50 protein-coding genes, 2 tRNA genes and 4 pseudogenes (1 of these 56 cut by a window edge) are annotated in these 56,138 nt (G+C 69.7%); 29 read left to right on the top strand and 27 right to left on the bottom strand.

The window, feature by feature from the left end; translation table 11 throughout:
• From MOTC310_RS31890 to MOTC310_RS31870, 5 genes are all read right to left on the bottom strand, one after another.
• Positions 1–317, bottom strand: the start of a protein-coding gene (locus MOTC310_RS31890) for a YihY/virulence factor BrkB family protein (protein ID WP_331304669.1). The gene continues 571 nt to the left of window position 1, outside the view; only the first 317 of its 888 coding nucleotides appear in the window; it begins with the start codon at positions 315–317; the stop codon falls past the left edge of the window.
• 148 nt (positions 318–465) lie between these two features.
• Positions 466–1,827, bottom strand: coding sequence for a DUF2254 domain-containing protein (locus MOTC310_RS31885; protein ID WP_331304668.1), 1,362 nt, complete (start codon positions 1,825–1,827; stop codon positions 466–468).
• Positions 1,824–2,783 carry a mechanosensitive ion channel family protein gene (locus tag MOTC310_RS31880; protein ID WP_331304667.1) on the bottom strand — a complete coding sequence of 320 codons (960 nt, stop codon included), beginning with the start codon at positions 2,781–2,783 and terminating at the stop codon, positions 1,824–1,826. Before MOTC310_RS31880 ends, MOTC310_RS31885 begins: the two co-directional genes overlap by 4 nt.
• A gap of 108 nt (positions 2,784–2,891) precedes the next feature.
• On the bottom strand, positions 2,892–3,173 hold the full coding sequence (locus MOTC310_RS31875; protein WP_331304666.1) for a hypothetical protein: 282 nt from the start codon (positions 3,171–3,173) through the stop codon (positions 2,892–2,894).
• A gap of 26 nt (positions 3,174–3,199) precedes the next feature.
• Positions 3,200–3,529: a PRC-barrel domain-containing protein gene (locus MOTC310_RS31870; protein ID WP_331304665.1), complete on the bottom strand. Its 330-nt coding sequence runs from the start codon at positions 3,527–3,529 to the stop codon at positions 3,200–3,202.
• Positions 3,530–4,126: 597 nt separating this feature from the next.
• On the opposite strand from MOTC310_RS31870, the gene MOTC310_RS31865 reads away from it, so the two are divergent.
• From MOTC310_RS31865 to MOTC310_RS31845, 5 genes are all read left to right on the top strand, one after another.
• Positions 4,127–4,333: a fasciclin domain-containing protein gene (locus tag MOTC310_RS31865; RefSeq protein ID WP_331304664.1), complete on the top strand. Its 207-nt coding sequence runs from the start codon at positions 4,127–4,129 to the stop codon at positions 4,331–4,333.
• A 338-nt stretch (positions 4,334–4,671) separates the two neighbouring features.
• Complete coding sequence (locus MOTC310_RS31860) at positions 4,672–5,007, top strand: hypothetical protein (RefSeq protein WP_331304663.1); 336 nt, start codon at positions 4,672–4,674, stop codon at positions 5,005–5,007.
• A gap of 94 nt (positions 5,008–5,101) precedes the next feature.
• The gene (locus MOTC310_RS31855) at positions 5,102–5,638 is read left to right on the top strand and encodes a DUF421 domain-containing protein (RefSeq protein ID WP_331304662.1); all 537 of its coding nucleotides are present in this window, start codon (positions 5,102–5,104) and stop codon (positions 5,636–5,638) included.
• Positions 5,635–6,702, top strand: coding sequence for an endonuclease/exonuclease/phosphatase family protein (locus MOTC310_RS31850; protein WP_331304661.1), 1,068 nt, complete (start codon positions 5,635–5,637; stop codon positions 6,700–6,702). Before MOTC310_RS31855 ends, MOTC310_RS31850 begins: the two co-directional genes overlap by 4 nt.
• A gap of 55 nt (positions 6,703–6,757) precedes the next feature.
• On the top strand, positions 6,758–8,011 hold the full coding sequence (locus MOTC310_RS31845; RefSeq protein WP_331304660.1) for a cation:proton antiporter: 1,254 nt from the start codon (positions 6,758–6,760) through the stop codon (positions 8,009–8,011).
• 181 nt (positions 8,012–8,192) lie between these two features.
• On the opposite strand, the gene MOTC310_RS31840 is transcribed toward MOTC310_RS31845, so the two are convergent.
• Both MOTC310_RS31840 and MOTC310_RS31835 read right to left on the bottom strand, forming a co-directional pair.
• Positions 8,193–9,467 carry a flavin monoamine oxidase family protein gene (locus MOTC310_RS31840; protein WP_331304659.1) on the bottom strand — a complete coding sequence of 425 codons (1,275 nt, stop codon included), beginning with the start codon at positions 9,465–9,467 and terminating at the stop codon, positions 8,193–8,195.
• Positions 9,468–9,912: 445 nt separating this feature from the next.
• Positions 9,913–10,248: a hypothetical protein gene (locus MOTC310_RS31835; RefSeq protein WP_331304750.1), complete on the bottom strand. Its 336-nt coding sequence runs from the start codon at positions 10,246–10,248 to the stop codon at positions 9,913–9,915.
• Positions 10,249–10,349: 101 nt separating this feature from the next.
• Here MOTC310_RS31835 and MOTC310_RS31830 point away from each other — a divergent pair, with 101 nt between their 5' ends.
• The 12 genes from MOTC310_RS31830 (at position 10,350) to MOTC310_RS31775 (ending at position 24,054) form a co-directional block, all read left to right on the top strand.
• On the top strand, positions 10,350–11,108 hold the full coding sequence (locus MOTC310_RS31830) for a hypothetical protein (protein ID WP_331304658.1): 759 nt from the start codon (positions 10,350–10,352) through the stop codon (positions 11,106–11,108).
• A 137-nt stretch (positions 11,109–11,245) separates the two neighbouring features.
• Positions 11,246–11,878, top strand: coding sequence for a hypothetical protein (locus MOTC310_RS31825; RefSeq protein WP_331304657.1), 633 nt, complete (start codon positions 11,246–11,248; stop codon positions 11,876–11,878).
• The gene (locus tag MOTC310_RS31820; RefSeq protein WP_331304656.1) at positions 11,878–13,824 is read left to right on the top strand and encodes a hypothetical protein; all 1,947 of its coding nucleotides are present in this window, start codon (positions 11,878–11,880) and stop codon (positions 13,822–13,824) included. Before MOTC310_RS31825 ends, MOTC310_RS31820 begins: the two co-directional genes overlap by 1 nt.
• A 4-nt stretch (positions 13,825–13,828) precedes the next feature.
• Positions 13,829–15,910: a hypothetical protein gene (locus tag MOTC310_RS31815; protein WP_331304655.1), complete on the top strand. Its 2,082-nt coding sequence runs from the start codon at positions 13,829–13,831 to the stop codon at positions 15,908–15,910.
• Between the two features lie 386 nt (positions 15,911–16,296).
• Complete coding sequence (locus MOTC310_RS31810) at positions 16,297–16,566, top strand: hypothetical protein (protein WP_331304654.1); 270 nt, start codon at positions 16,297–16,299, stop codon at positions 16,564–16,566.
• A gap of 154 nt (positions 16,567–16,720) precedes the next feature.
• Positions 16,721–18,757 (top strand): AAA family ATPase, encoded by a 2,037-nt coding sequence (locus MOTC310_RS31805; RefSeq protein ID WP_331304653.1) that lies wholly within the window; start codon positions 16,721–16,723, stop codon positions 18,755–18,757.
• Complete coding sequence (locus MOTC310_RS31800) at positions 18,750–19,001, top strand: hypothetical protein (RefSeq protein WP_331304652.1); 252 nt, start codon at positions 18,750–18,752, stop codon at positions 18,999–19,001. The genes MOTC310_RS31805 and MOTC310_RS31800 overlap by 8 nt, the downstream gene beginning before the upstream one ends.
• A 1,236-nt stretch (positions 19,002–20,237) precedes the next feature.
• Positions 20,238–20,570 carry a hypothetical protein gene (locus tag MOTC310_RS31795; protein ID WP_331304651.1) on the top strand — a complete coding sequence of 111 codons (333 nt, stop codon included), beginning with the start codon at positions 20,238–20,240 and terminating at the stop codon, positions 20,568–20,570.
• 45 nt (positions 20,571–20,615) lie between these two features.
• The gene (locus MOTC310_RS31790; RefSeq protein ID WP_331304650.1) at positions 20,616–21,737 is read left to right on the top strand and encodes a tyrosine-type recombinase/integrase; all 1,122 of its coding nucleotides are present in this window, start codon (positions 20,616–20,618) and stop codon (positions 21,735–21,737) included.
• A 175-nt stretch (positions 21,738–21,912) separates the two neighbouring features.
• Positions 21,913–22,395, top strand: a complete 483-nt coding sequence (locus MOTC310_RS31785; protein ID WP_331304649.1) for a GNAT family N-acetyltransferase — start codon at positions 21,913–21,915, stop codon at positions 22,393–22,395.
• Positions 22,396–22,593: 198 nt separating this feature from the next.
• Positions 22,594–23,274 carry a hypothetical protein gene (locus MOTC310_RS31780; RefSeq protein ID WP_331304648.1) on the top strand — a complete coding sequence of 227 codons (681 nt, stop codon included), beginning with the start codon at positions 22,594–22,596 and terminating at the stop codon, positions 23,272–23,274.
• A 204-nt stretch (positions 23,275–23,478) separates the two neighbouring features.
• Positions 23,479–24,054, top strand: coding sequence for an outer membrane protein (locus MOTC310_RS31775; RefSeq protein ID WP_331304647.1), 576 nt, complete (start codon positions 23,479–23,481; stop codon positions 24,052–24,054).
• A 581-nt stretch (positions 24,055–24,635) separates the two neighbouring features.
• Here MOTC310_RS31775 and MOTC310_RS31770 read toward each other — a convergent pair.
• Both MOTC310_RS31770 and MOTC310_RS31765 read right to left on the bottom strand, forming a co-directional pair.
• Positions 24,636–26,264 (bottom strand): hypothetical protein, encoded by a 1,629-nt coding sequence (locus tag MOTC310_RS31770; RefSeq protein WP_331304646.1) that lies wholly within the window; start codon positions 26,262–26,264, stop codon positions 24,636–24,638.
• A 77-nt stretch (positions 26,265–26,341) separates the two neighbouring features.
• A complete protein-coding gene (locus MOTC310_RS31765; protein WP_331304645.1) occupies positions 26,342–27,115 on the bottom strand; it encodes a hypothetical protein in 774 nt (257 codons plus the stop codon).
• 157 nt (positions 27,116–27,272) lie between these two features.
• Between MOTC310_RS31765 and MOTC310_RS31760 the strand changes: the two genes are divergently transcribed.
• On the top strand, positions 27,273–28,022 hold the full coding sequence (locus MOTC310_RS31760; protein ID WP_331304644.1) for a hypothetical protein: 750 nt from the start codon (positions 27,273–27,275) through the stop codon (positions 28,020–28,022).
• A 486-nt stretch (positions 28,023–28,508) separates the two neighbouring features.
• Complete coding sequence (locus MOTC310_RS31755) at positions 28,509–29,774, top strand: tyrosine-type recombinase/integrase (RefSeq protein ID WP_331304643.1); 1,266 nt, start codon at positions 28,509–28,511, stop codon at positions 29,772–29,774.
• A 7-nt stretch (positions 29,775–29,781) separates the two neighbouring features.
• Here the strand turns inward: MOTC310_RS31755 and MOTC310_RS31750 are convergent, their stop codons facing one another.
• Positions 29,782–30,078 carry a hypothetical protein gene (locus MOTC310_RS31750; protein ID WP_331304642.1) on the bottom strand — a complete coding sequence of 99 codons (297 nt, stop codon included), beginning with the start codon at positions 30,076–30,078 and terminating at the stop codon, positions 29,782–29,784.
• 31 nt (positions 30,079–30,109) lie between these two features.
• Positions 30,110–31,366: a DUF4062 domain-containing protein gene (locus MOTC310_RS31745; RefSeq protein ID WP_331304641.1), complete on the bottom strand. Its 1,257-nt coding sequence runs from the start codon at positions 31,364–31,366 to the stop codon at positions 30,110–30,112.
• Positions 31,367–31,483: 117 nt separating this feature from the next.
• On the opposite strand from MOTC310_RS31745, the gene MOTC310_RS31740 reads away from it, so the two are divergent.
• Both MOTC310_RS31740 and MOTC310_RS31735 read left to right on the top strand, forming a co-directional pair.
• Positions 31,484–31,559 (top strand) — tRNA-Ile (locus tag MOTC310_RS31740).
• Positions 31,560–31,807: 248 nt separating this feature from the next.
• Positions 31,808–32,911 (top strand): adenylate/guanylate cyclase domain-containing protein, encoded by a 1,104-nt coding sequence (locus tag MOTC310_RS31735; RefSeq protein WP_331304640.1) that lies wholly within the window; start codon positions 31,808–31,810, stop codon positions 32,909–32,911.
• On the opposite strand, the gene MOTC310_RS31730 is transcribed toward MOTC310_RS31735, so the two are convergent.
• Both MOTC310_RS31730 and MOTC310_RS31725 read right to left on the bottom strand, forming a co-directional pair.
• The gene (locus tag MOTC310_RS31730; RefSeq protein ID WP_331304639.1) at positions 32,908–33,318 is read right to left on the bottom strand and encodes a hypothetical protein; all 411 of its coding nucleotides are present in this window, start codon (positions 33,316–33,318) and stop codon (positions 32,908–32,910) included. The genes MOTC310_RS31735 and MOTC310_RS31730 overlap by 4 nt on opposite strands.
• Positions 33,315–33,899 carry a hypothetical protein gene (locus tag MOTC310_RS31725; RefSeq protein WP_331304638.1) on the bottom strand — a complete coding sequence of 195 codons (585 nt, stop codon included), beginning with the start codon at positions 33,897–33,899 and terminating at the stop codon, positions 33,315–33,317. Before MOTC310_RS31725 ends, MOTC310_RS31730 begins: the two co-directional genes overlap by 4 nt.
• Positions 33,900–33,982: 83 nt before the next feature.
• Between MOTC310_RS31725 and MOTC310_RS31720 the strand changes: the two are divergent.
• Positions 33,983–34,162 (top strand): annotated as a pseudogene (locus MOTC310_RS31720) (ABC transporter substrate-binding protein); the annotation flags it as partial.
• On the opposite strand, the pseudogene MOTC310_RS31715 reads toward MOTC310_RS31720, so the two are convergent.
• From MOTC310_RS31715 to MOTC310_RS31690, 6 genes and pseudogenes are all read right to left on the bottom strand, one after another.
• Positions 34,163–37,237, bottom strand: a pseudogene (locus MOTC310_RS31715) (efflux RND transporter permease subunit); the annotation flags it as partial. It lies immediately after the preceding pseudogene.
• The gene (locus MOTC310_RS31710) at positions 37,234–38,706 is read right to left on the bottom strand and encodes an efflux RND transporter periplasmic adaptor subunit (protein ID WP_331304637.1); all 1,473 of its coding nucleotides are present in this window, start codon (positions 38,704–38,706) and stop codon (positions 37,234–37,236) included. The gene MOTC310_RS31710 and the pseudogene MOTC310_RS31715, both read right to left, overlap by 4 nt.
• Complete coding sequence (locus MOTC310_RS31705) at positions 38,703–39,107, bottom strand: FixH family protein (protein ID WP_331294000.1); 405 nt, start codon at positions 39,105–39,107, stop codon at positions 38,703–38,705. The genes MOTC310_RS31710 and MOTC310_RS31705 overlap by 4 nt, the downstream gene beginning before the upstream one ends.
• An 80-nt stretch (positions 39,108–39,187) precedes the next feature.
• The gene (locus MOTC310_RS31700) at positions 39,188–39,607 is read right to left on the bottom strand and encodes a hypothetical protein (RefSeq protein ID WP_331304636.1); all 420 of its coding nucleotides are present in this window, start codon (positions 39,605–39,607) and stop codon (positions 39,188–39,190) included.
• Positions 39,608–39,770: 163 nt separating this feature from the next.
• Positions 39,771–41,244 (bottom strand): annotated as a pseudogene (locus MOTC310_RS31695) (DEAD/DEAH box helicase).
• A 588-nt stretch (positions 41,245–41,832) separates the two neighbouring features.
• Positions 41,833–42,117 (bottom strand): annotated as a pseudogene (locus tag MOTC310_RS31690) (hypothetical protein); the annotation flags it as partial.
• 175 nt (positions 42,118–42,292) lie between these two features.
• Between MOTC310_RS31690 and MOTC310_RS31685 the strand changes: the two are divergent.
• Positions 42,293–43,258, top strand: a complete 966-nt coding sequence (locus MOTC310_RS31685; RefSeq protein WP_331304635.1) for a helix-turn-helix domain-containing protein — start codon at positions 42,293–42,295, stop codon at positions 43,256–43,258.
• Between the two features lie 153 nt (positions 43,259–43,411).
• On the opposite strand, the gene MOTC310_RS31680 is transcribed toward MOTC310_RS31685, so the two are convergent.
• Both MOTC310_RS31680 and MOTC310_RS31675 read right to left on the bottom strand, forming a co-directional pair.
• Positions 43,412–43,496: transfer RNA gene (locus tag MOTC310_RS31680), tRNA-Leu, on the bottom strand.
• Positions 43,497–43,617: 121 nt separating this feature from the next.
• The gene (locus MOTC310_RS31675) at positions 43,618–43,923 is read right to left on the bottom strand and encodes a FliM/FliN family flagellar motor switch protein (RefSeq protein ID WP_331293988.1); all 306 of its coding nucleotides are present in this window, start codon (positions 43,921–43,923) and stop codon (positions 43,618–43,620) included.
• A 129-nt stretch (positions 43,924–44,052) separates the two neighbouring features.
• On the opposite strand from MOTC310_RS31675, the gene lipB reads away from it, so the two are divergent.
• Positions 44,053–44,784 carry a lipoyl(octanoyl) transferase LipB gene (gene lipB, locus MOTC310_RS31670; protein ID WP_331304634.1) on the top strand — a complete coding sequence of 244 codons (732 nt, stop codon included), beginning with the start codon at positions 44,053–44,055 and terminating at the stop codon, positions 44,782–44,784.
• Between the two features lie 37 nt (positions 44,785–44,821).
• Here lipB and MOTC310_RS31665 read toward each other — a convergent pair whose 3' ends face one another.
• Entirely contained in the window at positions 44,822–46,948 is a 2,127-nt protein-coding gene (locus MOTC310_RS31665; RefSeq protein ID WP_331304633.1) for a carbohydrate porin, read from the bottom strand.
• Between the two features lie 353 nt (positions 46,949–47,301).
• Between MOTC310_RS31665 and MOTC310_RS31660 the strand changes: the two genes are divergently transcribed.
• From MOTC310_RS31660 to MOTC310_RS31645, 4 genes are read left to right on the top strand one after another with little or no spacing between them, the layout of a single operon-like run.
• A complete protein-coding gene (locus MOTC310_RS31660; RefSeq protein WP_331304632.1) occupies positions 47,302–47,865 on the top strand; it encodes an iron transporter in 564 nt (187 codons plus the stop codon).
• Positions 47,866–47,882: 17 nt separating this feature from the next.
• Positions 47,883–48,242 carry a cupredoxin domain-containing protein gene (locus MOTC310_RS31655; protein ID WP_331304631.1) on the top strand — a complete coding sequence of 120 codons (360 nt, stop codon included), beginning with the start codon at positions 47,883–47,885 and terminating at the stop codon, positions 48,240–48,242.
• Positions 48,239–49,672, top strand: a complete 1,434-nt coding sequence (locus tag MOTC310_RS31650) for a 4Fe-4S binding protein (protein WP_331304630.1) — start codon at positions 48,239–48,241, stop codon at positions 49,670–49,672. The genes MOTC310_RS31655 and MOTC310_RS31650 overlap by 4 nt, the downstream gene beginning before the upstream one ends.
• Positions 49,673–49,723: 51 nt before the next feature.
• Positions 49,724–50,548 carry an FTR1 family iron permease gene (locus MOTC310_RS31645; protein ID WP_331304629.1) on the top strand — a complete coding sequence of 275 codons (825 nt, stop codon included), beginning with the start codon at positions 49,724–49,726 and terminating at the stop codon, positions 50,546–50,548.
• A 65-nt stretch (positions 50,549–50,613) separates the two neighbouring features.
• Here the strand turns inward: MOTC310_RS31645 and MOTC310_RS31640 are convergent, their stop codons facing one another.
• Positions 50,614–51,102, bottom strand: coding sequence for a hypothetical protein (locus MOTC310_RS31640; RefSeq protein ID WP_331304628.1), 489 nt, complete (start codon positions 51,100–51,102; stop codon positions 50,614–50,616).
• A 126-nt stretch (positions 51,103–51,228) separates the two neighbouring features.
• Positions 51,229–52,074: a 3-mercaptopyruvate sulfurtransferase gene (sseA, locus tag MOTC310_RS31635; protein ID WP_331304627.1), complete on the bottom strand. Its 846-nt coding sequence runs from the start codon at positions 52,072–52,074 to the stop codon at positions 51,229–51,231.
• Between the two features lie 402 nt (positions 52,075–52,476).
• On the opposite strand from sseA, the gene MOTC310_RS31630 reads away from it, so the two are divergent.
• The gene (locus MOTC310_RS31630; RefSeq protein ID WP_331293974.1) at positions 52,477–52,710 is read left to right on the top strand and encodes a GcrA family cell cycle regulator; all 234 of its coding nucleotides are present in this window, start codon (positions 52,477–52,479) and stop codon (positions 52,708–52,710) included.
• Between the two features lie 25 nt (positions 52,711–52,735).
• On the opposite strand, the gene MOTC310_RS31625 is transcribed toward MOTC310_RS31630, so the two are convergent.
• The 3 genes from MOTC310_RS31625 to MOTC310_RS31615 are packed head-to-tail and all read right to left on the bottom strand — an operon-like array spanning position 52,736 to position 56,118.
• Positions 52,736–53,713: a type II secretion system F family protein gene (locus MOTC310_RS31625; RefSeq protein WP_331293972.1), complete on the bottom strand. Its 978-nt coding sequence runs from the start codon at positions 53,711–53,713 to the stop codon at positions 52,736–52,738.
• A 31-nt stretch (positions 53,714–53,744) separates the two neighbouring features.
• Positions 53,745–54,722: a type II secretion system F family protein gene (locus MOTC310_RS31620; protein ID WP_331304626.1), complete on the bottom strand. Its 978-nt coding sequence runs from the start codon at positions 54,720–54,722 to the stop codon at positions 53,745–53,747.
• A gap of 4 nt (positions 54,723–54,726) precedes the next feature.
• Positions 54,727–56,118: a TadA family conjugal transfer-associated ATPase gene (locus MOTC310_RS31615; protein WP_331304742.1), complete on the bottom strand. Its 1,392-nt coding sequence runs from the start codon at positions 56,116–56,118 to the stop codon at positions 54,727–54,729.
• Between the last annotated feature and the right edge of the window lie 20 nt (positions 56,119–56,138).

Genomic DNA, 56,138 nt, shown 5'->3' with positions numbered 1-56,138 from the left:
AAGCCAAGGCCGAGCAGCGGAGCGGCCGGGCCGAGCAGGTCGCCGCCGCGATCCGACGGGTTTTTCGCCATCGAGGCGCTCACGGCCTGTCGCACGATCTCTCGTGTGCTATCCGGCACCGCCTGCATGGCCCCCTGAAGGAAGCCGCGGACCTCGTCGACACCGAGCAGGTGGCTGCCTAGCCAGACCACGAGCGCGACCGCGGGGAATACCGCCAGGGCAACACGGAAGGCGACGCCGGAGGCGACGAAGCTCACCTGGTCCGTCAATGCTTCGCGCGCCGCATGTCGGGCGATCCGGTCGATTGCGCCCCTCACGACTCGCTCGGCGGTAGGGCAGGCTCCGGGCAGAACATCGTCGGCATCTGAAAAGAAATCCCGTCGTAGGTTTGTTCGCGTGAGTCGTTCTCCCCATCAGAGGAGGGCCCGTCGCCGGGGATCTCGTCGAGCGAAACCGGATCGAATTTCACGGCGGCGCCTGGTCGGGGTGGGAGAACGCCGACGTCGCACGCATTTCTCCATCTGAGCCGGTAGCGGTGACGCCACCGTGCGCCGCGCGCAGGAATCGGCGGTATCGCTCTTCGAGGTCGGCAAGATCATCGGGATCGGGCACGTCGCGTCGAGCGGCGGCGATCACGAGACCGGCATGGCGGGTGACCTCGGCCACCCGATCCGTGAGACGTTCGACCTCGCTCACCCGCGCGAGCACGTCCAGCATCCGCGCGAGGACGTGCACCGAGCCGGCGGCATTCTGGCGGATCATATGAAACATGGCATCGCACAGGCCGGCGTAGTCGGTCACCGGATGGACGAGGACGATGCGCCCCTCTCTTTCGACCGCCCCGGTGGGCAGGTGACGGCGCGAGATCCGGCAGAGCGCGTCGCCCAAGTGGTCGATCACGCTGGCAGCCGTCATCGGGTCGTTGATCCCCGGCGAAAGTGCCCGTACCGAGATCTCGACGAGTTGCCGGATCGAGTATTCCAGGTCCTGCAGGGCTGCCGGCCGTGGCCCGAAGGTGAGCGCCCGGCGAACGGCGTCGCCGGTCCCCTCGGCGGCGGCGGAAAGGTAGGCGACCGGGAACCCGTTCGGGACGTAATGGCCGGGGCGAACCCGCAGGGCCATGACGACCCCATGCGCGTGCGCCCAATCCGCGAGCCCGTCCACGTCGAGCGCCTGCAGGTAGCCTCCCTCCGTCGCCGCAACCGGAGCTCCCCCGAGTGCCTCGGCCGGACGCTGCATGTCGGCGGCATCCAACGTGCGGGCGTCGACCGCGTCGCGCAGGTCGCCATGGACGGCGTCGACCACGGTCTCGACGTTGATGCCGGTGGCGATGTGGTGGACGAACCAGACCAGGGTGGCGATGGACAGGAGCGCCAGCGCGATGGCGCCGCTGATGGCGAGGTGCGGGACGAACGGGCTCTCCTGCACCGTGCGCACCGTGCGCAGGACCATCAGCGCGTAGGCGAACGTGCCGAGGAAGATGCCGAGGACGATTTGGTTGCGGGCGTCGCGGGTGAAGTTGCGCAGGAGTCGCGGGCCCATCTGACCGGACGCCAGGGTCAGGGCCGCGATGGTGATGGAGAAGGTCGTGCCGGCGACGCCGATGGTCGAGGATGCCACCGCGCCGAGCAGCGCCCGCGCACCCTCCGCGCCGCCCGTGTAGCCCCAGTTCTTCTGGGGCGAGGAGGCGTCGTGGCCGGCGATGTGCGCCGTCTCCAGCCAGACCGCCAGTTGCGCCAGGACGAGGCACCCGAGCACGACCAGGGCCGGACGCAGCCAGAACTGGTCGCCCAGCCACTCGATCCAGGCTTGGAGCCGCGCCTTCATGTCCGCTCCTCCTCGCGTCCGCCCCGATCATCGCGGAGCACCCGCCAACGGGCGCCGGGCGGGCTGCTGCCGGTTGGCCAGCCCTCGCGCTGGCGGGAGCGGTCGCCGTCGGTCTCCTCCGTCTGATCGTGAAACAGCACCTGGCTCGTCGGGTACGGCAGGTCGATGCCGGCCGCGGTGAGCGCATCCTTCACGTTGGAGATGGCGTGGTCGAGCGCGTCGACAGCATCCCGCCGCCGGGGCGGATCAATCCAGAGCCGCGCCGTCATGTCGACGCCTGCCGCCCCGAGGCCTGTGACCAGCGCCTCCGGGGGCGGCTCAGGCAGCACCCCCTCGGTCGCACGCAGGGCCTCGACGATGACGCGGCGCGCGTGCTTGATGTCGTCGCCGTTGCCGATGGTCAGCGGGAAGGCGAGCCGGCGTTTGTCGTGGGCGGTGATAACAGTGATCTTGTCGACGAACAGCGTGGCGTTCGGGATCAGCACGCGCTGGTTGTCATAGGTGCGCAGGACAGTGGCGCGCACCCAGACGTCCTCGACGGTGCCTTCGTAGGAGCCGGCGCGGATCTGGTCGCCGATGACGAAGGGGCGGGTCAGCAGGATCAGGATGCCGGCGAGCAAATTCTGCAGGACGTCCCGGAAGGCGAAGCCGATGGCGACACCGCCGATGCCCAGCAGGTTGAACAGGTCGGCGGCCGAGACGGAGGGGAAGGCGACCGAGGCCGCGACCAGGAACGCAACCAAGAGGGTCACGCCGCTCGCGATGCGCCCGAGCACGGCAGCCGAGCCCGGGGAGGCGTCGCGCATCTCCGCCGCCCGCCTGACAGCCGCACGTACGCCTTTGGCGATCAGCAACCCGATACCGAACAAGACCAGCGCGATGACGAGCCCGGGCAGGAGGGCGGACGCCGAGCGGCCGAGCACTTCGAGGCGCCCGAGCGCTTCCGAGAAGATCATTGGATACCCGGGGGAATGAGCATGCCGCCGGAGGCAACTATGCCATCCGGCGGCGCTTCAGTTTCGGCCCGCGAGAGCGTCGCGCCCCGCGGGCCACGCGTGGTCAGGTCAGTGGCGTGGGCCACCTGTCGTTCCGCCGTACTGCTGCCCGCGGGCGCCGCGCGACGGCATCCCGGCATTGCCGCGGCTGGCCGACCCCTGCCGCATCCGGTGGTGGCGCATCATGCGGTGGCGGCGCATTTCGCGCCGCGACATGCGTACCTGCACGAGGTCGATCCGGTGCGATGCCGATACGCCGGAGGCGTTCATGGGCAAGGCGGCCGACGGCAGGGTGGAGGCACAGAGGCCGAGGCCTGCCAACAGCGCAGAAGCGAGAATGGTGTGCTTCATGATCGTGTTTCCTCCGTATTGTGCGATTAGCTCTTCTTCTTAGAGTAGCTAAACTTCGGGGCGTTCTTCAGGGTGTCCTTGTCGGTGTCGGCGTGGACCGCCCATTTGCCGTCCTTGTCGCTGATGGCCAGCGTCGACGGGTCGAGCACGACGTAGCTCTCGCCCATCCCGAGGAAGCCGCCGACGCTGACCACGACGCCGGTGATCGTCTTGCCATTCTCGATCACGAGATCCTCGACCTCGCCGACGTTCTCGTTCTTGTTGTTGTAGACGGTCGTGCCGACGAGCTTCGACGACATCACGTCGGCGGGCTTCACGGTCACGAACTTCAGCTTGACCGTCGCGGTATCGGCCATCTTCATCCCCATGTCGGAAGATGCGGGCATCGCCGTGCCCGATGCCGGAGCCGCGGGCGTCGTTTGAGCGAGCGCCGGAACCGACAGACAGGCAAGGGCGAGCGCGGCGGTGATCGTCCGATAGGTCAAGGTAGTCTCCCGATTGTGGTGAGGTAGGTGCAGCGGGCTCGCCCACCGAGGGGTTCAGGCTCGCGCCCTTCAAGGCTGCACCGTTCGAGGAGACAACCCGCTCGTTCAGGAAACGTTCAGAAAAATCGGCTGTTTGCCGGCGACGACTCGACCAAAGGCCGCCTTGTCCGCGAACTGCTGAATGATTTCGAGTCGGATTGATTCAGGCAACTGAACTCTGTGACCACCGGCGTCCAGCCATGAACGAGATTGGTCTAACTTCGTCGCCAGTTGGATAGACAATAACTTCTATTCGTTGCTTTGAGAGCCGAGACCACTACCCTCCCGCAGTGCCGTCGCGAGCCTCGATGGTCGAGCCTCGATCATGCACGTGGGACTTCCATTGGCACCCACTACCCGGACTGTCGTCGGCATGCCTGCCGCGGGACCTGTCTTCGCCGGACCCTCCCCGAGGTCGTTGGAGCGCCGATGTGGGCCGGCACGACCACCATGGAGGGCGCGTCCAAGGCAAACAACTTCACGACCCCCGTCCCCGCCGTGAAGGCCGGCGTCGTCGACACGCTCAGCGGCAACGGTCCGCTCACCGTCTCCGCGACGACCAACAAGGCTTTCGAGAACCTGCCGGCCCGCATGGTCCACAAGCTGATGGAGCCTGACGTGAAAGGCGCCCCGTAGAAGGTGCTCACCTACCGCGTCGTGCCGGGCAAGCGCCACGCCGAGGAATAGATGGCCAGGGCAAAGATGGGTGACGAGGCCGCGAACCAGACGACGGTCGAGGGCGAGGTGCTCACCCTCCAAATGGACTGCGGCCGGCTGGCATTGATCGACCGGTCCGATCCCACGCCAGGGAATGGCCTGGCCTCGGCACCGGCCTGCAGACGTGATGGGCCCGCCGTCCGGTAAGTGGATCGTCGCCAATCGGCGGAGCTGGCGCTCGGACAGGAACCAAAGGGCGCCGTGGCGGCTTCGGATCTACACCCCCCAATGCCGGCCAGTTCGACAGGACCCTTCCCATGAACTTGCCCGTCCGTGCCCGATACGCAGCCCATGGCGTGGCCACGCGCGTTGTCGGGCCTTTGCTTCTCGTCGCAGGCATGTCGCTCGCCGCTCCCGCGGCCGCGCAGTCTGCCGTCAGTTCCATCGACCAGCCGACGCCCGCGACCCTGCCGTCGGGAACCTCCACTGCGAAGGACGTCGGGGATGCCCGCCATGAGGGCAATGGCCAAGTCGCGCCACCGGGCGCGATCCAATCCTCGACCGACGTGATGCAGTCCGATGGCTCGGTGCAGTCCAAGGGCCGAGGAAGCAAGACGGATCCGGTCGAGCATCTGCCCAAGGACATGCGCTGACCGTTGATCGTTTGGAACGTTCGTGGGCATCCCCGTGGGAAGCCCGTCAGTCAAGGCCCATCCCTCCGGGGAACCCTCCCGGAGGCTACCTTCGATGTTCTTCGACACCTGGTCCGGCCTGCTCAGGGTCATTGTCGTCGGCCCGTTAGCCTACGTGGCCCTGATCCTGTTCCTGAGGATCTCGGGCAAGCGGACCCTGACCAAGCTCAACGCCTTCGATCTCGTCGTGACCGTGGCGCTAGGCTCGACGCTGTCTTCCATCGTCCTGACCAAGTCCGTGGCACTGCTGGAGGGCGTACTCGCGCTGGCGACGCTGATCGGGCTGCAGTACGTGATCACGTGGTCGAGCGTGCGTTCCGCTTGGGTCAGGTCGCTGATCAAGGCCGAGCCGACACTGCTCGCCCATAAGGGCCACTTGGTCGAGGGCGCGATGCGCCGCCAGCGCATGACCCGGGACGACGTTCTCTCAGCCCTGCGTTCCGAGGGACTGGACGACCTCTCCCAGGCCGCCGCGGTGGTGCTGGAGACCGACGGCTCGATCAGCGTGCTCAAGTCGCTGTCCGACGGTGAGGACAGCCTGAGCGGCGTTCCGTGGCCTGAGGCAAGCTCACCCATGCCTGGCCGGCCGTGAAGGCCGTCATCCTTTATGCCCTCCTCCCGCTCGGCACCGTCCTCGCGGCCGCGAGCCTGATCTCGCTGATCCCCACCGAGTGGTGGGCGGTGCGGCTGCTTGACTTCCCGCGCCTGCCGCTCGCAGCCGCGCTCGCGGCGGTCGCCGTCGGTCTCCTTTGCTTCCTTCGCGAGGCTCGCAGGTCAACCGCGCCGGTTCTCGCACTCGTCGTTTGCGCGCTCGTGGTCGACGTCTGGATCCTGTGGCCGTACTTGCCCACCCGCGGCTTGCGGGTCGACGAGTGCCCGGCCGAGCGCCGACTCTCGGTGCTGGTCGCCAACGTGCAGCTCGGGAACCGCGACGCCCGGCCGTTGATCGGGGCCGTCGGGCGGGAGCGGCCAGACCTGTTCCTCGCGATGGAGACCGACGCGTGGTGGGACGAGGCCCTGAAGCCGGTGCTCGGGTCGATGCCCCATTCCCTGCAGCGGATCACGGGGTCGTACTACGGCATCCACCTGTTCTCGCGGCTTACCCTGGTGAACGGCGAGATCCGCCACCTCGCCGGGCAGGACACGCCGGCGGTCGTGACCGGCGTCACCCTGCGCACCGGGGAGGTCGTCGACTTCGTCGGTGTCCACCCGAAGCCTCCGCAACCCTGGCAATCGGCCAGTGGACGGGACGCCCAGCTCTACGCGGCGGCCGCCTTCCTCCGCGACCGGGTCGAGCCGGGCGTCCTTGCCGGCGACCTCAACGCCACGCCCTGGGAGATCGCGGTGGAGCGCATGGCGAGGCTGTCCGGGTTGATCGACCCGCGTCGCGGCTACGGCTACGTCGCGACCTGGAACGCGCACTCGCCCTGGATGCGTTGGCCGCTCGACCACGTTTTCCACGAGGGAGGCTTCGCGACGGTGTCCATCGAGCGCCTCGACGCGTTCGGCTCGGACCACTTCCCCTATCTCGTCCGTCTCTGCCGCCGGACGGGGGAACACCCGAAGACGCCTCCGCCGCGGGACGCCGATGACGTCGCCACCGCCAACGCGGTGCTCTCGGCCGCCGGGGCAACCGAACGGCTGCAGGCGCGCTAAGCAGATCTTCCAGGAAGCCCCTCGCAGCCCGCTGCGGCATGGGCGAGGGACGCCCATGATCTCCATCTTCGACCTCGCCGCCCTGCTGCTGACGCTGTCGGCCCTGTTCGGCTGGCTGAACCGACGCTTCCTGCGCATGCCGCACAGCATCGGCCTGCTGGTGATGGGCATGCTCGCGTCGCTGTCGCTCGTCGGCCTCGACCTCGCCTTTCCGAGCCAGCACCTTTACGGGGACCTCACGCAGGTCCTCGCCCAGGTCGACTTCACCGAGGTGGTGATGAACGGCATGCTGGCCTTCCTGCTGTTCGCCGGGGCCATGAGCCTGGACCTGCACATGCTCCGCAACCGGGCCTGGCCGGTCGCGACGCTTGCGCTGGTCGGCACCCTGATCTCCACCGCCATCGTCGGAGGCGCGTTCTGGCTGGCGGCCGGCCTCATCGGCCGGCCGGTCCCGCTCGCCTGGGCCCTCGTCTTCGGCGCCCTCATCAGCCCGACCGACCCGGTCGCGGTGCTCGCCACCCTCAAGAACGTGAAGGTGCCGGAGGCGCTGGAGGTCGAGATGCAGGGCGAGGCCCTGTTCAACGACGGGATCGGCATCGTGCTGTTCACGGTGCTGCTCGCCTTCGCGGCCGGGTCCGGGGGCGAGGCCACCAGCGCGGGCGGCATCGCCAAGCTCCTCCTGCAGGAAGCCGGGGGCGGCCTCGCCCTCGGCGTAGTGACCGGCTACGTCGCCTACCGGGCCATGCGGGCGATCGACGACTTCCCGGTCGAGGTGCTGATCACCCTGGCCCTCGTCGCCGGGACCTACGCCCTCGCGCAGAAGCTCGGCGCGAGCGGGCCCCTCGCGGTGGTGGCGGCCGGGCTGCTCGTGGGCGACCGGGCGCCGCGCGACGCGATGAGCGCGGAGACGCAGGGCTACGTCTCCGCGCTATGGACCCTGATCGACGAGGTGCTGAACTCGGTGCTGTTCCTGCTCATCGGACTGGAAGTGCTGGTGTTGCGCTTCGAACTCGGTGGCTTGGCCCTCGCGGCCTGCGCCGTCCCCATCGTCCTCGTCGCCCGCTTGGTGGCCGTCTCGATGCCGCTCCTCGCTTTCCGTTGGGGTGGCAGCCTCTCGCCGCGCAACGTGCCGTTCCTGACCTGGGCGGGGGTACGCGGCGGCATCTCCGTGGCCCTGGCGCTGTCGGTTCCCGAGAGCGACGCCAAGCCCGCGATCCTGGCGGCGACCTACGCGGTGGTGCTGTTCACCATCGTCGTGCAGGGCTCGACGCTCGGCCTCGTCGCCCGGAAGACGCTGCGCGCGACCTAGGCGGTACGGGGCGTCTTCGCGGCGTCGGACGCCCGTGCCGGATTAGGGGTTCGGCCAGATCCGGTGATGCCAGGATACGGCGGGCCCGTGTCGGTTTCGGCGGGGCCAGAGGGCGCGCGCGTGCAGGGCGGGGCCTGGGCCGTCGGGTACCGGAAAAGCCTGGGCGCTACAATCTGGCCGGTCAAGCCGCGAACGGGGGATCTCGCCTATCCGGGACATGGCTGTTCCGCAGGGCAGCCAAGGCCTCGTCGGCGGCGCGTTGCCCGCTGTCGTGGGCACCGTGGGCGGTCGTGAAGTCGAAGGGATGCGTCGCCTCGCCAGCGAAGAAGAGCCGGTTCTCGAACGGTTGGGCCAACCTCGCCCGCGCATCGGATTGCCCCGGCAGCGCGCAACTATACGCGCCGCCGATGGACGCCATACGGCTCCACGAGGTCGCCGCGAGCGGGCGGATCGCCGACGCCACGTCGCTGCCGAACAGGCCGACCAACTCCGACGCCACGAAGGCGAAGCCGGCGGCCGGTCCCTCCTCATCCAGGATGCCTGCGCCCTCGCCACCGAGGAACGCCTCGATGACAGGCCAGCCGTTCGGACGGATCGAATAGGCGGCGGACCTCGGGTCCTTCAGGTTACCGTAGGCATGCGTGTCCGGCCCGAACGCGGTGTCGCGCCCGATCTCAAGAAAGATCTTCTCGTTGCGGCCGAGCGGCAGTGCGGCGGCCGCCTCGCGCCAGGGGTCGACCCCGGAGGGAAGGCGGATCGCGTCGCCGGCCAGGACCGCGGTCGAGACAGTGAGGATGGCGGCCTTTGCCCTGACGGCACCCACGCGGGTGGTCACCTCGACGCCGTCACCCGTCATATCGATCCGTTCGGCGGGCGTAGCCAGCCTGACTGTCGCCGAGGACGGTAGGCTGGCGGCGACGAGGGTGCCGTAGCCGAGCGGCAGGTTCCAGTTCTTGCCCGTCGAGGCGTCGTCGTACGTCAGGTAGTCGGTCGCCGAGATGCACTCCGGCGCGACTCCGCTCATGAACCCTGCGATGGCCCGGACATAGCCGTTCCAGGGGCCGCCCGGCTCCAAGGCATCACTGGCTCGGTCGCTGCCCGGCGCGACCATGCGGAGCCGCTCCTCCCAGTCGCCGTAGGCCCGCCACGCAGCCTTCTGACCGTCCTCGTCCTGGACGATGCCAGGGTGCGCCTTGGTCCAAGGAGGATCGCTACGGTCGACCGTGAACCCTGATGCCTCGGCGATGCCGACCCATGCGTTGCGGTCGCCCGAGTGCAGCCATTCACAGCCTAGGTCCAGGGGGTAGCCTCCAAGGTCCTGCGTGTAGGCTCGCCCTCCGATGCGCGACGACGCCTCAAGCAGCAAGGTCGATGCGGCGCCGGCGGCAAGCCTGCGCGCCGCGCCGATGCCGGCGGCGCCTCCCCCCACGATGACGACGTCGAACTCGCTGGCCATGGGGCCTTAGGTGAGGCCTGCCATCGGACGGGACAACCACTTGAGCATCCGTCTCGACCTCCGGCGGGCTCGGGCGAACGGCCTTCGGGGAGCTGACCCGTAGGCGCCGGAAAGCGGTTCCGGGGTCGGGTAACTGGTCGCGGTTCCCGCTACCACTCGCACGCGTCGACGGCGGCGCTTCCATCGGAACAAACGACGAACCGGCAGGTTGGGCACCTCGACCGGCGGAAAGCCGTGCCTGGCCGCTCCGAGGGAGAACCGTGGCGAAGAACATCGTCGTGTCCTCGGACGGCTCCGGCCAAGAGGGCGGGCCCCGCGAGGAACAGCGGCTCAGCGACGTATACGGGCTCTACCGCGTCTGTCGGGTCGGTCCGGACAGCGGCATCGACCCGCGCGAGCAGACGGACGCCTGCCGGCCCGATGAAAGACCCGGCAGGCGATTGTCTCAGGCCGCCACGAGGTGGCGGGCCTCCTCGATATGCTCGGAACGCTTGCGCCCCAGCATCTCGATGAGCTTGGCCTTGATGGCGCGACGGGCGATGCGGGCTGGCTTGACCTGCCCGGATGCCCAACGCGTCACTGTCGACCAAGAGCAGGGAAGCTCGGCGAGGAGTTCCTCCTTGCCAAGGCCACACTCAAGCGCCTTGGTGACGATGGCCGCGAAATCCTCATCAGCGTCGAAGCGGTCGATCTGTCCGATACGGACATCGAGCAGCCTGAAGCGGAGGTCGTGGATCTCCCTCTCGCTGTCGAGGAATGCAGCCTGCTGCTGACGGTCCATGATCAACCCTCCCGGTTCGGACGGCACCACGCCAGGGAATGTACAGCCCGACGATGCAAGATGCAATGATTGACGCAAGTTGCGGTTCCGGATCCAACCAAGTGAAGCCAACGCTTTTCGTGCTGCGCTACGCGACGGAGGGCGAGCTTGAGCGGCTCATGAACTTCTACCGCGCCAACGCGAAGGTCGCTTCGCCCCCACCCTCCATCGGCTCCCTGAACAAGGCGCTGCAGACGGGCCGGCTGATGGTCATCGAACCCGAGGACGGAGGCGGCTACGTCGCGGCGTCGGCGACGTTCGATTTCTCGCCTGACGGCTTCACGGCCCACGTCGGCGAGCTCTCCGGCACCTGCGTGACGCGGCCCCTCGGGGGTTGCAGGCCCCTCAACGTGCAACGGATGTTCATCGCCGCCCGGGTGGCCGTCCACGCGGTCTTCTCGTCGGAGCCGGAGGAGGGAGGCACCGACACCCTGATCAGCATCGTCAAGCGCGACAACGAAGCGAGCCTGCGCAACATCGAGGCCGCCGGCCTCGTTCCGGCCCCGGCTCTCCCCGACTGGATGGACTACGAGCATCACTCGTGGACGGGCGACGGCGGCGACGGGTGGGCCTACTACCTGGCCACCGCCAGTACGGTCCGGCAGGCGGTCGCCGACCTCGACACCCTCGGCTTCTTCTCGGGCCGCGTCCGCCTTACGCGCGACGACCTCGTCAACGGCGGCGAGGAAGCCATCGAGATCCGGTGCGCCCTCCGGGGCATGGAGATGGCCGAGGCCGACCTGCGCGAAATCGCGGCGGGGCGGCAGCACGTCCACCTGGGCGCCCCCCTGGCCCGGCTCGTACGCCGGTCGGTCAAGTAGCGACCGTGAGCGCTGTCGAGGGACAGGCGACGGCCCGCCGACACGCGGGCCGCAACTTCGAGTTCTCAAAGATGTAAGCTTGGGCGGACGATTCGTGTCGATACCCCCCGCTCGGACAGCCGGAACGGCCACTTGGAATGGCGAAGGTCGACTATCATCGCAATGCCCTGCGCATCCTCTTCATCCTCGTGAGGGGCAGCCGCCCGTACGTCGGTGAGCCCGTCGCGGGATACGACAGGGTCTTCCGGGGCGAGACGAAGGTGCAGGCGCTCGATTTCTGGATGCGCTATCCCGACTACCTGGCCGACGAACTGCTGAGCCTTTACGAGACGACGCGGGACCGGGCCCGCTTCGATGCGGCCGAGCGGATCTTCGCCGACGAGGAGCCCGACCTCCGCCGCGTGCCGATGCTGCGCCGGTATTTCGGTGCCTACGAGCCGCTCGACACCGTCCTGGGCATACTCAAGCTCCGTGGCCTCGTCCTGCCCCGCTCACGCCAGATGGAGACGGGCAACGACGAGCACGATTTCCTCGTCGGCGAACGGGCACCCGCGTTGTTGCGGGAGGCCGTGGCCGCCCTTCCGGACCTCGGATGGTACGACCGCCGCGTCGACCTCGTGCTGGACGTCGCCGGGGGGCGCGGAGGTTACGCCCTCAAGGCCTGCCAACACCGGCAGAAGGAATACCACGATGCGGCGGCCGGCGACTTGATCCCGACGACGGCCGAACGGGTGAGGAAACGACTTGAGCGGCTGAGGGAGGGGGGCTGATGGCCGACGAGATCAAGCGGGTCGACGCGAACACCCTCCTGACGAAGATCGCCGAGAAGGCCCGCAGGGACGTCGATGACGTCCGCTCGGTCCTCGCGAGGCACGGTGTCTCGTACAAGCCGGCCATCGCGGTGCCGAAGCACCTCTGCATCACCTCGCTCGCCTTCACCGGCGAGAAGAAGGGCCAGACGGCGCCCGGACCGGTGGACTTCGCCTGGCGCGATCTCTCCCCGGGACTCATGGCCATCGTCAGCGACCGGAACTTCAGGGGCAAGACCACTCTCCTCGCGTTGATGAGGTGGTGCCTGACGGGGCGCCGCGGCAAAGGCGTCCCGACCGAGTTCGCGGAGACGTTCCATACCCTGACGATGACGTTCACGCTCGACGGTCAGGCCTACGAGGTGGAAGTGACCGACGCCGTCGCACAGGTCGGCACCCTTTGGCGCCTTGATGGCGGCAACCGCCTCGCGCAGGACGCCTTCTCGTCCCCGGACGGCTTCGAGGCCATGATGTCGGGCTTCTTCATGGGCCAGTTGGGTCTGCAGATGCTCGTCACCCACGTCGACCGTGGGGACAAGGGCGTGGACCAACCACACGATTGGGTTTGGCTCTCGGGGGCGATGGTGATCGAGCCGGCCCCCGACAACCTGTTCGGGAACTACCAAGCCCTCGGCGCCCGCATGATGCAGATGTACCTCGGCGTGCCGTGGACGAACGCCGTCAATGACGTCCAGGCTGCCCAGACGAGGATCGAGATCGAGGGTCGCCAAGCGGCCTCGGAAACGGAGCGCACCAGGGAGCGCCGCAGGGCCAGGATCGAGGAGATCGAGGCGGAGATCGCCGGGTTGCGCCGGAAGCTGGCGGGTTTGCCCAGCGCAGAGAAGCAGAGGGTCGACCTCGCGGACGCGAACCGGCGCTTCGCGGAGGCCCAAGGCCGGTTGCGCTCCGCAGTTCGGTCGCTGGCCGTCGCAACGGAGGACCGGGAGGCCGCAAAGCACGCCCACGATGCCGCCCGGCGCGACCTGCGCGAATTCCGGGAAGGCCGCGCGGCGAAGAGGGTCTTCCGTTCGCTCGACCCGGTCTGCTGCCCACGTTGTGACGAGAAGTTCGACGACGAGCGCAAGCAGGCCAACCACCACGATCAAACTTGCTTGGTGTGCGGCACGCCCGAGCGGCCCGAGGGCAACCCGACCCAGCAGGAAGCCGGCCTGAAGGACGCGGTGGCGGCCGCGGAGCAGGGATTGACCTCGCAGGACCGCCGGAAGGAGGCGCTCGGCAAGGCCGCCGACGCGGCCCGGACCGATATGCGCCGCGCGGAATCCGATGCGCGGACCCTGGAGACCGCCCTCGCGGAACCGTCATCGGCCTACCCCTTGGAGCTTGAGCTCGCGCGGCTGGAAGCGCGCAAGGAGGAACTCGGCGTCGAGGAGGCCAAACCTCCGGAAACGACGGACGACCAGAAGGTCCTGCAAATCGCCGAACGGGTGACCAAGGCTGCCTACAAGCCCTTGCAGGACGACCTGCTCGCCGAGGTCTCCGCCCTGATCAAGGATTATGCCGTCCGCTTCGGCGTCGTGAGCCTGGAAGAGGCCAAGCTCCTCGGCAACACGAACCTCAGGATGCGGAAGAACGGAGGAGAGGCCTACTTCGGGACGCAGACCGAGGGCGAGCGGGCGCGGCTGAAGATCGCCGCGACGATTGCCATCATCAAGGTCGCGGAGCGGCGGGGGCTCGGACGCCATCCCGGGGTGCTGCTCATCGACTCGCCCGGCTCGAACGAGATGGTGGACCGCGACTACTCGAACCTCATCGCGGGGCTGGCGGAGGTCGCTAAGGAGATCCCGCACCTGCAGGTTTTCGTGACGGCCGCCAGCAACGACACGATCCGGGGCCATGTGCCTCGCGAGCGCCTGCTGTACGCTGAGGGCGACGAATACCTCTGGTGAGACCGTGCAGGCACTCGACGCCACGATGGAAGCGGCGCTCCGCGACGGCCGGACGCCCTCGGCCGCGGAATTCGGCGGCATCGCCGCCATCCTCGCCTCGGCGGATGGCATCGCGCATTCGCACTTCGTGCCGGAGTACATGGCGTTGGTCCTCGACGAGGCCGACCTCGACGACCCGGGCGTGCATGCCTTCTCGCGAGGCGTCGTCCAGGGTCTCGACGGCGACATCGGCATCAACGCCCTCGTCGATCTGGTAGCGGAGCGTCCCCCTCTGCCGGTCGCGGTCGAGGCCGTTTGGTTCAAGCGGTGGCTTGACCTCGCCCAGGACCGCACGGCCGCCGCCGGCGCGAGGACCGCCGCCTTGCGGGGGGCGCTGCTGACCAAGCGTCAGGACGCCCGTCGCTCGCTTCGATTGTCGTCCGTCATCGCCGATTGCGCCATCGACGACGAACCGGCCTTCCTGGCGCATGCCGCCCGGATAGCAGGACTGCTGCACGCCGAGAGCCCGAGCGAGGCGCTCCTCGACTTCCTCAACGACCTGCTCGAAGTCTCCGATGCAGCCGATGAGGCGTCGTTCGAGCTCGGCATGGAACGGGTCGGGCACGCGCTCCAGGCAGGTTCCGGACGCGACGTGCTGGCCCGGTTGCGCGAGGCGAGGATGCGGTTCGACGCTTCCGCGTCCGGACGGGAAGCGCGGGCGGATGCCCGTGTGCTGTCGCTGGCGATTGGGCTGCTGGACGACTTCTTCGAGGAGCGGGTCGGCGGTTGGACGGAACGCCTGGAGGAACTCCGTCGGGAGGCGTTCGCGCACTCGGCATACGCGATCCAGGAGGGCGACTTCCTAAACGGGGCCAAGGAGGCCGAGGTATCGGCCTGGGCATCGCTGGCCGTCAGGCTCGGGTCGCTCGCCGACAGCCTCGAAGAACCGGCGTGGTGGAACGCGACGCACATCATCGAGAACGAGTTGCTCGCCGTCTACTCGGCGAACCGCACCCTCTTCCGGCGTTCGGTCGATGGCGGCCTCGAATATTTGGTCCGTCCGCGGATCGAGGGCTACTACGCCCGGCATCGTGACCAGCTCTACGCCTTGCGGGGCTGGCTGAAGGCGCGGGGCTGCTCGGAGCTCGGCACGGCCGCAGCGGACCTGATCGCCAGGACCGACGCGGCGCTCGGGAGGGGGGATGACCCGGACCCTCCCGGGGCGGCGGCCGCAAGCCCCACGGTCGTCGCCGTCCTTGAGCAGGGCGAAACACCCTACGATCTTCGTGAGAAATTCCTCCGGGATGTCATTGCCGACGTGAACTACGTCGAGTTCAAGCAAATAACACCGCCCGTCATGGAGGCGGTTCAGACCGTCCTGCATGCCTTCGAGGGGCTCCCGTATTTCGACAACCCGAACGTCAGGGTCTTCGTGCGGGCAGTCGTGGTCAAGACGCTACTGTTCCTCAAGAGCCGCATGGACCCGAGCCCTGGCGTCGACCCGACCGTCAGCTACCTCTTCATTCGAGAGGGGGAGCCAAACCCCCTGGAGAAGTCCCTCCAGCAGGACTTCATGCGGTTCTTGCAGAACTCGATGCTCGGCTCGGTGGATGAGGTTCGAGGCATTGCGGCGGGACGGGCCGACGTCATGCACCAATTCGAGGGCATCCGGTTCATCACCGAGATCAAGCGGGAGGAGGAGGATGCGTCGTTCGAGAACCTGATCGCCTCCTACGGTGCCCAGACCACCCTCTACCAGAACACCAACATCCCCATCGGGATACTCCTGGTCCTCGACCTGACCACCCGGGACGGCCTGTCGGGGCACTTCAGGACGCTCTACCGAACGGTGGTCGGCGACCTGCTGCGGGACGGCACCACCAGGGGAGTTCTCATCGTGAAGGTGCCGGCGCGGAGGGTCGATCCGAGCACGGCCACCGCGGAGGCCACTCGCAGGATCTCCAAGGCGAGGACAGCCTCTAAACGAGCCGGCAAGCTCGCCGCGAAAGCCCCAAAAGGTCCTACGACACGGAAGGTCGCCGCGTCCCCGCCGCCGCGTCCCCGCGGTCGGCGCAAGATCGACGCGACGCCAGGAGGGAGCGCCTAGCCCGCGAGGAGATCTCGGCGAGCGTTCGTCCGTCCCCGCCCAGGGTTCACTGGACTTTGGAGGGCGCACCCGGTTTTACCCGGGATCCACATCGCCCAGGCTTTTCTACTCAGATGCAGTGGGCATTGCTTGACCGGCGTTAACCGAGCTGATTGGTTTGCCTGCGCCACGGCGCCGATACATGCCGTCCGAGGGTTTTCCCGGCCGCCACGCGAGGACCACGTCCGCCATGCCTCCCCTCGACCGCCTCATAACTGGAGCCGACGTCCGGCCGGCGGTCGCGCGGAGCGCCCGCGCCGCCACCGGCCGACCCATCGACCTCCCCTCGATCCCAACCGGGGCCTGACCGGCGCGAGCACGCGCCCGGCGGCCCGACGGAGGCTGCCGTGTCCCCCGATTTCCATGACCCCGACAGGCTCGTCGGGCAGATCTTCGAGCAACTCGCCACCTGCCGCGCCGAGATGGGCCGGGCCTCGCTCCAGAGGGTCGCGACCGCGCTGCGCGTCGCGCTCGGCGCCGCCGTGCTCAGCGAGGCCGAGCGCCAGGCCGCTTCGCTGGCAGAGCGCATCGGCGGCCCCCGGCCGGGCGACGTCCGCGTGACTGCCCATGCCCGGCGCACCACCGGCGAGCCGTTCGACGAGAGCATCGAGCCGTAACGAAGAGCCCGAGGAGGAACCCGTGTTCCCGTTCCCCATAGCGACGCCGCCCGGCCGGAAACCGGCCGCCGCCGTCGCCAACCTTTCCCGATCATCCCGCGAGGCCTGACCGGCGCGCCCGAGTGCGTGCGGCCGCCTCGCGCTGGAGGCCGCCATGCCCAAGCAGACCCGCAAGACCGCCCGCACGCCCAAGCCGCCGAGGCGGCTCGCCCCCGCGACCGTCGCGGCCCCGCCGACCGAGGCCGACACCTTCGAGGACTTCCCCATCGAGCCCGCCGTCGAGGGCTTCGGCGGAGCCGCCGCGAACCTCCGCGTCACCACGCTTCTGGCGATGGCGATGATCCAGGACGCCATGAGGCCGGCCGACCTCCGGCGCATCGCCAGGGCCCGCGGCCTCGCCGTCGTCATCGGCGTGCCGGGCCCCGACTGGGTCGATCCGGTCGCGCGCGCGATGCAGAAGGTCGGTGACTGGAACGAGGTGATCAAGCGCCAGGGCGCCTCCCGCCAAGAGCGCCCGGAGGTTGGGTGCGAAGGCGTCGCCGAGGCGCTCGGGGCCGGCCGGAACGTCTGCGGGGTAAGCAATGCCCCGGAGCGTTACCTCCCCTCGAACCTCGTCGGCTTGGCCGACATCCGCCTCGACCTGCAGTCCCCGAGCCCCCGGGCCCTGCGTACCGCCATCCGGCTCGCGACCGGCTCGCGGCCCGGGCCCATCCCGCGCGGCATCGCGTCCGGGCTGCCGTTCGCGACGCTGGCAGGCTGCATCCGCCGCGGCAGCTCCGGCCGGGCCTGCGTCCGCCGCATCGAGGCAGCCGCCCGGGCCGTGACGACCTTCGACCCCGGCGTCGCCGACGTGAGGCCCATCGAGGAATGCCATGGCTACGACGAGGGCGGCTCGAAGGCCTGGGCCCTCGGGTTGGTCGCGGCGATGGAGGAGTATCGGGCCGGTATTCGACCGTGGAGCAGTATCGAGGACAGGAACATCGTGCTGGCGGGTGATCCAGGCGTGGGCAAGTCTTCGTTCGCCCGCAGTGTAGCCAAGTCATTGAAGCTGCCTCTTTTCTCGACGAGCGTCTCGTCCTGGTTCGCATCGACCGGCGGATACCTCAACGAGATCATCCGTCAGGTCGATACGGTCATCGGCCAGGCATCCGCCGCCGGACATGCCGTGCTTGTACTTGAGGAGATCGACTCGATCCCCAACAGGTCTACAGTAGATCCGAGAAATAGGGAGTATTGGGTCGCTTTGACGAGCCATATTCTCACATCCCTGGACTCTGCGATGTCCGGATCTACTTCGCAGTTGATCATCATTGGCGCGACCAATTTCCCTGAGCGGCTGGACGAGGCCTTGGTCAGGCCCGGGCGCCTCAACAGGATCGTGAGGGTCGGCAGGCCCGACGCCGCGGCCACCGCGGGCATCCTGAGGCAGCATCTCGGGTCCGACCTTCAGGATGTCGACCTCGGGCCCGTCGCCGCCATCGGCGCCGGCGCGACCGGGGCGGAGATCGCGGGCTGGGCGAAGGGAGCCCGGGCGACGGCCAGGGTCGCCGGCCGGCCTATGACCCACGCCGACCTCGTCGCGCAGGTCGCCCCGCCGGAGACCCGGGACGCAGAGGAGGTCCTGGGCATCGCCCGCCACGAGGGGGCCCATTGCGTGGCGGGCCACCTGACCCGGAGCTCGGACGTGGAAACCGTCTCGACCGTGCCGGTCGGCCCTTACGCCGGGCTGACGCGCAGCCGGGTTCGCGTCCGGTCGAGCGTCAGGCGGAGCGACCTCGACGATTACGTCGTGACCCTGCTGGCCGGCCGGGCCGCCGACGCGCTCTGGGGCAGCGTCCACAGCGGCTCCGCCGGCCAGCCCGGATCGGACCTCGCCGCCGCGACCCGGCTCGTCGCCGCCGCCCATGCCTCCTACGGTCTGGGGGACTCGCTCGCATGGCTCGGCGACGAGGACGAGGCCATGGCTCTCGTGAGGACCAACGACGCCTTCCGGCTCCGCGTGGAGGAAGACCTGATCGTCCTCCAGGAACGCGCGGACGCGCTCGTGCGCGCGCACGCCGGGACCATCGACGCCGTGGCGGCGCTGCTGGTGAGCCGGCGCGTCCTCTCCGGCGACGAGGTCAGGCGCATCATCGCCAAGCACGGTGCCTGCCCGGTCCCGGCGCTTTCCCGGGAGGGCGTCGATGCGTGACGTGGACGCCCTGCTCGGCGAGACCGTCGCGGCGCTCGTGCGCGCCGGTCGGGTGCTGCATCCGGAATGGTTGGCCGTCCTCCTGGAGTACGTGTCCGACGAGACCGAGGCGGCCTTGCTGGAACACGACGCGCGCACGAGGGGCGCCCGTCGCCGCTCGTCCGCCTCCGGGTCCGTCATCGCCTTCCCGGGAATGGCTCCCGGGAAGGCGTCACCCCGGGAACCCACCGACGGAAAGGCCTGAAACGATGGCCGACGGCCCGCCCGGACTTATCCACAAGGAGCTCGGTGTCCCTAACCAGCGACGCGGTCGGCGGTCGGTTTCCTGTCCGGCGAAGAGTCAAGCGGGCACCCGCTTCGGGAAGCCGGGAAGGTTAAGGCCGGGTTGCCGGAAAACCGCACCGACGGGGTCGGCGCCGGTCAAGCCGTTGCCGGCAGCTGCATTTCGTGCCGGACGGGGATCCGCCCCTGGTCGCCCGGACCAGGATGCCGAACCGTCGCCGGACCGTGGACCGGAGTATTGGGCGTCCCGTGCTGCGCGAAAAGACTGCGGCCGGGCCGGCCAACCTACCAAGCGACTCTCGGGACTCGTCTTTTTACGCTGAAGTCGCTGGTTCGAGCGGTGTCTTGAGACGCGAAACGACTTGAGCGAACACGATGCCACGCCGGGCGGCAGAGCCTTCCGGCCAGGGCCGACGGGACATCATCCGGCCCGACCACCCGGGGCCTCGCCCCGGGTCAAGAGAAAGCCCCCGACGGGTCTCCCCGACGAGGGCTTACGGGCCGCAAGGCCATGACATCCGCCGGCGTCCGCCCCCTCGGGGGCTGCGCCAGAACAGAACCGGGCGGCTTCCATGCAGGGAGGCTGCCGCGACAAGGAAGGCCTACCGCAGTGAGGACTCGGCAGCAAGGCTCCGGAGCGACCGGGGCCAATGGATACACAAGCTCCGTCAGGAGCCGGGGAAGGTCGCCCCCCGACGCCCCGACGAGGGCGGAGCATCTGGCCGCCCTCGCGCTCTGGCGCCGGGCCCTCGCCCTCGGCGCGGGAACCCGGGTGGCCGGCAGGGACGGCTCGCCCCCCGGGCCGATGCTCGACCTGCTCCTGAGGGCGTGCAGGGGGCGCCTCCAGAGGCACCTCTTCCTGCCCCGCCGTCTGGACGACCGGTACCTGTGCCGGATCGTCTCGATGAAGGAGCGCGACCTTCTCCGCCGGGCGGCGGAGGAGGCGCCCCCTGCGCCTTCGGCCGCGCCGATAGCGCCGAAACGCTGAGACCAACCCACCGTCACCGGAGGTGAACGGCTCGGGCTGCCGCCCGGGCCCGCTCTCCAGCCATGCCTTGAGGGCGGCGGGTACGCCCGCCGCCGGCCACGGACCAACCCAAGCGCCCATTCTCGTCGCCCGTCCGGGCGCAGACCAATCGAGGACAAGACCGTGATGATGTTTCAACTCGCCCCGTCGCCGGGGCGTGAAGGGGAAGCCGTGTCCGCGTTCGCGGATGGCGACCTCGTCGACATGCTGCAATCGGCCAAGAGCCTGGCCGAGATCGCCGACATGCTCGGCATCAGCATCCGGCAGGTCCAGAACCACGTCGACGACGGTTCACTCGTCGCCGTGGACCTCGGGCGCGGAAGCGCCCGGAGGGACCTCCGCATCCTCGACGCCGACCTCCAGGGCTTCCTCGTCCGGCGCCGGACGTCCGCCGCGAAGGTCGCGACCTTCCAGGACGCCCGCGACGCCCGTCCGAAGCCGCTCGGCGAAAATCCGACCTTCGCCGAGCGCCGCGCATCGCGGAAGGCCCGGCAAACCCGCTGACCCCTGATCGGGCATCCCGCCCACCCAACCGAATCGGAGCACGTCATGGCACGAAAGAGCGAAATCAGCGTCTACAAGCCGAAGGGCTCGGACGTCTTCCACTGCCGCATCAGCATCGACGGCGAGCGCAAGAGCAAGTCGACCGGCTGCGCCAACAAGCGGGACGCCGAGGCGTGGGCGAAGCGCTGGAAGTCCCATCGAGTGAAGAAGGCCGAGGAAAAGGCGGAGAACCCGGGCGGCCACATCGGCTTCCTCGCGGCGGTCAACCGTTTCATGGCGGAGAAGGGCGACAATCTCGCCGCCGCGGCCGACGTCGAGACGTTCTTCATTTGGCTCGTCGACGAGATCGGCGAGGACACGCCCCTCGTCGACATCAACGACGATTTGGTGACGAGGCTCGTCGCGAAGCGCAGCCTGGATTACCGGTGGGGACGCCAGAAGGCCGGCCACGTCGCCCCGATCTACGTCCAGAGGGCGGTGGTCGACCGGCTCCAGTCGCTGAGCACGTGGGCGAAGAAGAAGTGGAAGGTCAAGCTGCCGGACGAACCGGATTGGCCGAGTTTCTACGTCAAGATCCAGCGGCGGACGCGCACGATGTCCTTTGCCGAGGAGGAGGCGATCTTCAAGGTCGCGGGCGACTTGGCTCCGATCATCGAGTTCTCGCTACTGAGCGGTGTCCGAAGGGAGGATGCCATCCTGCGCTGGTCGCAGGTGGATTGGGATACGCGCATCATCAGTCTGATGCACAAGGGAAAGGTGTGGCATCAGGTCAAGATCACCAAGAACATCCGGCGCCTGCTCGAATCGGTCAGGGGACACCACGACGAGTTCGTGTTCACCACGACGCACGAGTGCCGGGAACGCGCCGGCCGCCGGGTCCCGGTCACCTACAAGAGCTACGCCTACTTCTTCGAAAAGGTGTGCCGCCGCGCCGGGGTCAAGGGTCTGACCATCCACGACCTACGGCGTACGTGCGGCGAGCGGATGTACCGGGAGACGCACGACCTCGCCGGGGTCAGCAGGTTCCTCGGGCACGCGAACGTCGGTGTGACGGAGAAGTTCTACGTCTACGTCACGCTCGACGATGTCGAGGAACGCCAGGAAGCGATGGAAGACGCGCGCGACCGGGCGTTGGAGGAGCGGCGGCGACGCAACGACGGTTGCTGAACCGGCACCCGATCCATCGGCCAGGCCGTCCCTTCGGGGGCGGCCTTTTTTCGTTTGCGCTTGACCCGCCTTCGCCCGGGATGGCGTGCCACCGCACCGCGAACCATATGGCCGGTGTTCGGCAGCGGCGTGCATGCCACTGTTGGATGTCCGCCAGGCAGCAGCGAAGATGGCCATGCCCGAGATGACCGATCCGACGCCCGCGATGGTGTCGTTCGAACAAGCCCTGAGGAATGGACAGGTCGGCGTCCGGCGGTGTGAGCTTGATAGGGATCTCTACGTCTACGCCGACGCCGTGAACGGCGTGCAGCGGTTTGCCTATGTTAGGCTTGACGGCGCGACCGTTACGGCCTTCGTGAACGCCGCCCTCGCTCCACCTGTGGAGGGGCTTCCGTGTTTCCAGTTCGGCTGCGCCGTGCCGGAGCGGTTCCGGCGCCGGGGGCTCGCCACCTCCACCCTCAAGGCCGCCATCGCCGAGATGCGCAACGGCTTCGGACGCGCCGGCATCAAGGCGTTCTATGTCGAGGGCATCGTCCACGTGGACAATGTCGCCTCCCGCCGCGTCTCGGAACGGGCGATCTCGACCGACCCTGTCCCAGTGACCGACGCGCCCACCGGCCTGCCGGCGCTGCAATACATCCGGAAGATCGAAGCCTAAGCGCTTCGTCCAGGGCTTCGCCTGTAGCGCAGCCGCTCAGGTAACGTCCCTCAGATCTCGTTACCGGCTGAGCGGCTCTCGCTTAGGGCCTCATGGCGGACGGGCATCCACTCATTCGAGACAACCGAGGCGGGGCTGAGCAGGATGCCAGGCGACAGATACAACAGGCCGGGACGCAGCGAGCCACGATGGCACGACATGTCGGGACATCTCGTCCACGTCGTGCGTGGGGACTCGTCAAGCGAAGCCTACGGCAACATCATCTCAATCCTTGCAACCGGCACCCTCCAGGCCCGAAACCCATTCGGGGCGGCAAGGGCTGTCGCCCCCGAGCCAGCCAGCCAGAACTGCGTCTGCTTCTCGGAAATCCCCGTTGAGCTGATCGGTAGGGTGATCGCACGGCGTCTGCCGCCGGACCGGTCCGCGTGGCACGGGATAGCGTTCACCAAAGAATTCCTCGTCGCGAGGGGCGGCGGACCGATCATGTACGCGTACGACGGCACGCCCCAGTCGGAGGCGCTCGATGCCCTCATGAGGCGAGCGCGAGCTTCAAACGACCCGTCAATCGATCCGGTCTGGCGCCTGACCCCGTTCGTCGACCTGCCCGGCCGGAGAGGCTCCTATTACTTCGAGTGGGAGCGCGAGTGGCGGCACGTCGGAGACCTCACCTTCGCGCCGGAGGACGTCGCGTTCCTGCTCATGCCGGAGGAATTCCACGAGGCCGCGAGGGGGTTCTTCGACGACGCCTACCGAGAGCATTCGGGGCCCGCCTACTTCTGCCCCTTCCTCGACGCTTCGTGGACGCGCGAGCAGTGCGAGAGGGAGTTGGCGCTAGGATCCTTCACGCCGCATTTCGACGGCGCTCGGCGAGGGGCGTGATGATCCCCGGCTGCGCTGTTTGCCCCAGCTTGCGGCCCTCCTTGACCAGAGGCTGCATAGACACACGGACCGCAGACTCTAGCACCCCGAGTCATCGCAAGTTATGACTGCACGCATCGGCAGCATCCGGAATGGCAAAGAGGGCCAATTTGCCATTCGATGTGGCAATGACATAGCTAAGTCCAAGAGATATAAAGCCATAAATTGTTGGGTTACAATGTCCAGTTCGGCCAGGGCGCGGGCATCGTGCTCGGCGTCGAGACCGACATCCAGTACGCCGATCTAAATAATCGTCGCCGTGATGGCGGCTTTTATTCCTTCGGCCCCGGCGCCGTGTCGAGCTCGGTCGTGTTCGTCGACCCGACCGGCAACCGCGGCGTCGACTGGTTCGGCACAGTCCGCGGCCGCATCGGTTACGCCTTCGACCGCGTCCTGGTGTACGGCACCGGTGGCTTCGCCTACGGCGGCGGCGGCTCGGACAACCAGCTCGCCTACGGCCGCGACAACGACACCCGCATCGGCTACGCGGTGGGCGGCGGCGTCGAGTACGCCATCCCGACCGGCTCGTTCCTGAACTTCTTCAACTCGAACGCCGTGACCGTGAAGGTCGAGGGCCTGTACGTCGACCTGGAGCGTGACAGCCGCAAGTCCGCCGGTTCCATCTTCGCGTACGATACGGCCACCAACACCCCGTACGTGGCCGTGGGCAACAAGCGCGCCGACGACACCCAGTTCGCCGTCGTCCGCGCCGGCCTGAACTACAAGTTCGGCAGCTACTAGGACCTTGGTCCTTGGTTAGGCTTCGGTCACGCGAGAGAAGCAAGCTGACCGAGGCCTAACCTGCGCTGATCATCCGATAACCGATCAAATAACAAGGGCGCCGCATGAAAAATTGCGGCGCCCTTCGCTTTTGTAGATCAAGGCGCAGAGAATAAGTCGAATTAGTGGCACTTGATCGACCGCGACTACCGCGTTCCGGGAGGGGGCGAAAACCACCCCGGAACGCCCAAAAAGGCCCCGTTTTGCAGGGTTCGGCACGCTAAGTGGCAAAGAACTGCCATAGCGCCGGGGCCTATCCGGAGGCTTTTCAAGGGTATCCGGCTCTGCTTCACGGGCCTCGCATTGAGCCGGATCGCCCGCCGCCGACTTAAGCCGGGGCGCCCTGCCATCAGGTTGAGAGGGAGTCCACCTGCGGAGGAACTCCGCGCGGCGGGGGCACGAGCGATGCGGCAGCCGGGACGCCTGCGGGCGCCGACCACAGTCCCTAGGATGCCGCCGGAACCCGGGCTCAGTCTCGACCCGACTTGCGGTCGCGGTACCGAGCCCGTCGCGTGCGAACAGTGCGTTGCGAACACGGCGTCCTAAGCGGCCGGAAGAATCTCAGCCGACCCAGACACGGCACCCTCTCGCTCACGGCAACGCCGTACGAACTCAGCTAAACGCTCGTTCTGGGCACGGAGCATTTCGTCGTCGGGCACGTCCTCCGCGGGATCGAACGTCTCGTCCGGGTCGTCCGCCTCGTGGGCGAATGCCTCGTTGCCGGGCAACCGCGCCGCTTCCATTATCCAGGCCTTGCGGAACGACCAGATCATGCGCTCCGCCACGCTGATCGCCCATCCGGCGCGGTCCCTCGTGAGTACCTTGTCGACCCATGGCCCGGGAGCGAGGCGGTCGACGTCGAACAGTCCGGCCATCGGGTGGCTTGCATAGCCATCCGCTCCGACGACCTCCTCATTGTCGCCCTTGAAATGCAGGAGTTGGTCCCGCAGGTCGAACAGCATCTTGAATTCTTGCGGTGGGACATCCGGCTCCCACTCGGCCCCGAACAACGCCACCGGGATGATCCCCCAAGCCTTCAATGTCGGGACCCGGGCCTTATCCTTATACTCCTTGGATATGAGCCTCCTAACGGGTGATTTTTTCCAGCGCTCCTCGTCGCCCTGCATGATGAAATGGATCACCGTATTCATGAACGCCTCAAGGGCGCTACAGGCTTGCATGACCACCGTGGAAGGCCCGTCAGTCCCAGCGATGTCTTTGGTAAGTTCGTGCATGGCCTTGGCCGCCTGCATTGCACGGCCCGACCAGTTTGGAAGCGCCGCAAACTCGTGGACCCCGTCCACGACCCGATGGGAGACCCAACACCTGCATTCGCCGGAGGGCCCCGGCCGCTGCATCAAGAGGTCGATACCTGTGTCGTGTTGAAGGCCGGCATATCCCAGCGAACCGGCCCTCACCCTGCGCCCCGTCACGATGGGCCTGATCCTGAACTCGACCGGGGTCCGGACGGGCTCCCAAGCAAAGGATTTCTTGACGCCGACATCCGGCGATGCCGGCAGGGGTGAGGCGTCGAGCGAAGTTCCGGCCATCATCGAAATCGGCGCCGCTTTCCGGGCCTCTCTCTCGGCGTCTTCCCGGGCCCTCAGCGCGGCCTTCACGCTTTTATGGGCCCGGCCAATCCTCGCCGCGAGATAGCGGTCGCAGCACAACCCCACGACCGTCTTCGCCCTGGATGCGATGATCCTGGCCTCGGCCAGCTTCCCGATCCGCCGGGTCGCCAGCGCGGCCGAGAGATGCACCTTGGCCCTGTCTTTGTCCCTCGGCAGGAACTCGGAGACGAACAGGGCCTTGCGGACATACTCCTCCACCGCCGCCGTGCGACCGATACGGACGTGATATCGGGCCAACGCCACGAAGTTCTCGGCGCAGCTTCCCCAATCCCCGGCTTCCCGCCGCAGGTCCGCCGCGAGAGAGTGCAGACCGGCACCGCGTGCCCTGGACTCGTCATCATCGACACGGGCCGTCTTCCGGGCCTCGACCGTCAAGGCGACCGCCCGCCTCAGCATGGCAGCTTGCTCGGCGGTGGGTCGGTACCTGCCGCGCGGCTTCTCGATCCTCTCGAACCCGGAGGCCGGAAACCATTCACCCGTGACCGGCTCCCTCGGATCCCGCACGAAAGGTGGGACCATCGGCTGCACTGGCCTTGCCATCGTCCGATCCCCGGTCCCTGCACGCTCGCGGCGGATTGGACCGGTCGCACGTTACGGAAGGCTCAAGACGACAGCCCTCACATACCGAAACCGACTGTGTCCCCACAATCCTCGTCGCGCTCGTGGACGGCGTTCCTGGGCCATCGCGGCATCGGGGCCTCGGCGGGACCTTGCTGGAAAGCGACGATTCCCGGGGCAAAGGGCAGCCCCTCGGTCTCGGCCGAGTCGTACAGCAACCTGTTCTCGCCTTGCACCGTCCCGGACAGGATGCGGCAGCGCAGCTTGTCCGCGATGGCTACAAGCGGCGCCGCGTAGAGCTCCAGCGACGGCCCCTTGAGCCCGGTCCCCATCGTCCCGACGTTCCTGTCGCGGCACAGTTCCACCCTCAGCCAGCCGGCCTCGTTGAGCCGCCGGTCGAATTCCGGGTCGAGCAGGTCGTTCATGTCCGGTTCGACGGCCGCGATGTCTTCCTCCGTATGGTCGTCCGGATAGGCGTATTCGTCGGCATATTCGAAAGACCGCTCCTGTCCGAACCTCAGTTGCGCCGCGACGAGGGCTGCCGTCTCCGGCAGGGCCCACAAGGCCTCGCTCTGCCAGGTCGTACCCTTCACGATGACGCGCCCGTCCCGGTTGACCCAACCGGCCCCGCTCGCCGCCAAGGCGCTGAGGAGCCGGACATCCGTTGCCATCCCCAGCGCGGGGCTCATGGGGACCGAGGGTCGCGGAGCAAATCGCGCGATGCGCTCAGGGTTCTCCGGGTCCCGAGGAAAGTCGTCACGGTTTCGGGGACGACGGTGGACAAGGGCGTCGGGGGGTAGCGAGAGTTCGGTGTACGGGATCGAGGCGGCCATAATCCGAATCCTCCGGTGGCATCCGGGGGGATGATCGACGGCGGCCGCGAAAGGCACCAGCCGACGCGGCAGGGGGCCGGGCTCCCCCCGAGTACAGCGTGCTGACGGCTTGTTCACGCTTGACGTCCACGGTCACGGCTCACCCGGGCCGTACCGCATGGTCGATCAGAAACTTCTCGATGAACTCGCCGACGGTCTGGTCGAGGCCGGTGTGCAGGTGACTTATCCCAGCCTGGAGGAGGCGTTCCGTGAGCGCAGCCGCCTGACGGCAGGCCGGACCGCCGGGCATTCCCGGCGGGACCTGCAGGGTCCGTTCGACGATTGGAAACGTCGGCGGCGATATCGGCCGCACCTCGCCGCACTCGCTCTCGACGAGGGCACGGAAAGAGCTCTCGCGCGGTTCCTCGCGCTCGCCCGGTCTGGCAAGCCGACTGACACCTGGCCGGCCAACGAGGAGGAGGCAGCCACGCCCTCGCAGGTCGATGTCCTCGTAAGCCGCATTGAGGGAACGGCCGCGGCGCTCGCCGCCGAGAACGCCGCCTTGCGGGCCGACATCGCGGCGGTGGCCTCGACCGTGGCGACTTTGGCCAAGGGCCGGCCAGGGGGCCGCAAGTCGGGGATCGTGGCCTCCACCTCGCTGCACTTCTGGGACCAGCTCATGCGCGAGTTCGCGGCCAGGATACGCAAGCGGGGTCCGCTCACCGCGGAGGAGCTCGACGCGGCCGTCACGGACGACACGCGGGAGTTCGCCATGCGGAACTTCGAGAGGATCACCCCCGGGGTGATCGCCGGGAAGCTGACGGTCCGCAACGAGCACAACAAGTACATCATGCCCCTGGGCGACGGTCGTTTCGACCTGATCGAGCGGGGTCGTGCCTCCAAGCGCAGGCTTGAAGGAAGCGTATGACCGCCCGTGGGCGGTAATGCGTTCATGGCCTCGTTACCGAAGGCGCGGCGCCGTACCCGGCACTCACAGTCCGAACCCGGTCAACAGCGCCCAGGCTCTCGCGGCAGCGGGCGACCGCGCCCCGTCCGGCTTCGTCCCCGGGATCCCCAGCCCCTTAAGGGTTCGCTGAGCCTGCCGTTGGATCCTCGTTGACTATGTTCACCTTCCAGGCTTCCGTGCGGTCATGCGGTTCTACAGCGTCTGGGACACCGAATTCATTCACTACGAGGCGGAGATCCTCGCGTCGCCGTGGATGGATGCCGAACAGGTCGCGCCGGACCGCCTGATTTCCCTGGATTTCGCGCAATACCTGCCCGAGCTCCAGGACGTCTTCACGCCCAAGCAACTTCGCGGCGCAGCCGAGCGGGGCGAGCTCCGCACCGAGATACATAGCAACGGTCGAAAAATTTACACGACGCGTGCATGGGTCTTGGAGTGGAGGGAAGGATGTCGCGAAAGAGCAAGGGGGTCTATCTCTATGACAGACCCGCAATCATCGACAGAAAGACAGGCAAGGTCCGTAAGCGCGCCGTCATCGAGCTTATCGACGACGGCGAAGTTATCGCTCGATTCCCTGCAGAGGATCGTGCAAGGGCTGAGCAAGCCCAAGGCGAGCGGCTCATCGTCAAGCACAACCCGGCCCGCCGGCTCAACCAAGCGCTAGAGAACATCCTCGTCACCGACGTCCTCGCGATCTACGCGACGGACATCGTCCCGGGCCTCAAGCGGCCGGAGAAGTCGGCGCAGCGCATCCAGCAGCTGTCCCAGTGGTGGGCCGGCAAGACCCTCGCCGAGGTCACGGGGCGCGCCTGCCGGGACTACCTGAAGCACCGCGAGAAGCAGCCCTGGAAGTCGGCCAAGCCCAGGAAGACCGGCAACCCGCCGAGGATGATGACCCCCGCGGGCGTCAGGCGCGAGCTTGAGGACTTGGCCGCGGCCATCGGGCACCACCATGGCGAAGGTCACCACCGCGAGATCATCAAGGTCTGGCTGCCTCCGCGAGGCAAGAAGCGCGAACGGTGGCTGCGCCGCAGCGAGGCCGCCAAGCTACTGCTCGCCATGTGGCGGCGGCGCGAGATCCAGGTCCATGCCCGCGGGCCGATGAAGGGCGAGGCCGTGGCGACCCGCAAGCGCATCTGGCGGCACCTGTCCCGCTTCTTGCTCATCGCGCTGTACACCGGCTCGCGTTCCGGGGTCGTCGTCTCGGCTTCGTTCCAGCGCGGTCCCGGTCGGGCGCACATCGATCTGTCGACCGGCCTGATGCACCGCCTGCCGGAGGACGAGACCGAGAGCGCGAACAAGCTGCGGCCGACGATCCCGATCCCGGAACGGCTTCTCGCCCACATGCGGCGGTGGCATCGGCTCGGGACCGACGACTTCCTGGTCCAGCACGACGGCAAGCCGGTGAAGGAGGTCAGCAAGGCGTTCGGCCGCGCGGTCCGGGAAGCGGCACTCGAAGCCGGCGTCACGCCGCACATCCTTCGGCACACGACGGCGACCTGGCTGATGCTCCTGGGCTGCCAGATCCGCGAGGCCGCCTGGTACCTCGGCATGAGCGAGAAGATGCTGGAAGAGCGCTACGGCCACTACCACCCGGCGTTCCAGGCCGAGGTGCGCGCACGCCTCGACGGCAAGCAGGCCCCGAACGTCATAGAGTTCCCGGTCGCGGCGGTCTTCGGCGCCGGCAACGTGCACAAGGCCAGGGCGGCCTGATTGTCCGCTAAACCTGAGCGACGAGGCGTGCCATGGCCGAGTCTCCGCGGCGGTAACCGTTCCGAGGCGCCCGGGACCGTTCCGGCAGGATCGAAAGCGCCCGCGCCTCGTCGAGGCGCAGGAGCTTCCATCCCGAGCGCTCGCCGCTGACGCCGCCACCGCTGACCTGCCAAACCCGCATGACGGCATGTCCCTCGCGCGTGTAGCCACAGGCATGGACCTCGACGACGCGTGCGTACCCGTCGTAGCGGACCTCAAGGCAGCGGGCCTGACCGAGCGCATCGGCCGCCGTGCTGATGTGCATGGTCGTCGCCTCCGGTTCCGGCACGCGCCGGCTAGTTCGAGTTCGCGCGATATTCCCGGCGCAGGAGCGTCACGAGATCCTCCACGAGGTCGGATGCGTCGTGGGTAAGGGCCGGCCGCGTGCGCAGCGCCGGTGTCAGCCGCACAGGCTCGTGGTCGTCCCGTCCCATGGAGAAGCTCATGCCTCCGCCGCGATTGCGAGCGGCCTCCGCACGGGTCTGCCAAGCGAGCATCTGCGCATCGCCGATGGATGCGACCGGCACGACGTGGGTGATCCTCTGGGTCGGGTCCACCTTGTCGAGCACGGACACGGCGAACCGCAGCGCCTGGCGCAGCAGGTCAGCGATGTCTTCCTCGATCACGCCACCCATCATGTCGCCGGGCCGCGGGATCGGAAGCGCGAAGAGCAGGTCGGCTTGGGGTGTCAGGGTGAAGGACGTCTCGCGCTCCTGGCGGATGACGAGCGACCCGTCCTCGACCGCTTCCGTCACGCCCTTGGTCCGGTCGAAAATGCGCAGCGGGCCGAACATGGCGGCCTGCGACAGCTCCTCGTGAAGGGCCCGGTCCTCGATTCGGCTGGGTCGGAGGATCGCCTGTGTCGGTCCGCAGGCGAAGGCGACGTTCAGGTTTCGGCCCATCGACGAGTAGCCGCGCCGTTCCTGGGGCAGCATCGCGAGAGCCCGCTCGACGAGACCGCCCTCGTCCACCGGTCCCGCGGCGCGGGAGAGCATGACCTCGTGGATCGCGCGCCCGATCTTGGCCTGCAGCTCCTCGGGCGTCGTGAAGCCCCCGCGGAAGAGGCCGCCGACCCATTCCTGGGCCTCGGTCACGAATGCGGCCTCGTCGGGGTCCCGGTCGACGCCTTCCTGCACGAACGCGATCACGGGACGGGACTGGCGTGCCTCCCTGTATTCCTCGTGGGTCGCCGACAGACCGGACGACTGCTTGGCCCCGTAGTCCTTGCCCAGGATCAGCACGACGATGCCGGCCTGCCTGATGCCTTCGAGGCAGGCCACCTGCGGCGAGGTCGGCTGGGCGCCGAAGTCCTCGGCCATGATGACTTCGTGACCGAGGCCGGTGACGGCGGCCCGCGCCGCCGCCCGGATGGGACCCATGCCCCCGATCAAGGAACTGATGAAGACTTTCACGGACGCCCCCTGCAGCGCTTCGGAGGTTCGCCTCCGGCTGTATGGGCCGTCGCTTCGGTAACGGATTGCTCGGCACGTTACCGGCCAGGGGACGCGCAGGCCCATCGCATCCCGCCCAGCCAACGTGTCGTCGGGCGTCATGTTCCTCGTCCGTTCTAGGGCACGAGAATGGACGGGAATGAGAGGGAATCTGGGGGAATCTGGGGTGACGAGACGGGGGCGTTGGGGTATCGCTTCCCTAGGCGTTTTCGCTCTGTGGGGCCTGTAGCTCAACGGTTAGAGCCGACCGCTCATAACGGTCTGGTTGCAGGTTCGAGTCCTGCCGGGCCCACCAGCTTCCCGGGCGATCGCGGAACCGCACGGGGCGGCGCGGCCGCCGAGCCACCCGCTGTGGCATCGCGGCGACACCGCCCGACGACGTCCTGTGGACGGTGCGAATCGTTCCGGATCGGTCACGGTTGGGCGGCCAGTCTGCGGGCACCGGCCCGACTCACCCGTCGCGGCGCGCCTCCGCCCTCTCGGCCCCTGCCATCGCGCAGGTCCAACCGTGCCCGCCGCCACGCTCTCTTGCGCCGACCGCCCATGCTCCCACAGTACCGCTGGCTCTGGGCCCTGACCCTCCTCCTCGCCTGCGGCGGGGCGGGCCTCCTCTACAACCTGCTCTTCGTCGGCGGGGCCTCGATGCTCGCCGGCCTCGTCTACGCCCTGGCGGTGGGCGGGACGGTGCTGGCCTTCGTGCCCGGCCTGACCCTGTCGGGCCTCCAGGCGCGGCTGCGACGCCTGCCGGCGCTGGTCTACATGCTCGCGGCCGAGCTGCTCTACGCGGTGCTGATCACGCTCGGCTGTGCCCTCGGCGGACTGGTCGTCTGGGCCTTCGCCCTCACCGGGGACAGCCTGTCCACGGCGGTGCGGATCACGCCGCGGTTCCTCGCCTACTCGCTGGCCGTGTCGGCCCTGCTGGTCTTCGTCATGCGCATGCGCGACCTGATCGGCGGCGAGGTGTTCGTGAACTTCATGATCGGCCGCTACCACAAGCCGGTGCAGGAGGAACGGATCTTCCTGTTCCTCGACGTCGTCGGCTCCACCGCCTTCGCGGAGACCCACGGCGACCTGCGCGCCCAGGACTATCTCGGCGCCGTCTTCGCGACGCTCGCCGAGCCGGTGCGGCGCAACGCCGGCTCCACGGACGATTTCATCGGCGACCTCGCGATGATCACGTGGCCGATGAAGCGCGGCCTCAAGGAGGCGCGCTGCGTCACCTGCCTGTTCGAGGTGCTCGACCGGATCGAGGCGGACGCGGCGGCCTGGAAAGCCCGGTTCGGCACCGTCCCGCGGCTGCGGGCGGCGCTGCACGGCGGCCCGGTGGTCACGGCGGAGGTCGGGGTCGACCGGCACAAGATCGCGTATTTCGGCGACGCCGTGAACGTCACCGCGCGGATCGAGGCCCTGTGCCGCCCCCTCGGCGTCGGCATCCTGATCTCGCAGGATCTCCTCGACCGGCTGGACCGACTGCCCGACGGCGTCCGCGCGCGCTCGCTGGGGACACACGCCCTGCGCGGCCGGGGCGCCCCCCTGGCAGTCGCCACCCTCGAGCGCGGCGCGGTGGTCCCGGACCGGCTGATCCCGGAGCGGAGGCCGGCGCCGCTGGCGCTGGAGCGCGCGGAGGTCGTCGCGGAACCGCGCTAGGCTCCACGTCCCGGGCGCGTCGCGGCCGCGTCTCGGCCGCGGCGGACGCAGCGGTCCCAGATGCGCCGGCCCCACGCGATCGGCGCGCGCCGCGGGGCCGTCGCGGGGCCGGACCAGTCGGAGGCCGCCCCGAGCGCCGCCGGCAGGGTATCGATCAGCGCCGCCGGACCCTCGACGTCCCAGCCGATCACGCAGCAGCCGCAGCCGGTGCTGCGCACGCAGGTCAGCTGGCCGGCATGGGCCAGCATCCAGCGCTCCGCGGCGGCGACCGCGTCCGCCTCGCCCACCTCCACGCACAGGCAGGCGCGGCGGCGGCCCGGCGCCGGGGGCCCTTCGGGCACCGGGTCGACCCGCCCGTAGAGGACCCGCAGGGCGTCGGAACCCGGCACGGCGTCGCCGGCGCTCACGGCGCGTCGTCCTCCCTGCCCGGCGGCGCGTCCATCTCCGCCCGTTGCCGCTTGGCGAAGGCGCAGGCCGCGAAGTCCGGCTTGATCGCGCAGGCCATGTCCAACGCCGCCCGGGCCCGGGACGCCTCGGCGGCGACGCCCTCGCCCAGACGGTAGGCCTGGCCGAGCATGGCGCAGCCCCAGGCGCCGCGCCGGTCGCAATCGAGGCGGAAGCTCCGGGCGAGGCAGGCGTCCGTGTCCGCGCCCGGCGCGTCGCGGAAAGGGTCCCCCGCGTAGCCGCCGTTGCGGATCCCGGCCGCCCGGTTGGTGCAGCCCGCCGGAAACCCGCCCGCGCAGGCGAGCGCGTAGAGGCGCTCCTTGTCGAGGACGTCCGCGACGGCGAGGGAGTGGTGCTCGAAGGCGAGGGCGAGGTCGAAGCAGGCCGGCGCGTTCGACCACCGCGTGCAGAGCGCGTAGCAGGAAGCGGGCTCGCGCGCGCAGCGGCGCTCGGTCGGCCGCCGGGGCGCGAAGGCCCGCCGCCAGAACGGGCGCTCCCGCCCGAACGTGTCGGCCGGGCAGGCCCCGAAGTTGCGCAGCAGCACCGGATCCTGCCGCAGCGGCCCGGCGATGGCGGCCGCCTCCGCGGCGTTGAACGGGGCGGCGGCGGGCGCCTCCTCGGCCCANCCTGCTGCAGGCGCAGGCCTCGGGCGCGAAGGTGGTCGGCCTGGCCAATGCCGGCGGCGACACGGTCAACGCGGTCAAGCAGGCGCACGAATTCGGGCTGACCGACGGCGGCCAGAAGCTCGCCGCGCTGCTCATCTATGCCGTCGACGTCCACGCGATCGGCCTGCAGACCGCGCAGGGGCGCCGGGATGACGATCAGGGTCAGGAGGGTCGAGGAGACCATCCCGCCGATCATCGGCACCGCGATGCGCTGCATGACCTCCGAGCCGGCGCCCTGGCTCCAGAGGATCGGCAGCAGCCCCGCCATGATCGCCACGACCGTCATCATCTTGGGCCGCACCCGCTCGACCGCGCCGACCATGATGGCCGCCCGCAGATCCGCGCGGGTCAGGGGCCGCCCCGCCCGGTCGCACGCGGCCCGCGCCGCGTCGAGGGCGTGGTCGAGATAGACCAGCATGATCACCCCGGTCTCGGCGGCGACGCCGGCCAGGGCGATGAAGCCCACCGCCACCGCCACCGATAGGTTGAAGCCCATCCACCAGAGCAGCCAGACCCCGCCGACCAGCGCGAAGGGCAGGGACAGCATCACGATGAGCGTCTCGGTGAGCCGCCGGAAGTTCAGGTAGAGGAGCAGGAACACGAGGAGCAGCGTCAGCGGGACGACGACCGCGAGGCGCGCCTCGGCCCGGGCCAAGGATTCGTACTGCCCGCTCCACTGGAGGGTGGTGCCGGCCGGCAGCGTCACCGCGTCGGCCACCGCCTGCCGCGCCGCCGCGACGTAGCCGCCGAGGTCCCGGCCGGCGATGTCGACGTAGATGTAGACCGCGAGCTGGCCGTTCTCGGTGCGGATCGCCGTCGGCCCGCGGGTCAGCGCCACGGTCGCGACCTCGCGCAGGGGCACGGTCCCGCCCGCCGGCAGCGGCACCTGCACCGTGTCGGCGATGGCGGCCGGGTCCGAGCGGAAGGCCCGCGGGTAGCGGACGTTGACCGTGTAGCGCTCGCGGCCCTCCACGGTCTCGGTGACGCTCTGGCCGCCCAGCGCGGTGGCGATCACGTCCTGGACGTCCCCGACCCGGAGGCCGTAGCGCCCGAGCGCCTCCCGGTCCGGGGTGATGTCGAGGAAGTAGCCGCCGATCACCCGCTCGGCGTAGGCGCTCGACGTGCCCGGAACGGTCCGGAGCGCGGACTCGACCTGCCGGGCCACCGCCTCCATCGCGGTGAGGTCGGTACCCAGAACCTTCACCCCCACCGGCGTGCGGATGCCGGTCGCCAGCATGTCGATGCGGGCGCGGATCGGCTGCGTCCAGGCATTCGACACGCCGGGAAATTGCAGGGCCGCGTCCATCTCGGCCTTGAGGCCCGCGAGCGTGACGCCCGGCCGCCACTCCGGCTTCGGCTTCAGGGCGATGACGGTCTCGAACATCTCCATCGGCGCCGGGTCGGTCGCCGTGGCCGCCCGGCCGGCCTTGCCGTAGACGGAGGCCACCTCCGGGAAGCTCCTGATGATCCGGTCCTGGGTGGCGAGCAGCTCGCCGGCCTTGGTCACCGAGATCCCCGGCAGGGTCGTCGGCATGTAGAGCAGGGTGCCCTCGTCGAGGTCCGGCATGAATTCCGAGCCGAGCTGCCGGGCCGGCCACGCCGTCGCCGCCAGGAGGCCGGCGGCGAGCAGGATCGTCGGCACCCGGGCCCGCAGCACGGCGGCGATCACCGGCCGGTAGGCGGCGACGAGGAGCCGGTTCAGCGGGTTGCGGTGCTCGGGGACGATCCGTCCGCGCACGCACAGCACCATCAGGGCCGGCACCAGCGTCACCGACAGCAGGGCGGCGGCCGCCATCGCGAAGGTCTTGGTGTAGGCGAGCGGCCCGAACAGGCGGCCCTCCTGGCTCTCCAGGGTGAAGATCGGCAGGAAGCTGACCGTGATCACCAGGAGCGAGAAGAACAGGGACGGCCCGACCTCGGCGGTCGCCGCGACCAGGATCGCGACCCGGTCGCTGCCGGGGGGCGCCCGCTCCAGGTGCTTGTGGGCGTTCTCGATCATCACGATCGCGGCGTCGATCATGGCGCCGACCGCGATGGCGATGCCGCCGAGACTCATGATGTTGGCGCCGAGCCCCAGGGCCTTCATGCCCGCCAGCGCCATCAGGATCCCCACCGGCAGCATCAGGATGGCGACGAGGGCGCTGCGCACGTGCAGCAGGAACACCACGCAGACCAGGGAGACGACGAGGCTCTCCTCGACCAGGGTGTGCCGGAGCGTGTCGATCGCGGCCTCGATCAGCCGGGAGCGGTCGTAGACCGGCAGGATCTCGGTGCCGGCCGGCAGGCTCCGGGCGATCGCGGCGAGCTTCGCTTTCACGCTCTCGATGACCGACAGGGCGTCGGCGCCGTAGCGCTGGATCACGATGCCGCCGGCGACCTCGCCGTCGCCGTTCATCTCGGTGATGCCCCGCCGCTCGTCGGGCCCGAGCTCGACGCGGGCGACGTCCCGCACCCGCAGCGGCGTGCCGCCCGCACTCTTCAGGACGATGTTCTCGATGTCGGCGACGCCGCGCAGGTAGCCGCGGCCCCGCACCATGAACTCGAACTCGGAGAGCTCGACCGTGCGGCCGCCGACATCGGCGTTGCTCGCCCGGACCGCGTCCCGGAGCGCCGCGAGGGTGATGCCCTGGGCACGCAGCCGGTTCGGGTCGACGACGACGTTGTACTGCTTCACGAAGCCGCCGACGCCCGCGACCTCCGCCACGCCCTCGGCGCGCGAGGCCGCGAAGCGGATCACCCAGTCCTGCAGCGCGCGGAGTTCCGCCAGCGTCCGCTCCCGCGCGACCACGACGTACTGGTAGACCCAGCCGACGCCGGTCGCGTCCGGCCCCAGCGTCGGCGTCACGCCTTGCGGCAGGCGCCGCGCCGCGCCGTTGAGATATTCCAGCACCCGCGAGCGGCCCCAGTACGGGTCGGTGCCGTCCTCGAAGATCACGTAGACGAAGGAGACGCCGAAGAACGAGAAGCCCCGCACCACCTTGGCCCGCGGCACCGTCAGCATGGCGGTGGTGAGCGGGTAGGTGACCTGGTCCTCGACCACCTGCGGCGCCTGGCCGGGATACTCGGTGTAGACGATGGCCTGCACGTCCGAGAGGTCGGGGATGGCGTCGAGCGGCAGCGTCCGGAGCGCCAGGAGGCCGGCGCCGACCGCCAGCGCGGTCCCGACCAGCACCAGGACCAGGTTGCGGGCCGACCAGGCGATGAGGCGGGCGATCACGGCGCGCCTCCCGCACGGGCCGCCTGCCGATCGTCCCGCGGCGGGGCGAGGCCCTGCAGCGCGGCCTTCAGGTTGCTCTCGGCGTCGATCAGGAAGTTCGCCGCCGTCACCACCCGGTCGCCGGCCGCGATACCGGCGCGGATCTCGGCGAAGCCCTCGCCCCGCGCGCCGAGCGTCACGGCCCGCGGCTCGAAGCGGCCCTCGCCGCGCTCGAGCAGCACGACCTGGCGCGTGCCCGTGTCGAGGACGGCGTCGTCCGGGACCGCCACCACCGGCTCGGCGCTCCCGGTGGCGATCGCGACGTCGGCGTACATGTCGGGCAGGAGCGTGCCGTCCGGGTTCGGCAGCTCGATCCGCACCCGGGTGGCGCGGGTCTCGGGATTCACCTGCGGGTAGATCACCGCCACCCTGCCGGTGACGGTCCGGCCGGGCGCCGAGCGCGGGCGCACGGTCGCCATCTGGCCGACGCGGATCCCGGCGAGGTCGCGCTCGGGCACGTCGGCCAGCACCCACAGCACCGCGATGTCGGCGATCCGGAACAGGGTGTCGCCGGCCGCGGCCTTCATGCCCTCCACGGCGTTGCGCTGCAGGACGATGCCGTCCCGGGGCGAGGACCACGTGATGGCCATCGGCACCGTGCGGGTCCGCTCCATCGCGTCGATGACGGCTTCGGAGACGTTGAGGTTCTGCAGGCGCCGCCGCGCCCCGTCGAAGCCGGGATTGGCGATGAGCTGGGCCGCGGCCGCGTTGATCTCCGGCGCGTAGATGTGGACCAGGGGCTGGCCGCGGCGGACCCGGTCCCCGGTCGTGACGTTCTCGACGCGGTCGACGTAGGCGTCCGAGCGGGTGGCCACGACGGTGACGCGGCGCTCGTCGAGGGCCAGGGTGCCGGGCACGCGCACCGGCTGCGCCACGACGCGCCGCTCGGCGGTCGCGATCCGCACGCCGGTGCGCTGGATCCGGCCGGACGGGACCGTCACGACCGGGCCGCCCGCATCCGCGTCGGCGTAGACGGGGACGTAGTCCATCCCCATCGAGTCCTTCTTCGGCACGGGCGACGTGTCCGGCAGGCCCATCGGGTTGCGGTAGTAGAGGATCGCGCGCGCGCCAGGATCCGGCCGGTGGCCCGCGGTCTCGGCCACCTCAGGGCCGGGGGCGTCGTCCGGGAGGTCGAAGCGGACGTCCTCGCTCGCGCGCACCGCCCGGAACTCGCGCCCGTCCGCCGTCACCATCGGCGCGAGCGAGTAGACCGGCTTCCCGTCGGGATCCTGGTAGTAGACGACCGGCCCGGTCGCCGCGACCGGCGCCGGGACGGAAGGGGCCGGACCGTTCGGCAACCAGGCGGCGAACCGCGTCCGGGCGGCCGCGACCAGCGCCGGCACGGGATCGCCCCCGTGCCCCGCGCCGTAGCCGATTCCCCCCGCCGCGAGCGCGGCGAGGGCCCCGGCGAACCAGGCGGTGCGGCTCATTTGGCGGCCTGGACGATCAGCTGGTCGTCGACCGTGCCGGACTCGCCCTGGACCTTCGCGGCGAGCGACAGGCGCCAGCGGCCCTGCATCGAGAGCCTGGCCTTGAACCGGTAGATGCCGGGCTCGGTGGAGGGGAGCTGCTCGACCTTGGTGGCCATCTCCTCCATGGCGTCGGGCGCCATGTCGAGGCGCTTGGCGAAGACCACGGCGTCGGGCACCGGCTTGCCGGTGCGCCGGTCGACGAGCCGGACGGCGAGGACCGCCTCGCCGACCTTGGCCTCCGGCTGCACGAGTTCGAAACGGTAATCCTTGATGTCGGCGCGCGCCGGCAGGGCCGGGACCGACAGGGCGGCACCGAGCAGCGCGGCCGCGGCGGCGCGCGCGAAGGGAAGCTTGATCACGGGTTGTGTCTCCTGAACGCGATGGAGGGTGCGCGCGGGCGCGCGTCACCGTGCCGGCGCGCGCGCCGGCGGCATCGGGTTCAGGCTCGGGGAGGCTCGGGCAGCGGGGCTCCCGGCCGGCTGGCGAGGGCCGCGGCCTCGGGCCAGCGGGTGCTCAGACCGATCGCGGTCGGTACGGGGAGGGCGATCGCGACGGGAAGGAGCGAGGCCAGGCCCGCCAGGCAGAGCGCCATCAGCGGGCAGCCCTTGGCACAATCGGGCTTGGCCGTCTTCGGACAGCACGGCATGTCGTCCATGTCCGCCATCGTGCTGGTGTCGGCGGGTTCCACGGCGGCAGGCTCCGACGCGGCGGCGTGGTGATGGTCCACATGGCCGTGGACGGGCCCGGCCATCGGACCATGCAGGTTCGCGGTGGCCGCGGGCGCGGTCACCGGCGTCAGGGCGAGGCTGATCGCCGCGAGGAGCGGCAACAGGCGCCGGAGGGCCGACCAGAGATGCACGGACCCAGGATGCCAAATTCCGCGCGCGAGCGGAAGGGCTGGCGGGTCCGGTTGGATTGGCGGGCGAGCGGCGCACCCTGTCGGGTCGCGCAGATCGCCCGCGCGCTGTCCGCAGACGAGGCCGCCCGGGACGGATCCGTCCCGGGCGGCCTGATCGTCACGTTCAGGAGCGGGGTGCCCGCTCCAGCCAGCCGATGCTGCGACCCTCGCCGCCGCCGCCGCTGCGCGGGCGGGCATCGGCGCGCTGGGGACGGCCGTCGCGGTTCGGGCGACCCTGGTTCGGGCGCTCGCCCTGCGGGCGGGCCGGCCGGTCCGCGCGGGCGTCGCGNGCCCTGGCCGGGACCGCCGAAGCCGCGGCCGCCCTCGGGCCGACCCTGCTGGGGACGACCCTGCTGCTGCCGGGGCCGCTGGCCCTGGCGGCCGCCGCCGGGGCGCTGCTGCTGACGCTCGGGCCGGCGCTCCTCCTCGCGGGCGATCTCGGCCGCCTCCTGGCGGGACGGCGGGGTGAAGCCCTCGGGGAAGCCCGCCACCGGGACCTTCTGCCGGGTCACGCGCTCGATGTCGCGCAGGTAGGCCTTCTCCTCGTCGTTGCAGAACGAGATGGCGAGGCCGTCGGCGCCGGCGCGGGCGGTGCGCCCGATCCGGTGAACGTAGCTCTCAGGCACGTTCGGCAGGTCGAAATTGACCACGTGGCTCACGCCCTCGACGTCGATGCCGCGGGCCGCGATGTCGGTGGCGACCAGGACCCGGCAGGAGCCGTCCTTGAAGGCGGCCAGCGCCCGCTCGCGCTGGGGCTGGCTCTTGTTGCCGTGGATCGCCGCGGCCGCGATGCCGACCTTGTCGAGGCCGCGCACGACCCGGTCCGCCCCGTGCTTCGTCCGGGTGAAGACGAGCACGCGCTCGATCGCCGGATCGCGCAGGATGTGCCCCAGCAGCGCCTGCTTGGCGCCGGTATGGACGAAGATCACCTCCTGCTCGACCCGCTCGGCCGTGGTGGCGACCGGCGTCACCGCGACCTGGACCGGGTCGGTGAGATACTGGCTCGCGAGGCCCGCGATGTTCTTCGGCATGGTGGCCGAGAAGAACAGGCTCTGGCGCTGCGCGGGCAGCATCTTCACGATGCGCTTGAGCGCGTGGATGAAGCCGAGGTCGAGCATCTGGTCAGCCTCGTCGAGGACGAGGATCTCGACGCCGTCGAGGGTCAGGGACCGGCGCTCGATCAGGTCGATCAGCCGGCCCGGGGTCGCGACCAGGATGTCGACGCCCGGTGCGAGCGCCCGCTCCTGGCGGCTGATGGTGACGCCGCCGAACACGACCGTGGTGGTGTAGGACAGGTGACGGCCGTAATCGGAGAACGATTCGGCGATCTGGTTGGCGAGTTCGCGGGTCGGCGAGAGCACCAGCACCCGGCAGCCGCGGCGCGGGGCGCGGCGGTCCGAGAGCGAGAGGCGGTGCAGGATCGGCAGCGCGAAGGCCGCGGTCTTGCCGGTGCCGGTCTGGGCGATGCCGCAGAGGTCGCGGCCCTCCATGGCCGGCGGGATCGCCTGGGCCTGGATCGGGGTCGGCGCGACGTAGCCGGCCTCGCTGAGCGCCCGCAGCACGGGCTGGGCGAGGCCGAAATCGGTGAATTGGGTCAAGGATGTATCCGATGCAGCAGGGCCGGCCGGGCGCCCCGCGTCTGACGCGAGCGGTGCCGTGTTCGGGCCGGTCCGTTGGCAGGGGGCAGCCCGCGTGATGGGGCGGCCCGGGTGCATGCACGTTATGAAGAGGGGGGCCGGATCACGCCGGGAGGCGCCCGATCCGTCACGCAGCCCCCTCAAGCGGGCCTTGGCGGCCGCTGACGCTGCGCCGCCGATATGCGGGTGTGCGGCTGCGAAGTCAATGCAGGGCCGGGTTGCGGCGCCGTCAGGCCACAAGCCGGGCGCGCCCGTCGAGCGCCGCCGTCGAGCCGGCAAACAGCGGGAGGCCCGCGATCGGCGCCCGTCCCTGCGCCGCCGCGCCCGGAAGCGCCAGGGGGTGTCGCGGGTCAGGTAGACGATCAGCGCGAAGGCGACGCCCCGCAGGCTCTCGCCGACGATCAGGCCCGCGGCCGCGAGCGTGCCCATGCGCGGGGCCCGCCCCTGGCGCGCCCGCGAAGCCGAATCTCCCCCCGAGGAGGTGTTCGGCACCGGTGGGACGATGACGAGGCCGAAGGCGACGCCGATGGCCGGCGCGACCTGCCGCTTCCCGGGCGCCGCGCCGACGAGCTGCCCGGTCTTGAGATCCTGCAAGCTGTCGTTGGCGATGGTGGCGACGCCGAACACGATCCCGGCGACCGCGGGCGCGTCGGCCACCAGCGCCGGGGTGTCCTCCGGATCGGTCCCGCGGCCGGACAGGTCCGGGGATGGGCCGCGCTCGCCAGGACGGGCAGGATGCCGACGGCCGACGGGGGGCTCGGGGCGCCGATCGGCCCGGCCATGTAGCCGGTCACGGCGGCCGCGCAGAGGCCGAAGAGAGCTGGGATAAGCCATCCTCGCGGCAATCACTGACGAGCCGGTGGCCCAAGCTTGAGAAGGGTAATTATTTCAGGATTGGTGTTATCGATCTCTAAGTCGACCGTTGAAATGTGCGGATTTATACTTGACGGGCGGCGCAGCGCGATCTCCGTGCGGCCGGTCTCGGCGTCGGCGGCCCCGGATGGTGCCCATGCAGACAGTGTTTTCGTCGGACGGGGTTCATCCCCGGAGCGGGTTCAGGCTGTGGCGGGAGCTCCTGGGTGAGCGGCTCGTGCCGATCGAGGTTGAGCGCCTCGACGACGGACCCTTCCGGGGCAGGCTCGACGTCGCCGAGATCGGCGCGCTGCACGTCTCCCGCCTGACGCAGAGCGCCCTGCGGTGCGAGACCACGCCCAGCGCGGCCCGGCGCCACGACAGGGCCGGGATGGTCGTGGTGGTGTTCAAGCTCGCCGGTCGGTCGACGAGCCTTCAGGACGGCCGTGAGGCGGTGCAGCGACCCGGCGACTTGGTCGTGCTCGACCATCGCCCGTCGGTGGTGACGACCCACATGGACAGTCAGGCCCTGTTCCTGGAACTGCCGAGGGAATCCCTGGAGGGCGTGCTCGGCCCGACGCGGCTCTACACCAGCCTGTCGGTGGGAGCGGACCTCGCCTCGGCCACGTTGGCGACCCGCTTCATGCGCGAGCTGCTCCGGGTGCGTCACCAGCTCACGCCCGATGCCGCCGCGCGCATGTCGGCGATCGGGGTCGATCTGATCGTGGCGAGCCTCGCCGAGCGGATGGCGCAGGATGTGCCCCAACCGATCCACGGCAGCGTCGTGGTCCAGCGCGCCAAGGCGTATGTCGAGGCCAATTTGGGCGATCCGGGCCTCGACCCGCCCCAGCTCGCGGCGGCCATGGGCGTCTCGCTGCGCCGGCTCCAGGAGCTGTTCCACGAGCGCGGCCAGCACATCTCCGACTGGATCTGGGAGCGCCGGCTGGCGGCGGCGGCCAAGCGCCTAACCGATCCCGCCTGCCTGCAGCTCTCGATCGGGATGCTGGCCTACGGCTGCGGCTTCACCAGCCAGGCCCACTTCTCGCGCCGCTTCAAGGACCGCCACGGTCTGACCCCGCGCGAGTACAGGGATACGGCCGCCTTGAGAGCAGCCGGCGCGTGATCGCGGAGCCGGACAACCGCCGGACGCACAGGTCGGCGGCCCGCTCCTGGCAGGCACGTCAGCTCAGATCATCGGGCTGTAACGTCATCCGCGGCGTATCGCCTGCGTTGCACCACATCTGGGCTGCCGGAGATCCGGGCAACCGAAACAATGTGGTGCGGCCAAGAGGACTCGAACCTCCACCCCTCGCGGGACTAGCACCTCAAGCTAGCGCGTCTACCAATTCCGCCATGGCCGCATCGGACGCGAAGACCGGTCCGTTTGCCCGACCGCCGCGCGCCGCGGGAGAACCCGGGGCCGCTTTCGTATCGCGCGGCGCAGCGGATAACAGATCGTCCCGCCGCCGACAAGCGTCCCGCTCACAGGGAATCGTAGCCGCCCTCCAGAAACGGCGTCGCGCCGTCGCCGATGCTGACGCCGGGCTCGACGATCGAGGCCGCCTTGCGGATCAGCTCCGTCACCTCGACGGAGATGCGGTCGCCCGTCACCACGATCTGCCCGCGGGCGATCGGGTGGTCGTTGGCCAGGATCTCGACCATGTCGCTATCGCTGGCTTCCAGCTCGATCACGGCGCCCCGGCCCATGCGCAGCAGCATGTGCAGCGGCATGCGGGCGCGGCCCAGCACCACCGTCAGATCGACCTTCAGGGTCTCGAAGACCGCCACCGCCCGCCATCCCGTCTCGCCGCCGGTCCGGTTGGGGCAGTTCCTTGCAGCAAGCCCTTGCAGCAAGCCCTTGCAACCGCCGGCCGCGGGTGTTGAAGGCTTCGACCATCGACGCAGGATGGTGAACTCTTGGTAAACGCGCCCCGCCTCGCGGTCAGCCCGCACGCCTTCCCGAAGCGGCCCGGCACCGATCCGGTCGCCGGTCCGGTGGGCTGGCGCGTGAGCGACGCGCCGGTGGACTACGCGGCGGCCCTCGCGTGGATGGAGGCTCGCGCGGAGGCGATCGCCCGCGGCGCGGCGCCCGAATGCGTCTGGCTGCTGGAGCACCCGCCGCTCTACACGGCGGGGACGTCGGCCCGGCCCGAGGATCTCGTGGCGCCGGACCGCTTCCCGGTCCACGCCACGGGGCGGGGCGGGCAGTACACCTATCACGGTCCCGGCCAGCGGGTGGCCTACGTGATGCTCGACCTCGACCGGCGCAGCCGCGACCTGCGCGCCTACGTGGCGAGCCTGGAGGCGTGGCTGATCGAGACGCTGGCCGCCTTCAACGTCCACGCCGAGCGCCGCGAGGATCGGGTCGGCGTGTGGGTGCGCCGACCGGAGAAGGGGCCCGGCGTCGAGGACAAGATCGCGGCGATCGGCATCCGGGTGCGCCGCTGGGTCAGCTTCCACGGCATCAGCCTGAACGTGGAGCCCGATCTCGCGCATTTCGACGGGATCGTGCCGTGCGGCGTCCGGGAGCACGGCGTGACGAGCCTCGTGGATCTCGGCCTGCCGGTGAGCATGGCCGAGGTCGACATGCAGCTCCGCGCCGCCTTCGAGGCGATCTTCGGGGCGACCGCGATCGAGGCGGCGGACTGATCGGGCGTGTCGTCGATCTCGCCGGTGGCCGCGCCGCTCAGAAATCGGCGTGGAGGCGCGAGGCGAAGAAGTGCGCCGGGCCGCGGTCGCGGTTGTATCCGGGATTATCGATGAACTGGTAGTCGAAGGTCAGGGTGACGAACTTCGTGAGGTTCAGGGCGTAGTAGGTCTCCAGCGCGCGCTCGGTGCCGTAGTTGAGGCGCCCGTCGCCGATCAGCAGGCCGAGATAGCCGGCCGCGAAGGCGGCCCGGTGCGAGGGTGACAGCCCGTTCATCGCGGTGCCGATGCCGACCGTGTCGTCGGGCCGGTCCCAGGCCTTGCCCTTCAGCGACAGGCCGCCGGAGAAGCTCTGGTCGATGTCGGTGAACGAGATGTTCTCGGTGCGCCCGTCGTTCAGGCTCGCCCGGGCGAACAGCCCGAGTTCGGGCGTCAGCGCCTGCTCCAGGTTGATGTAGCCGCCGGTCTTGCGCCGGGGGCGCCGGGTCGCCGCGACCGCGTCGTTGATGTCGTCGAACAGGCCGAGCTGCGTCAGGGTGACGACGTCGCGGTTGTTGGCCGAGACGCCGACATTCGAGAACAGCCCGACGCGGATCTTGCCGGGCTGCTCCAGCCACGGGAGGACGTGGCGCTCCTCGAACTCGACGTTCAGCCCGGCGCGCCGGAGCACCCGCGGGTCGAGCACGTCGCTCGACGGCTCCTTGGGCACCTGCGTGTAGGCGGCTCGGATCGCGAAGTCCGGCCGGTTGTACTCGGCGTAGATCCCCTGCGTGAAGCCCGGCAGGTTCGCCGGGAAATCCCAGGCCGAGGAGCCCCAGAGCGACCAGTTGAAGAAGTCCACGCGCGGGTCGTGCGCGTAGATGTTGCCGTCGAAGAAGTCGCCCAGCGCGAACTTGCCGGCGATCAGCGTGATCCGCTCGGCATCGTAGCGGGTCGCCACCTGGTTCGGCCCGTCCGGCACCTCCACGGTCTCGCCGCCCAGCCCGAAGGTCTGCTTCACGTAGTAGCGGTTCGAGCGCAGCTTCGGGAATGGGGCGCCGGCCTTCTGCGCCTCGCCGTTGACGAAGCCGGCGACGCCCAGCGTCCGCGACAGGCCGAAGCCCTGGCTGAACTCGGGATTGTAGTAGACCTCGGTGCTGTCGGTGAGCTTGAGGCCGAGAAAGATCGTGGCCGTGGTGGTCTGCCGGGCCTGATGGGGGATCAGGCTCTGCGCGCCCTCGTAGGGGGAGCGGAAGCCGGGCACGCCCTGCGCGATCAGCGTGGTCTGGCCGTGCAGCGAGAAGCGGCCGGTGTCGCCGGTGTCGGGATCGTGCGGGGCGGTCTCGTCCGGGTCCGGCGGCACCTTCAGCCCGTCCGGGAACCACATCAGCCGCGCGAACAGCTGGTTGGAATCGAAGCGCGCCCGGGTCGTGACCGGCCCGCCCGCGTCGCCGGGAATTGCCCCCAGCGGGAAGCGCCGGCTGCCGCCGAGATCGATGTAGCGGTAGTCGAGGCCCAGGGCGAGGCTGTCAGTGATGGCGTACTGCACCCCCGCGCCGAGGGTGAAGCCGACATAGCCGAGGTCCCGCCGCGCCGTAATCTGCCCGCCCGCGTCGAGGTCCGGATAGTTCGCCAGGACGCGCGCGTTCGCGCCCGCGATCCCGAAGGTGCCGTAGATCAGGTAGCGGTCGAAGCTGTAGCCGAGCCGGGCGCGCAGCGTGCCGTACAGATCGGTCTTGGCGCGCACGATGTTGAAGGCCGGACTGACGTCCTCGTAGCCGAAGCCCGCGATGGTCGAGGGGACCGGGCGCTTCAGGTTCGCCGCGTCGAGATTCGCCTCGACGCCGTAGACCCAGGGGCCAGCCTGCCAGTTCCAGCCGCCGAACAGGCCGCCCACGGCGGTCGTGGCGTTCCGTCCCTGATCGCTGCGGCCGGTGGAGTCGCCGCTCTTGAAGGCCGGGACCGGCCGGACGCCGACCGTCGTCGGGCCGAAATTGTAGGCCCCGTAGGATCCGCCGGCGCTGCCCTCCAGGCCGACATAGCCGCCCGACCAGTCGGCGTAGGCCGGCACGGGGGCGGCGGGCCGCGGGGCGGAGAGGTCGGCCGCGCGCGCGGCGACGGGGGCGAGGAGGGGTGCGGTCAGGACGAGCGCTGCGGTGCGGATCAGGGGCACGGAACGGGATCTCATCCGACTCACGGAAAAGTATAGCACTTGCTAAAACAGGGGGTGCCGCCGCGCAAGCCGCGGTGCGCCGTCTCGCCACGGGCCGTCCCGCCGATCATGGCCGTCCCGCCTCGCATCCTCGGTTCTCTGCATGGCACTGGCATGACGATCCCGGTTTGAACAGCCACGTCAAGATCCGGATCGACGTCGCGCGGCCAACATCTGCGTGAGATTGCGCGGCGACCGGGCCAATCTTGGAGAAAGACATGCGAATACGGTCATGCCGGGCCGGCAAGGTCTCAGATTAGAATTGTTATTATTTGATGTTGATGCGATTCCGGTTTGAAGTTCGAACGGGGTGGATTATGTGCGGTCCCATGCAGGCGTCGCACATCATCCCGGTTCTCCGCGGCCTCGCCGCGGCCTCGCTCCTCGCGTTCGCGGGCGCCGCGATGGCCAAGGAGGTGCCGATCGGTCCGCACGTGACGCGCAACGGCCTGGAGGTCGCCGCCGTCTATCTCCAGCCGATCGAGATGGATCCGCCCGGCATGATGCGCGAGGCCGCCAAGTCCGACATCCACCTCGAGACCGATATCCGGGCCGCCAAGGACAACCGCAACGGCTTCGCCGAGGGGGACTGGGTGCCGGCGCTCGACGTCCGCTTCGAGGCCACCAAGCTCGACGGCGACAAGGCCACCGACCAGACGGTCTCGGGCATGCTGATGCCGATGGTCGCCAATGACGGGCCGCATTACGGAGACAACGTGAAGCTGTTCGGCCCCGGTCGCTACCGCCTCAAGGTCACCGTCGCGCCCCCGGGCAAGGACAGCCATTTCGGCCGCCACGTCGACAAGGAGACGGGTGTCGGCCCCTGGTTCGAGCCCTTCGACATCACCCAGGACTTCACCTTCGCCGGTGTCGGCAAGAAGGGCGCCTACTGAGAGTGCCGGAGCTGACCGTGTCGTGCCTGCCGCGCTCCATCGTCCGAGTCGCCCTGCTGCTGGTCGCCGCCGCGTCCGCGTCGATGCCCGCCTCCGTGCCCGCGCGGGCCGACGACATGCCGGTCATCAAGGTGGAGATGCGCGACGGCGCGATCATCCCGACGGTGATCGAGGTTCCGGCCAACACCCGGTTCAAGCTGGAGATCTCGAATACCGGCCAGACGCCGGTCGAGTTCGAGAGCACGGAACTCCGGCGCGAGAAGGCGCTGGCCGCGGGCTCGACCTCGGCGATCGTGTTCCGCACCCTCGATGCCGGCACCTACCAGGTGTTCGACGATTTCCACCCGGAGGCGAAAGCGACCCTGGTGGCCAAATGAGCGCGTCGACGACAGCGCCCGGCCCCCTGGCCCTCGCTCGCGCCGCGCCGCGCCGGTCCGCGATCGACGCGCGGCTCGCCCGCTTCGGCGACGGGCTGCGCCGCTACGGCTGGATCATCCGGTCCGTGCAGTGGCTGATCGTCGCCGTCTACGCGGTGCTGGTGATCGTCCCGGCCCTGCTGCCGCTGCCCGACAACGCCGCCCACATCTGGACCAACCTGACGCTGGCGGCCCAGTTCGCCTTCTGGGGGATCTGGTGGCCGTTCGTGCTGGTCAGCATGGTGCTGGTCGGCCGCGCTTGGTGCGGCGTGCTCTGCCCGGAGGGGGCCCTCAGCGAGTTCGCGAGCCGCTGGAGCCGCGGCTACGCGGTGCCGCGCTGGATCACCTGGCAGGGCTGGCCGTTCGTGGCCTTCGCCGGAACCACCGTCTACGGGCAGATGACCAGCGTCTACGGCTACCCGAAGCCGGTGCTCGCGGTGCTCGGCGGCTCGACCCTCGCGGCGATCGTGGTCGGCCTGCTCTACGGGCGCAACAAGCGCGTCTGGTGCCGCTATCTCTGCCCGGTCAACGGCGTCTTCGCGGTGCTGTCGAAGCTCGCGCCGGTGAGCTTCCAGGTCGACCGAGCCGCCTGGGCGGCCTCCCCCAAGCCGGTCGGCGGCACGGAGGCCTTCAACTGCGCGCCCCTCGTGCCGGTGAAGACCATGCGCGGCGCGGGCGCCTGCCACATGTGCGGGCGCTGCAGCGGCCATCGCGGCGCCGTGCACCTCGCCCTGCGCTCGCCCAATCACGAGATCGTCCACGTGGCCGGCGCGGAGCCCAGCCTCGACCAGACCATGCTGATCCTGTTCGGCATGCTGGCGCTGGCGGTGGGCGCCTTCCAGTGGTCCTCCAGCCCCTGGTACGTCGATGCCAAGCAATGGGCGGCCACGTGGCTCATCGAGCGCGGGACGACGTGGCCCCTGGAGCACTCGGCGCCCTGGTTCGTGCTGACCAACTACCCCGACCGCAACGACGTGATGACGCTCCTCGACGGCGGGTTGCTGCTGGCCTACATCGGCGCCGCCACGGTGGTGCTCGGGCTCGCCCTGTCGGCGCTCGTGGCACTGGCGACGGTCGCGCTCGGCGGCTGGTCGCTCCGGCGCTTCCATCACCTGACCCAGACGCTGATCCCGGTGGCGGGCTGCGGCGTCTTCCTGGGCCTGTCGGCGCTCACCGTGACGTTCCTGCGCGGCGACGGCATCCTGATCCCCTACGTGGCGGAGATCCGCGCGGGCCTGCTCGCCGGCGCGAGCCTGTGGAGCGTCTGGCTGGCCTGGCGGGTGGCGGGTCTCGCCGCCGGCGGCCTCCGCCGGGTGGCGGCCGCGGCCTGCATCGCGGGCGCGGCCGCCCTCTCGGTGGCCAACTGGGTGCTCCTGTTCTGGATCTGGTAGCGCGCGGTTCGCGCGACGCGTCACACGACCTCTCACCCCCTGGAGACCGCCATGATCGGCGCCTTCGTCATCGCCTTCCGCGAAGTCATCGAGGCAGGCCTCATCATCTCCATCGTGCTCGCGGCGACCCGCGGCATCCCGGGCCGGATGCGCTGGGTGCTGCTCGGCATCGCCGGCGGTCTCGCGGGGGCCGCCCTGGTGGCGCTGTTCGCGGAGAAGATCTCCGACGCCTTCGAGGGCAGCGGGCAGGACATCCTGAACGCCGCGGTCCTGATCGTCGCCGTGCTGCTGCTGATCTGGCACAACACCTGGATGAGCAAGCACGGCAAGGAGCTGGCGGGCGAGCTGCGCGCCGCCGGTGCCGCGGTGCGCTCGGGCGAGCGGGAGGCCGCGGCCCTCTCGATCGTGATCGGCGCCGCGATCCTGCGCGAGGGGGCCGAGCTCGTCCTGTTCCTCTACGGCCTCGTGGCCTCGGGCACCTCGGGCGCCGACATCCAGTTCGGCGCGGTCGCCGGTATCGGCGCGGGCGCGCTCCTCTCGGCCGTGACCTATCTCGGTCTCGCCTCGATCCCGAGCCGCTACGTCTTCTCGGTGACCAGCGTCCTGATCATCTTCCTCGCGGCCGGCCTCGCCGCACAGGCGGCGCAGTTCCTGGCCAATGCCGGCGTGGTGGACGTCCTCGGCCACACCCTGTGGAACAGCTCCGCCGTGATCGCCGAGACTTCCTGGCCGGGCCGCGTCCTGCACGCCCTGGTCGGCTACACCGACCGGCCGACCGCCCTCCAGGGGCTGGTCTATGTCGGCACCATCGCGGTGATGGTCGCCCTGATGCAGCTGAGCGCCGCCGATAAGCGCCGCGCGGTGCGGCCGGCGTAGAGACTGGTCCGGCGACCTCCGCCGCACCGGTCGTCGGTGCGGCGGAGGAGACCGCGTGGCCGTCCTCAGCCCTGCACGGTCCACTTGGTGGGGTCGGCCGGCTTCTCCCTGTAGATCGTGCCGGCGAAATCGACGTGCAGCTCCGTTGCAGCCCCGTCACGTCGGCGCCCCAGCACCTCGAAATGCTTCGCCTCGCGCCGCGGCGTCGCCACGACCGCCCAACCCGCCGAGGCGACGGCCGCGAGCGCGCGTGCGGGATCGGCCGAGGCCGCCGTCGGCGCCTCCGCCCGCTTCGGGCCGTGAGGGTGATGGGGCTTCTTGTGGTGGATCTCCACCGGCGCGCGGCCTTCCGCCGCGATCCGCGTGACCTTGATCTCGGAGGGGCGGCGTTCGCCCTCGAGGGTCACCTGCAGCCCGCGCGCGATCGGGAAGGCGTCCACGCCCTTCGGGCCGAGATCGGCCAGATGCGTCTCGCCGTCGGCCTCGATGGTGAAACGGTGGGCGAAGACCTGTCCGATTGTGCCCGACAGGGCGGTGGTTTCGTGAAGCGGCATGATTTTCTCCGTGGAGCGCCCAACCGCAGGCGCATTCGATATATCGAAATCGATCACGGAGCCTTCAAGGCGACGCCGGCACCGACCGGAGCGGGCCGGTCGGCGGACTGTCCGACGGGCCGTCCCTCAGGTGCCCGTCGCGACTGCCCGGGCCGGATCGGCCCCCCATTCCGACCAGGAGCCGTCGTAGAGGCCCCGCGCCGGCCGACCCATGGTCTCCAGCGCCAGCGCGATGATGGCGGCGGTGACGCCGGAGCCGCAGGTGGTCACGATCGGCCGCTCCGGATCGACCCCGTTCTCGGTGAAGACCGCCTTCAGCTCCTCGGGACTCTTCATCCGGCCGTCGCGCTGGAGGGCCGCGTAGTGCAGGTTGCGGGCGCCGGGCATGTGTCCCGGCCGGACGCCGGGGCGGGGCTCCGGCTCCTCGCCGCGGAACCGCGTGCCCGAGCGGGCATCGACCACCTGCGACGAACCGGTAGCCAGGGCGCGGGCGACGTCGTCCGCGTCCGCCACCGCGCCGTGGTCGAGGCGGGCGGTGAAGTGCCGGCGCTCGTGCGGGCGCGGCTCACCCTCCTCGGTGGGGTAGCCCGCCGCGACCCAGGCCGGCAGGCCGCCGTCGAGCACGAGCGCGTCGCGCACGCCGAAGGCCTTGAGCATCCACCAGACCCGCGGGGCCGAGAACAGGCCCTGCCCGTCGTAGACCACGATCTGCATGCCGTCGCCGACGCCGAGCGCGCGCATCCGCGCCGCGAACACCTCGGGCCGCGGCAGCATGTGCGGCAGGCTCGACTCGGTGTCGCTCATGGCGTCGAGATCGAACCGGCGGGCGCCGGGAATGTGGGCTTGGCGGAACTCGGCCTCGGGATCGCGGCCCGCGGCCGGGAGGTACCACGAGGCGTCGAGCACCACGATGTCGGGGGCCGCGAGGCGGTCGTGCAGCCATTCGGGTGACACGAGGGGCGCATGGGCCATGGTCGGCGGATCCGGCTCTGTTCGCGTTGCGGTCTCACAGAACCACAGGTCGCACCGCGTTGCACGCCCGGGCCGCCGCGGGGCGGCGGCGTTCGGGCGGATTCGTCAGTGACGCCAATGCCAGTCGCGGCGCGCGGGAACGGGACGAGCTACGCATCCTGCACCGTGGTCCGATGCATCCAGCGCAGGCTGGTCTTGTTTTAAAGAGCCGTAACCCCAGTTACGACAACATGATGACGCCAATCGCGTCGGCCGTCCGGCCGACATCGTGTTGGCCGCCCCGGACGCCCCGCTTGCGGACGCGAAACGGGGACGTCGCCTGAACGAGATGCGTTCAAACCTTCCCTGTCTGCCCGGGCGCCCGACCCACCGTGCAGGATGCTTATTGAGCCGATCGACACCATGAATCAACTCGTCCGCATGTCCCAGATCGGCGACGCCGAGACCGTCGAGGAGCCGTCGGCCGAGCTGCGCGTGCCCTTCGCGCAGTCCGGCGCCTTCGTGTGCAAGTACATCATCGGCGAGCCGAACGACCGCGCCGTCTGCTGCGGCGCCCCCGTGTCCGACGGCAAGAGCTGGTGCGCCTATCACCGCCGCATCGTGTTCGAGCCGACCCGGCCCGGCCGCATCCGCTGAGGCGGCCCCTGCCGCATCCCGGCCGTCACTGCGTCCGCATGATCTGGATGACCGCCGGGGTGATGATGACCACGAACAGCACCGGCAGGAAGAACAGGATCATCGGCACGGTGAGCTTCGGCGGCAGCCCGGCCGCCTTCTTCTCGGCCTCGTTCATGCGGAGGTCGCGGCTCTCCTGGCTCAGCACCCGCAGCGCCTGACCGACCGGCGTGCCGTAGCGCTCGGCCTGGATCAGCGCCGTCGCCACGGACTTCACCGGCTCGAGGCCGGTCCGCATCACGAGGTTCTCGTAGGCTTGGCGGCGGTCGGGCAGGAACGACATCTCGGCGGTCATCAGCGCGAGCTCCTCGGCCAGCACGACCGAGGACGTGGCGATCTCGGTGCTCACCTTCCGGAACGCGTTCTCGATCGCCATGCCCGATTCCACGCAGATCAGCGTGAGGTCGAGGGCGTCGGGCCACGCCTTGCGGATCTCGGTCTGGCGCTTCTTGGCGGTGTTCACCAGGAACAGCTCCGGCGCCTTGATGCCCATATAGGCCGCGCCGATCACCAGCCCGAACCGCACGAGGTAGGAGGCGTCGAGCACCTCCAGCACGAACAGGTAGAACAGGGCCGAGATCACCGCGACCACCGGCACGACGAGGCGGAAGAACAGGAAGGCGGTCTCCGCCCCCTGGCCGCGGTAGCCCGCCTGCATCAGCTTGCGCTTGGCGGTGTCCGTGCCGAGCCAGCGGCGCAGCTGGTACCGCTCGACGATGGACTTCATGTAGGCCTTCGGCTCCGTGCGCAGCGTCGCCCGGGTTCCGGTCCGCTCCGCGCTCAGCCGCTCGCGTCGCCGGATCTGCTCGCGCTCGTCGCTCACGAGCTTCATCCGCTTGCCGAGCCGGTCGGTCTCCAGGAAGGGCTGCGCCACCGCGTAGGCGGTCGCGGCCGCCGCGACGGCGGTCAGGAATGTGCCCATGAAGCGGGGATCGAACAGCTTCTCGGCGATGTCTTCGATCATCGGGCGGGATCCGGCAGACGGCGCACCGCGCCTAGAACTCGAAGGCGATCATCTTCTTGATCGTGAAGATGCCGATGGACATCCAGATCGCCGCGCCGACCAGGGCGATCTTGCCCGTGTCGGTGGTCCAGAGCAGCGAGATGTAGTCGGGGCTCGTCAGGGCGGTGATGCCCGCCACCGCGAAGGGCAGGCAGGCGATGATCGAGGCCGAGGCCTTGGCCTCCATGCTCATCGCCTGGACCTTGCCGCGCATCTTGGCGCGGTCGCGCAGCACCGTGGACAGGTTGTTCAGCGCCTCCGAGAGGTTGCCGCCCGATTGCTGCTGGATGTTGATCACGATGGCGAAGAAGTTCACCTCGGCGGTGGGCACCCGCTCGAACAGGCGCGTGCAGGCCTCGCCGAGCGACAGGCCCATCGCCTGGGTCTCCACCACGGTCCGGAACTCGCTGCGCACCGGCTCCTCGGCCTCGCGCGAGACCATGCGGAAGCAGTCGCCCACCGGGATGCCGGTGCGGATGCCGCGCACCACCACGTCGACGGCGTTGGGCAGCTCCTTGTTGAACTTCGCGATGCGCTTGAGCCGCAGGTGGCGCAGCAGCCAGGCGGGCAGGCCGAAGCCGCCCGCGAAGGCGGCGCCGAGCGCCGCCAGGGCGTTGTCGGTGATGACGAAGAGCAGGAGCCCGAGGACGACGCCGCTCAGGGCCGAGAGCCCGTAGAAGGTCTGCTTCGTCCAGCCGAGGCCGGCGCGGGCGAGCTTCAGCTCGACGCTGGCCTTCGAGGCGCCCTTGGCCTTCGCCTCGATCTCGCTCAGCGTCTTGGCGACCTGCTCGCGCCGGTTGACCGCGACGCCCCGGGTCGCCGCCCCCGAGGCGGAGACGCTGATCGTCTTGAGGCGCTTGCTGGCCCGGCGCTCGCCGCCGAGCAGGGGCAGGACCGCCACGTAGGCGACGGCGGCGACCGCGATGCCGACGAGGCCGGCGGCGATCGGCAGGTTGGAGGCGTCCGCCATCGGCTCAGCCCCGGTCGACGACCTCGGCGGCGTCGAGCGCCTCGCCGAGCCGCTGTTCCAGGCCGTAGTACCGGGCGCGCTCCCAGAATTTCGGCCGGCCGACGCCGGTCGAGCGGTGGCGCCCGATCAGCTTGCCGTTCGCGTCCTCGCCGACGATGTCGTAGAGGAAGACGTCCTGTGTCGTGATGACGTCGCCCTCCATGCCGAGCACCTCGGTGATGTGGGTGATGCGGCGGGAGCCGTCGCGCAGGCGCATCGCCTGGATCACGACGTCGATCGAGCCGCAGATCATCTCGCGCAGGGTCCGCGACGGCAGGGTGAAGCCGCCCATCGAGATCATCGACTCGATACGCGACAGGCACTCGCGCGGGCTGTTGGCGTGGAGCGTGCCCATCGAGCCGTCGTGGCCGGTGTTCATCGCCTGGAGCAGGTCGAAGGCCTCCGGTCCGCGCACCTCGCCGACGATGATCCGCTCAGGCCGCATGCGCAGGCAGTTCTTCACGAGGTCGCGCATGGTGACCTGGCCCTGGCCCTCCATGTTGGGCGGCCGCGTCTCCAGGCGCACCACGTGGGGCTGCTGGAGCTGCAGCTCGGCCGCGTCCTCGCAGGTGATGACCCGCTCGTCGTGCTCGATGAAGGCCGTGAGGCAGTTGAGCAGCGTGGTCTTGCCCGAGCCCGTGCCGCCCGAGATGACCACGTTGCAGCGCGACTGGCCGATGATCTTGAGGACCTCGGCGCCCTCGGGCGAGATCGCCCCGAAGCGCACGAGCTGCTCCAGGGTCAGCTTGTCCTTCTTGAACTTGCGGATGGTCAGCGCCGGGCCGTCGATGGCGAGCGGCGGCGCGATCACGTTGACGCGGGATCCGTCCGGCAGGCGCGCGTCGCAGATCGGCGAGGCGTCGTCGACGCGGCGGCCGACCTGACTGACGATCCGCTGGCAGATGTTCATCAGCTGCTGGTTGTCGCGGAACCGCACGCTGGTCAGCTGGATCTTGCCCCCGACCTCGATGAAGGTCCGGTGGGCGCCGTTGACCATGATGTCCGCGATATCGTCGCGGGCGAGCAGCGGCTCCAGAGGCCCGTAGCCCAGCACGTCGTTGCAGATGTCGTCGAGCAGCTCCTCCTGCTCGGAGATCGACAGGACGATGTTCTTGAGCCCGATGATCTCCGTGACGATGTCGCGGATCTCCTCGCGCGCGGTCTCGGCGTCGAGGCGCGAGAGCTGCGTCAGGTCGATCGCCTCGATGAGGGCGCCGAAGATCAGGCTCTTCGTGCGGTAGTAATCCTCCGACCGCGCGGTCTCCACGACGACCGGGGCCGCCGGTGTCGGGCGCGGGACCGGCGCCGGCGCCGGCGCGTCGCGCAGGACCGGCGCGGCCGGTGCCGGGCTCCGCATCTGCGGGATCGGCGGGGGGG

Source organism: Methylobacterium oryzae (assembly GCF_036441375.1).
In the GTDB taxonomy this organism is placed as follows: Bacteria; Pseudomonadota; Alphaproteobacteria; order Rhizobiales; family Beijerinckiaceae; genus Methylobacterium; species Methylobacterium oryzae_A.
The sequence above is the reverse complement of the archived record's forward strand: the minus strand, read 5'-3'. Positions and strand labels throughout refer to the sequence as shown.

Excerpts from the sequence above, each read along its gene's own strand:
- MOTC310_RS31760 (WP_331304644.1), top strand. The coding sequence starts at position 27,273 with ATGGTCGATCAGAAACTTCTCGATGAACTCGCCGACGGTCTGGTCGAG.
- MOTC310_RS31855 (WP_331304662.1), top strand. The coding sequence starts at position 5,102 with ATGTTCTTCGACACCTGGTCCGGCCTGCTCAGGGTCATTGTCGTCGGC.
- MOTC310_RS31880 (WP_331304667.1), bottom strand. The coding sequence starts at position 2,783 with ATGATCTTCTCGGAAGCGCTCGGGCGCCTCGAAGTGCTCGGCCGCTCG.
- MOTC310_RS31870 (WP_331304665.1), bottom strand. The coding sequence starts at position 3,529 with ATGGCCGATACCGCGACGGTCAAGCTGAAGTTCGTGACCGTGAAGCCC.
- MOTC310_RS31615 (WP_331304742.1), bottom strand. The coding sequence starts at position 56,118 with ATGCGGAGCCCGGCACCGGCCGCGCCGGTCCTGCGCGACGCGCCGGCG.
- MOTC310_RS31865 (WP_331304664.1), top strand. The coding sequence starts at position 4,127 with ATGTGGGCCGGCACGACCACCATGGAGGGCGCGTCCAAGGCAAACAAC.
- MOTC310_RS31665 (WP_331304633.1), bottom strand. The coding sequence starts at position 46,948 with ATGAGATCCCGTTCCGTGCCCCTGATCCGCACCGCAGCGCTCGTCCTG.
- MOTC310_RS31875 (WP_331304666.1), bottom strand. The coding sequence starts at position 3,173 with ATGAAGCACACCATTCTCGCTTCTGCGCTGTTGGCAGGCCTCGGCCTC.
- sseA (WP_331304627.1), bottom strand. The coding sequence starts at position 52,074 with ATGGCCCATGCGCCCCTCGTGTCACCCGAATGGCTGCACGACCGCCTC.
- MOTC310_RS31625 (WP_331293972.1), bottom strand. The coding sequence starts at position 53,713 with ATGATCGAAGACATCGCCGAGAAGCTGTTCGATCCCCGCTTCATGGGC.
- MOTC310_RS31825 (WP_331304657.1), top strand. The coding sequence starts at position 11,246 with ATGGCGAAGGTCGACTATCATCGCAATGCCCTGCGCATCCTCTTCATC.
- MOTC310_RS31770 (WP_331304646.1), bottom strand. The coding sequence starts at position 26,264 with ATGGCAAGGCCAGTGCAGCCGATGGTCCCACCTTTCGTGCGGGATCCG.
- MOTC310_RS31640 (WP_331304628.1), bottom strand. The coding sequence starts at position 51,102 with ATGCCGCTTCACGAAACCACCGCCCTGTCGGGCACAATCGGACAGGTC.
- MOTC310_RS31835 (WP_331304750.1), bottom strand. The coding sequence starts at position 10,248 with ATGGACCGTCAGCAGCAGGCTGCATTCCTCGACAGCGAGAGGGAGATC.
- MOTC310_RS31735 (WP_331304640.1), top strand. The coding sequence starts at position 31,808 with ATGCTCCCACAGTACCGCTGGCTCTGGGCCCTGACCCTCCTCCTCGCC.
- MOTC310_RS31755 (WP_331304643.1), top strand. The coding sequence starts at position 28,509 with ATGTCGCGAAAGAGCAAGGGGGTCTATCTCTATGACAGACCCGCAATC.
- MOTC310_RS31660 (WP_331304632.1), top strand. The coding sequence starts at position 47,302 with ATGCAGGCGTCGCACATCATCCCGGTTCTCCGCGGCCTCGCCGCGGCC.
- MOTC310_RS31860 (WP_331304663.1), top strand. The coding sequence starts at position 4,672 with ATGAACTTGCCCGTCCGTGCCCGATACGCAGCCCATGGCGTGGCCACG.
- MOTC310_RS31845 (WP_331304660.1), top strand. The coding sequence starts at position 6,758 with ATGATCTCCATCTTCGACCTCGCCGCCCTGCTGCTGACGCTGTCGGCC.
- MOTC310_RS31765 (WP_331304645.1), bottom strand. The coding sequence starts at position 27,115 with ATGGCCGCCTCGATCCCGTACACCGAACTCTCGCTACCCCCCGACGCC.
- MOTC310_RS31710 (WP_331304637.1), bottom strand. The coding sequence starts at position 38,706 with ATGAGCCGCACCGCCTGGTTCGCCGGGGCCCTCGCCGCGCTCGCGGCG.
- MOTC310_RS31630 (WP_331293974.1), top strand. The coding sequence starts at position 52,477 with ATGAATCAACTCGTCCGCATGTCCCAGATCGGCGACGCCGAGACCGTC.
- MOTC310_RS31745 (WP_331304641.1), bottom strand. The coding sequence starts at position 31,366 with ATGACGCCCGACGACACGTTGGCTGGGCGGGATGCGATGGGCCTGCGC.
- MOTC310_RS31780 (WP_331304648.1), top strand. The coding sequence starts at position 22,594 with ATGTCGGGACATCTCGTCCACGTCGTGCGTGGGGACTCGTCAAGCGAA.
- MOTC310_RS31805 (WP_331304653.1), top strand. The coding sequence starts at position 16,721 with ATGCCCAAGCAGACCCGCAAGACCGCCCGCACGCCCAAGCCGCCGAGG.
- MOTC310_RS31645 (WP_331304629.1), top strand. The coding sequence starts at position 49,724 with ATGATCGGCGCCTTCGTCATCGCCTTCCGCGAAGTCATCGAGGCAGGC.
- MOTC310_RS31620 (WP_331304626.1), bottom strand. The coding sequence starts at position 54,722 with ATGGCGGACGCCTCCAACCTGCCGATCGCCGCCGGCCTCGTCGGCATC.
- MOTC310_RS31790 (WP_331304650.1), top strand. The coding sequence starts at position 20,616 with ATGGCACGAAAGAGCGAAATCAGCGTCTACAAGCCGAAGGGCTCGGAC.
- MOTC310_RS31820 (WP_331304656.1), top strand. The coding sequence starts at position 11,878 with ATGGCCGACGAGATCAAGCGGGTCGACGCGAACACCCTCCTGACGAAG.
- MOTC310_RS31840 (WP_331304659.1), bottom strand. The coding sequence starts at position 9,467 with ATGGCCAGCGAGTTCGACGTCGTCATCGTGGGGGGAGGCGCCGCCGGC.
- MOTC310_RS31800 (WP_331304652.1), top strand. The coding sequence starts at position 18,750 with ATGCGTGACGTGGACGCCCTGCTCGGCGAGACCGTCGCGGCGCTCGTG.
- MOTC310_RS31885 (WP_331304668.1), bottom strand. The coding sequence starts at position 1,827 with ATGAAGGCGCGGCTCCAAGCCTGGATCGAGTGGCTGGGCGACCAGTTC.
- MOTC310_RS31685 (WP_331304635.1), top strand. The coding sequence starts at position 42,293 with ATGCAGACAGTGTTTTCGTCGGACGGGGTTCATCCCCGGAGCGGGTTC.
- MOTC310_RS31750 (WP_331304642.1), bottom strand. The coding sequence starts at position 30,078 with ATGCACATCAGCACGGCGGCCGATGCGCTCGGTCAGGCCCGCTGCCTT.
- MOTC310_RS31650 (WP_331304630.1), top strand. The coding sequence starts at position 48,239 with ATGAGCGCGTCGACGACAGCGCCCGGCCCCCTGGCCCTCGCTCGCGCC.
- MOTC310_RS31785 (WP_331304649.1), top strand. The coding sequence starts at position 21,913 with ATGCCCGAGATGACCGATCCGACGCCCGCGATGGTGTCGTTCGAACAA.